This window comes from Luteibacter sp. 3190 (assembly GCF_031456385.1).
GTDB lineage: Bacteria > Pseudomonadota > Gammaproteobacteria > Xanthomonadales > Rhodanobacteraceae > Luteibacter.
The window spans coordinates 737748-794028 of the sequence record NZ_JAVDUO010000001.1 but is presented as its reverse complement, the minus strand read 5'-3'; the positions used below and the strand labels follow the sequence as shown (position 1 = coordinate 794028).

Below are 56281 nucleotides of genomic sequence, written 5' to 3'. Positions count from 1 at the left end.
TTCACCACGTGGCTCCTGCAGATCGCCCACAACCTCGCGATCGACACCTTCCGGAAGCGGCGCCCGCAGGCGGGCGCCGAGGAGGCCGAAGTGGTCTTCGCCGCGCAAGCCGCGCCCGAACGGGAGCAGCCCGAGCACGCCCTTTCCGACTTCGAGCTACGGCGGCGCATGCAGCAGGCGATCGAAAGCCTGCCCGACGATCAGCGCACGACCTTCGTCCTGCGCATGGAGAACGAACTGTCCATCGAGGACATCGCCAGCATCACGGGCGTGGGTAAGGAAACGGCGAAATCGCGCCTGCGCTATGCGATGGCCCGGGTCCGTGAACAGATGACGGCACAGCCATGAACCCGAACACGCCTCCGCCGAACGACGACGACCTGCCCGACGAGCGCGAGCTCGCGGCGATGTACGCGCGCCTGCCGAAGGCGGAGCCGGACGCCGCGCTCGACGCGCGGGTCCGCCACGCCGCGACGAGCTACCCGACGCCTCGCCTGCGTTCGCGTTGGCCCGTCGCCCTCGGCTCGGCGGCGGTGCTCGTGCTGGCGGCGGGCCTCGCCTGGCAACTGCGCGACGCGCACCCGCCGGCGGCCTCGTCGGCACCGGCCGCCATCGTGCGCGAGCAGGTGCCGATCGCCGTGCCGGAAGCGGCCAGCCCAGCGAACGCCGAGGCACCCGCCGCGACACCGGCATCGTCGCCGGCCGCACGAAGCAAGGCTGCCGACGCGACGGCGCGACGGCCCATGAAGCACATGTCGGCGGCGCCGATGGCCGCGCCCGTGCCGGCCGCACCCATGGCGCCTCCGGCACCGCCGGTCGCCCCGGCGCCACCCGCTCCGCCGCCTCCGCCGTCGCCACCCGCGGACATCGCCGACGAACCGCCCCGGCTTCGTGTGCAGGCGATACGCGCGCCCGCCCCCGCCGCGGCACAGGGCTTCGCGGCGAATCCGGCACTCGGCCCGGACGATCGCGTCGGCGAGATCCGTCGACTGCTGGGCCGAGGGCAGCGCGACGAGGCCCTGCGGCGGCTTCGCGAACTGCGCGAGCGCTACCCGCGCTACGAGCTGCCCCAGGACCTGCGCGACCTGACGCCTTGAGTCGGCCACTGGAAACGCTCGTGGCCGCATGGCGTCACGAGGAGGACATCCGGAAGAGCCGCTTCGTCGCCCAGGCGTCGCCCGTCGCGACGCCGGCCGAAGCGCTCGAATGGTTCGCGGCGGCGGGCGATCCGGCGGCGACGCATAACTGCTGGGCGTACCGCATCGGCGACGCCTATCGCTTCAACGACGACGGCGAGCCAGGCGGCACCGCGGGCCGGCCGATCCTGCAGGCGATCGACGGTCAGGGGTGCGACCGCGTCGCGGTGGTGGTCACACGCTGGTACGGCGGCATCAAACTCGGCGCGGGCGGCCTCGCGCGCGCGTACGGTGGTTCCGCCGCCGAGTGCCTGCGACTCGCACCCCGCGTCCCGATCGTCGCGACGGGCCGCCTGTCGCTGCGCTGCGACTTCGGCGAACTGGCGCAGATCGCCGCGCGCCTGCGGGAGATGGAGGCGACGATCGAGGAGGAGACCTTCCATGCCGACGGCGTCACGCTGATCGCGCGGGCCCCGCACGATCGGCTCGACGCGATCGCCGACCGGGTTCGCGACCTGACGCGGGGTCGCGTCGTTCCCCGCCGCCTCGATGCCTGAACTCGGGGCTCGTGTTGAATAACGACCTCGCGGACCCCATCCGTGCAGAAATCCGCACAAGGGCAAGGCAGGCATGACGCAAGAGCGCAGGGAGACTTCACGCAGGATCGGGGCGCTCCGCAACCTCTGGCCCTTCCTCAAGCCGCACAAGGGCCTGGCGATCGGCTGGCTCGTCTTCCTCGGCCTCTCCTCGGGCGCCTCGCTGCTGCTGCCGGTGGCCGTGCGGCACATCATCGACCATGGCTTCCTCGCCTCGGATCTGGCGACGATCAACGGCACGTTCCTCGGGTTGTTCGGCGTCGCGGTCGTCCTCGCGCTCGCGACCGCCGCCCGCTATTACTGCATCGCCCTGCTTGGCGAACGTTCGCTCGCGTCGCTGCGCACGGCGCTGTATTCGCACGTGATCGACCTCGACGTGGGGTTCTACGAAAGCACGCGTGTCGGCGAGCTGACCTCGCGACTCGGCACCGATACGGAAGTGGTGCAGACCCTCGTCGGCTCCGGCATTTCCGTCGCGCTGCGCAGCGCGGTCATGCTGATCGGCGCCGCCGTCGCGATGGCCTGGACGAGCCCGCGCCTCGCCGGTCTGACCGCGCTCGTGATCCCCGCCGTGATGCTGCCGATCCTTGTCTTCGGCCGCCGCGTGCAGAAGCTCTCGCGGCACAGCCAGGACCGCATCGCCGATGCCGCCGCCGTCGCCAACGAAACGCTCAACGCCGCGCAGGCGGTCAAGGCGTATGCGCGCGAGCCGATCGAAAGCCGTCGGTACGCCGGCGCCATCGCCCTCGCGCTCGCCACCGCGCGCCGTCGCATCGGCATGCGTTCGCTGCTGACCGCCGCGGTCATCGTCCTGATCTTCGGCGCCATCACGCTCGTGCTCTGGGCCGGTGCGCGCGACGTTATCGCGGGCGATCTCGCGCCCGGCGTGCTGAGCCAGTTCGTGCTCTACGCGATCTTCGCGGCGGGCTCGGTGGCCGGCCTGTCCGAGGTCTGGGGCGACGTGTTGCGCGCCGCCGGCGCGATGGAGCGCATCGGTGAGCTGTTCGCCGAGCAGCCGGCGATCCGCACGCCCGAGGCGCCGGAACCGCTCCCGCGTCCGGTCACGGGCGCCCTGCGTTTCGATCATGTGGAATTCCGCTACCCGTCGCGTCCCGACGTTCCCGCGCTCGTCGACTTCGATCTCGACATCGCGCCGGGGGAAACCGTCGCGCTGGTCGGTCCGTCGGGCGCGGGCAAGAGCACCGTGTTCAGCCTGTTGCTGCGTTTCCACGATCCGCGTTCCGGGGCGATCCGGTTCGACGGCGTGGACCTTCGCGCGCTCGCCCTGCCCGAACTGCGTGGCGCGATCGCGCTCGTGCCGCAGGAAACCGTGATCTTCGGCGGCACGGCGGCCGACAACATCCGCTTCGGCCGCGCCGACGCCACGGACGACGAGGTACGCGAAGCCGCCCGGCTCGCGGAGGCCGACGGCTTCATCGCCGCGCTGCCCGAAGGCTACGAGGCCGCGCTCGGCGAGCGTGGCGTGCGGCTGTCCGGCGGCCAGAAGCAGCGCATCGCCATCGCGCGGGCCATCCTGCGCGACGCTCCCCTGCTCCTGCTCGACGAAGCCACCTCGGCACTGGACGCCCAGTCCGAAGCCGCGATCCAGCACGCGCTGGAACGGCTGGAGAAAGGGCGCACGACGCTCGTGATCGCCCATCGCCTGGCCACCGTCCAGCGCGCCGATCGCATCGTGGTCATGGAGCACGGCCGGATCGTGGCGCAAGGCACGCACGAAAGCCTCCTGGCCGAAGGCGGCCTGTACGCGGAGCTCGCGCGGCTGCAGTTCGTGGCCTGAGGCGGGGCATCTTTTCGCCCCGTTGACGATCCCGCCCCTACCTTCGCGGGCATGGACAGCGACCTGCTGCTACCCCGTTCCGAAGGGCTGTACTGCCCCGCGGGCGACTTCTTCATCGATCCCATGCAACCCGTGGCGCGTGCGGTCGTCACGCATGCGCACGGCGATCACGCGCGATCCGGCAGCGCGCTCTACCACGTCGCGCGCGCCGGTGGCGCGCTGATGCGCGAACGCCTCGGCGCCGGCTCGGTCATCCACGAACACGACTGGTCCGAACGTTTCACCCTGGGCGACACGACGATCTCGCTGCATCCGTCCGGACACATCCTCGGCGCGGCGCAGGTGCGCATCGAAGGCCGCGGCAAGGTCGCCGTGGTCTCCGGCGACTACAAGCGCGATCCGGATCCGACCTGCGAGCCGTTCGAGCCGGTGCCGTGCGACATCTTCGTCACCGAATCGACGTTCGGCCTGCCCATCTATCGCTGGCCACCCATGCACGACGTCGTCAGCGACATCCTCGGCTGGCTCGACGAGTGCCGCGAGCGCGGCGTGGCCGCGGTGCTGTTCTGCTACGCGCTCGGCAAGGCGCAACGCGTGCTGGCCGAGATGGCGGCGCGCACCGACCGCACGGTCCACCTGCACGGGGCGATGCTGCGGCTCGTCGAAGCCTATCGCGAGGCCGGCGTGCGCATGCTGCCGACGGTTCCCGTGAGCGAATCGGCGCGCGGCAAGGATTTCGCGGGCGAGCTCATCATGGCGCCACCGTCGGCCGCGGGTTCGACCTGGATGCGACGCTTCGGCAAGGCCTCCACCGGTTTCGCGTCGGGATGGATGCAGGTGCGCGGCGCGCGGCGGCGGCGCGGGTACGACCGCGGCTTCGTGGTCTCCGACCACGCTGACTGGCCAGGCCTGCTGCGCAGCGTCGACGATTGCGGCGCGAAGCGCATCTACGTCACGCACGGCGACGGCGAGGCGCTCATCCGCCATCTGCGCGATACCGGCCATGAGGCGTTTCCGCTGCGTTCGCTCGGCGGCACGATGCCCGATCTGCGCAGCAGAGAGGAAGGCGACTGATGCGCCGCTTCGCCGCGTTGTTCGAGATCCTCGACCGCACGTCGTCGACGTCGGCCAAGCGTGACGCCATGGCGGCGTATTTCGCCGAGGCGCCCGCGCAGGACGCGGCGTGGGCGGTGTACGTACTCGGCGGCGGCAAGCTGAAACGCACCGCGTCGTCCACCGAACTGCGCACGGCCCTCGCTCGCGAGACCGGCTACGCCGACTGGCTGATCGACGACTGCTACCAGCACGTGGGCGACCTCGCCGAGACGATCGCGCTCATGCTTCCCCGCGACGAGCAGGCGCACGAAGACACGCCGCTCCATGTGTGGATGGAGGCGCGCCTGCCGTCCCTCGGGCGCCTGGAATCGCCCGAACGCATCGAGCTGTTGCGCGAATGGTGGCGCGGCCTGCCGCGCGAGCAGGTCTTCCTCGTCAACAAGCTGCTCACCGGTTCGTTGCGTGTCGGCGTGTCGCATCGCCTCGTCGTGCAGGCGCTCGCGCAATGGGCCGACCTGCCGACGGATCTGATCGCCCACCGGCTCAGCGGCACGTGGAAGCCGGGCGCGGAAGCCTTCGTCGCGCTGGCCGGTCCCGAGCGCGCGGACGAACATGCCGGCGAACGCCCCTACCCGTTCTTCCTCGCGTCGCCGCTGGAACAGGACGTCGCGTCGCTCGGCGAGGTCGGCGACTGGCTCGCGGAATGGAAGTGGGATGGCATCCGCGCGCAGCTGATGCGCCGGGACGATCATGCCCTCATCTGGTCGCGCGGCGAAGAACGACTCGATGGCCGTTTCCCGGAGATCGAACTCGCGGCGGCCGATCTCCCCGTGGGATGCGTGCTCGACGGCGAGATCCTCGCCTGGACGCTCGACGAGGCGCATCCATTGCCTTTCGCCGCCCTGCAGAAACGCATCGGCAAGCTCAAGCCCGGCGCGAAGCTCCTGGCCGACACCCCCGTGCGCCTCATGGCCTACGACCTGCTCGAGCTCGGCGGCGACGATCTGCGCGAGCGCCCCCTCGCCGAGCGCCGGGCGTTGCTCGCCGCGCTGATCGAGGACCGCGGCCCGACGCTGATGCTTTCCCCCGCGGTCGACGCGCCGGACTGGGAGGCGCTGGCCGCCGTTCGCGCCGAATCGCGGGAGCGCCGCACCGAGGGCCTGATGCTCAAGCGCCTCGACTCCCCTTACCGCGTCGGTCGCAAGCGCGGCGACTGGTGGAAGTGGAAGGTCGACCCGTACACGATCGACGCAGTGCTGCTCTACGCGCAGCCCGGCCACGGCCGGCGTTCGGGACTCTTCACCGATTACACCTTCGGCGTGTGGGACGGCGACGCGCTGGTTCCCGTCGCCAAGGCCTATTCGGGCCTGGACGATGCCGAGATCGGCCGTCTCGACCGCTGGATCCGTGCCCACACGATCGACCGCTTCGGTCCCGTGCGCTCGGTCGAGGCGACCCACGTATTCGAACTCGCGTTCGAAGCCATCCAGGCCTCCGGCCGTCACAAGGCCGGCGTGGCCGTGCGATTCCCGCGCATCCTCCGCTGGCGCACCGACCTCGCGATCCGCGATGCCGACAAGCTCGATGACCTCCGCCGCCTGGCGTCGGGCTGAGGCGCGCCTCGTCGCGTGGTTCGCGACGCAGGAGCGACGTCCCGCGCCGTTCCAGCGCGCGGCGTGGCGCGCGTGGCGGGACGGCCGGAACGGGCTCATCCATGCGCCGACCGGCACCGGAAAGACGCTCGCGGCGGCGGGCGGGCCGTTGATCGACGCCGTGCTCAGCCCGCAGGCGGGGCTGCAGCTGCTGTGGATCACGCCGTTGCGCTCGCTGGCCACCGATACCGCGCAACACCTCGCCGCCGCGGTGGAGGCGATGGAGTTGCCGTGGCGCGTGCTGCGGCGTACCGGCGACAGTGGCAGCGCGGAGCGCGCGAAGCTGCGCCGCGGCGCGTGCGAACTGCTCGTCACCACACCGGAAAGCCTCGCGCTGCTGCTCAGCTATCCGGACGCCCGCGAGCGCTTCGCGCGCCTGCGCGGGATCGTCGTCGACGAATGGCACGAGCTCATCGGCAACAAGCGCGGCACCCTCCTCCAGCTCGGCCTCGCGCGTCTTCGCCACTGGCTCCCCGAACTACGCACCTGGGGCCTGTCCGCCACGCTCGGCAATCTCGACGAGGCGCTGCACGCGCTGGCGGGCGACGGCGTGCTCATCGGTGCCGCCACGAAGAAGAAGACGATCATCGAAACCGCCCTGCCGGAGGCCGGCGAGCGCTTCCCCTGGGCGGGACACCTGGGCCTGTCGCAACTGCCACGGGTGCTCGATGCCGTGCTCGGCGCGCGCACGAGCCTGGTGTTCGCGAATACCCGCTCGCAGGCGGAACTCTGGCACGAGGCGTTGTCGTCGGTCTGGCCGGAGGCGCCGGAGACGCTCGCCCTGCATCATGGTTCCATCGATCCGAAGCTGCGCTTCGCGACGGAGGAAGCGCTGCGCGTCGGCGCACTACGCTGCGTCGTCGCCACGTCGAGCCTCGATCTCGGCGTGGACTTCGCGAGCGTGGAACGCGTCGTGCAGATCGGCAGTCCGAAGAGCGTCGCCCGCCTCCTTCAGCGCGCGGGCCGTAGCGGCCACCAGCCCGGCATGCCGTCGCGCATCCTCTGCGTGCCCACCCATCTGCTCGAACTGGCCGAGATAGCTGCCGCGCGGCATGCGCTCGAGACCGGTCACCTCGAACCGCGGCGGCCGATGCGTGGCTGCCTCGACGTCCTCGCCCAGCACCTGCTGACGATGGCGCTCGGCGGCGGGTTCGACGCCGACGCCGCGTACGCCGAAATCACGTCGTCGCTCGCCTATGCCAACCTGCCGCGCGAACAGTTCGACGCCGTGCTCGCCTACCTGCAGACGGGCGGCTCCGCACTCGCCAGCTATCCGGAATACCAGAAACTGGTGCAGACCGACGGCCGCTATCACGTCGACAGCGGACGCATCGCGCGCATGCATCGCCTGTCGATCGGCACGATCACCTCGGACGGCACGCTGCAGGTGCGCTACATGAAGGGCGCGCGCCTAGGCAGCGTGGAGGAGAGCTTCGTGTCCCGCCTGCGGCCGGGCGACAAGTTCCTGTTCGCCGGACGGCATCTGGAACTGGTCCGCGTCCGCGACATGACGGCGTACGTGCGAGCGTCGACGCATCGCCGCGGTGGCGTGCCGCGCTGGATGGGGGGACGCATGCCGCTCTCCGGTGAACTCTCCGACGAGCTTCGCCTCACCCTCGCCGGCGGCAGCGGCGGGACGGCGGAGATGCGCGCGCTGCGTCCGCTGCTCGCCGTCCAGGACAACCAGTCGTCGATCCCGGCCATCGACGAAACGCTGTGCGAGGCGACGCGCACCCGCGAAGGCGATTACCTGTTCGTGTTTCCGTTCGCGGGACGCCTGGCGCACGAGGGACTCGCGGCCGTGCTCGCCTATCGCCTCGCGCAGATGCGTCCGGGCGATTACGGCTACGCCGTCAACGACTACGGCCTGACGATCACCGCCGCGCGCATGCCGGCCCTCGACGCGGAGACGATGCGCCGGCTGCTGCATCCGTGGGGCCTGCGTACCGACATCCGCGCCAGCATCAATCTTTCCGAGCTCGCCCGGCGCCAGTTCCGCGAGATCGCCCGCGTGGCCGGTCTCGTGTTCAACGGCTATCCGGCGCAGGGCAAGACGCTACGCCAGTTGCAGGCGTCGAGCGGGTTGCTGTTCGACGTGTTGCGCCGCCACGACCCCGCCCATCCGTTGCTCTGGCAGGCCGAGCGCGAGGTGCTCGACCAGCAGCTCGACTACTCGCGCCTCCGCGCCTGCCTGCTCCGCGTCGCCCGCTCGCGGCTCGTCTGGCACGAGACGAAGCGGCTGAGTCCCCTCGCGTTTCCGCTATGGGTGGAACGCCTGCGCGGCGGCATCGCGGCGGACGACTGGAAGACGCGCGTCGAGCGGATGCTCGCCTCGCTGGAAGCAGGGGCGGACGCATGATGACGCACGACATCGAGGTCGCCGGCGAGCGGCTGACGCTGCATGCGCACCGGGCGCTCTACTGGCCCGCCCGTCGCATGCTGATGGTGGCGGACGTCCATTTCGGCAAGGGCGCGGTGTTCCGCCGCGCGGGCATCGCGGTGCCCAGCGGCGATACCGAGGACGATCTCGCGCGCCTCGACGGGCTGATCGAAACATTCGCTCCCGCGACGCTCGCGGTACTCGGCGACCTTGTCCACGGCAACGCGACCGAACGCAGCGCGTGGGTCGACGACGTGCGGGCCTGGCGCCGCCGTCACCGTGCCACCGACATGCTGCTGATCGCCGGCAACCACGATCGTCACTTCGACGTGGCATCCCTCGGCATCGACGTGCGCCCGGGACACCTCGACGTCGCCCCGTTCGTCCTCGCGCACCATCCCGAACGGCACGACGGCGGCTACACGCTCGCCGGCCACGTCCATCCCGGGGTGGCCGTCCGCGACGGCTGGCGCAAGCATCGCCTGCCCGCCTTCGTCTTCGACCGCGACGTCGGCATGCTGCCCGCCTTCGGCACGCTGACGGGACTGCACGACGTGCGCGTCGAGCCCGGCCGCCGCATCGTCGCCGCGACGCCGGCAGGGCTCGTCCCGATGCGCTGAGCCTGTTGCCTTCGTCGGAGGCTGGCATAATCGCGCCCACGACAAGGAGGGATCGCATGAAGCGTCTGTTGGTGGGGGTATTCGCGGCCGCGATGGCCAGTGCGGCGTTCGCCGCCGGCCCGCTCGCGGTGAGGCAGAGGATCGAGGCGAGCATGCTTGTCACGGGCTCGATCGTGGTGGCACCCGACGGGAACGTCACCGGTTACGAACTCGACAAGCAGGACAAGATCCCGCCCGAGATCGTGGAACTCGTCCGGTCGGCCACGACGGCATGGCGCTTCGAGCCCGTGCTGCGCGACGGGCAGGCCGTGAGCGCGAAGGCGCACATGGCACTGCGCATCGTGGCGCGTCGCGACGATCCGACGAAGAAGGAATTCACCGCGCACATCGTGGGCGCCAGCTTCGGCGACGACGGCAAGGGCGGCGAGGAGATCACCTACCTCGACCGGCATCCGCCGTCGTACCCCTCGGCCGCCGCCGCGGCACGCGTGCAAGGCACGGTATACCTCCTGCTGCGCGTCGACCATGACGGCAAGGTCACCGATGCCTTCGCCGAGCAGGTGAACATGGGCGTGGTCGGATCGGATTCGGAGCTGCGCGTCTGGCGCAAGGCGCTCGCCAATCCGGCCGTGCAGGCCGCGAAGACGTGGACCTTCCAGCCGCCGACGAAGGGGCCGCATGCGAACGATCCGTTCTACATCGTCCGTGTGCCGGTGACCTTCCGCATCAACCGCGACCCGGCGAATTCCGATCGATACGGCACCTGGCAGGCCTATGTACCTGGCCCGAAGGAGCAAGCACCCTGGGCCGAGGCATCCCCCGCCGCGAGCGACGCGGTGCCGGACGGCTCGCTCTTCCTGGTCAACACCGGGCTGAAGCTGACCACGCCGCTCGACCGCTCCTGACGCGACCGTTGTTGGAGCGCACCTGGGCGCGATGGGTGCTTGCGGCAAGCACCCATCGCGCCCAGGTGCGCTCCAACAGCTATCGGGCGGGCCTTTCGGCGAGCGCAGCGACCAGCGCGCGCACCGTCGCGACGTCCGTGCGGGTTTCGCCTGCGCCCATGCCGAGCGCGTCGCCCGCCACGCGCCGCATCGCCGAGGGCAGGCGTCGCTTCGCCGACGCGTGGAATTCCCGCGCGCCGGTAGCGTCGCGAAGATCCGCGACGTTGCCGGGCTCGATGCCGGCACCGGGCATCACGACGAGGCGGTCGCCCGCCTGCGACACGAGCTGCGCGATCGTCGACGCGCCCGCGACCGCGGTCGCCATCCCGCCCGACGTGAGCACGCGTTCGAAACCCAGCCCGACGATGGTCTCGAGCGCGGCGCGCTTGTCCGCGATCAGATCGAACGCGCGATGGAACGTGACGCCCATCCCTTCGGCTGCGCGCACGAACAACGCGCAGGTATCCGCGTCGACCTCGCCGTCGGCGGTGAGCGCACCGATGACCACGCCATCGCATCCGAGTGCACGGCAGTGCGCGATGTCGTCGAGCATCGCCTCCACCTCGGCGTTCTCGTAGACGAAGTCGCCCGCGCGCGGCCGGACGAGCACGTACAACGGAATGTCCAGCCCTTCGCGAGCCAGCGCGATCGTGCCGTGCGACGGCGTCACGCCGCCCTCGTCCAGGCTCGCGCAGAGCTCCACGCGTCCCGCCCCGCCCTCCTGCGCGGCGAACGCGGAAGCCACCGAGTTGGCCGCGACCTCGAGCAGCGCCATCGTCAGTAGGTGCTCTTGCCGGGGATGAGCGTGTCCTGCCGGCTCGCGTCGCACACCGCGTACGAGAATCCCTTCTGGATGGCCCACGCGCCGACATTGCCCTTCTTGTCCATCGCGAGGAAGCCGACCTGGAGGTCCTTCGCATCCGGCTTGCGGCGCAGGATGCGCTCCACCGCTTCGCGGCAGGCGTCTTCCGGCGACCGGCCCTGACGCATCAGTTCCACGACGAGGAAGCTGCCGACGTTGCGGATCACTTCCTCGCCCACCCCCGTCGACGTGGCGCCACCGACCTCGTTGTCGACGTAGAGGCCGGCGCCGATGATCGGGCTGTCGCCGACGCGGCCGTGGAGCTTCCATGCCATGCCGCTGGTCGTGCAGGCGCCGGACAGGTTGCCCTTCGCGTCGATGGCGATCATGCCGATGGTGTCGTGATTGCTCGCGTCGCCGGGCGTGCCACCGGGGCCCGCGTTGTACGTCTTCACTTCGCTGTTGGCGACCGGCTTGTACTTCGCCGTCTTCAGCCACTCGTGCCAGGCCTTCTCCGAATCCGGCGTCAGCAGCTCCTCGCGCGGGAACCCCTGCTCGAGCGCGAACTGCAGGGCGCCGTCGCCCGCCAGCAGCACGTGCGGCGTGCGCTCCATCACGCGGCGCGCCACCGAGATCGGATGGGCGATGTGCTCCATCGCCGCGACGGCCCCGCAATTGCCGTGCTCGTCCATGATGCTGGCGTCGAGGGTGACCTTGCCGTCGCGGTCGGGATAGCCGCCCTTGCCCACGCTGTGGTTGCGGAGGTCGGCCTCGGGCACGCGCACGCCCTGCTCCACCGCGTCGAGCGAACGGCCGCCCGTCGAGAGCACCTTCCACGCCGCCTGGTTGGCGGCGACGCCGAAGTCCCACGTCGAACACACGCGCGGAAGCATGCCGCCGCTAACCGTCGCAACCGGCGCCGCGCCCCTGGCGATGCCCTGCGCGGTCAGCGCCATGCCGGAGGCGATGGTCGCCCCCTGGAGGAAACGTCTGCGATCCATGGGTACCCTCAATCGACGACGCGCCTGTCGCGTCGTTCCCGATGGTCGCATGCCCGTCGCCCGGACGGCCAGCCGCGCAGCGCTCGGCACGAACGAACGCATGCGCGGCGAGCAGGCGTGCCCGCGCCGATTCGGCCAGCGCCGCGGCGACGATCGAGAGCATGGCGAGGATCGCCAGCACGACGACGAGGATGGCGCCGCGCTCAGCGCGCACGCGGGCGCCACACGGTGCGTTCGAAACGACGGCCATCGATCGTCCACAGCGCGACGCCGATCGCCAGTGCGTCGTCGCCGTGTCCTTCCGCGAGCGGCACGCGCCGGATCGATCCGTTCGGGCCGGGCACGTCGGCCCGGAAGGCGACGCGCGCGATGCCGTCGAGGTAGGTCTCGCAGGTAAGCTCGCAACGCATCAGCCCGCGCTCCGTGAACCAGGCGACCTGCCTGCCGTCCACCGTCAGCACGAGGGCCGCGGGCCCCTCGTGGCCCTCGTGCCCGGCGCAGGCGATCGAACCCACGCAACCGCGCCACGTGTCCGACGACCGGAGGTCCCGGGCGATCGCCGCGAGAGCCAGCCATGCCGCGTCGTCCGCGCGTGCCGTCGCGAGCCTGCGCGCCGCCGTGACGCCGGCCAACGACAGGGACGTCATGGCGATGGCCGCGACGAGCGTGGCGACGGCAAGCCCGACGAGCAGTTCGATCAGCGTGCTGCCCCGTGCGGCGCGCGTCATGGAACGACGGGCCAGGCGAGCAACTCGTCGCGCTGCCACGCGATGCGAATCGTGCATGCCGAACGGTCGCACGACACATCGCCCGACGCGGCGGGCCCGAGGCGGTCGCGCAGCGCGGCGCGGAAGGCGGCGATGTCGCCGGCCGCGAGCTGCGCGCCGTCGCATCCGGTGCGGCAGTCGATGGTTGGCTTCGCGAGACGCGCATACTCGCCGGCCCATGCCGCCCCGCCGTTGACGCGCATCCGTGCCTCGAGTCCGGATGCGATCGACGCGGCGGCGACGAGCCGGGATGCGCGCGCATGTGTCGCCAGCGCGTGCGCCATCCAGGTCGCGTTGGCCGCCGCGCCGATCGCGAAGACGGCGAGCGCGAAGAGGGCTTCGATGAGGGACGAGCCGGCGGTGCGATGCATGCGTGCGAGCGTGCGGGGCCGCGGGCGGCGGCGAAGCCGGCCGCGTGCCTGTGCACAGGTGGAAACCTGCCATGCCGATGTGTCGTCGCGAGCACCCTTCGCCCGCAAGCGGGCTCCCACGACAGCCCGGCGAAAAAAACCCCGCCGTCACCGGCGGGGTCTTTTTTCGGCGATGCGCCGGCGATTAAGCGGCGACTTCGACGCCCGACGCCTGGGCACCCTTCGGGCCCTGGGTCACTTCGAACTTCACGCGCTGGCCTTCCTGGAGACTACGGAACCCCTTCGAATTGATCGCAGAAAAGTGGACGAACACGTCCTCCCCACCGTCCTCGGGCGCGATGAAACCGAAACCCTTGGCATCGTTGAACCACTTGACCGTACCGAAACGCATTGCGGAAACCTCTGGACATGGACTGGAAGCGCTCCCGGATGGCGAGGCGTTCCCCATGGATCCCCTTGGCCTGCCCCCGCGGCGCGACGGAAGTATCAACATGTTTCAGACCAAAGCGCAACTGGGATTCTTTCCGGTTACCCCTGCGCCAGCAGGCGGCCCAGGATCGGCGGCACGTTGGCCGTGGCCGCCGCCAGGTGCGCGAAGATCTCCTCGATGCTGATTTCCTCGTCGTCGCCGGCGCCCGCGGCGAAGTTGGCCACCAGCGCCAGGCAGGCGAATTCCAGATCCAGTTCCCTCGCCAGAGCCGCCTCCGGCATGCCCGTCATGCCGACGAGGTCGCAGCCGTCGCGCTTCATCCGCGCGATCTCGGCACGGGTTTCCAGGCGCGGCCCCTGGGTCACGCCGTGGACGCCGCCGTCGATCACCGCGAGCCCCTCGGCGCGGGCTGCCGCGACGATCGCCGCGCGCAGGCTCGCTGTATACGGCTCGCTGAAATCGATGTGGCGGACTTCGGCACCCTCGACGTCGTTGAAGCTGGTGTAGCGGCCGTGGGTGTAGTCGATGATCTGGTCGGGCACCACGAGGGTGCGCGGCCCCATGTCGTCGCGAATGCCACCGACGGCGTTGATCGCGACGACCCGGCGCGCCCCGAGCTCATGCAGGGCCCAGAGATTGGCCCGGTAGTTCACGCGGTGCGGGGGCACGGTGTGGCTCTCGCCGTGCCGCGCGAGGAACGCGAGCCGCTTGCCACGGAAGGTTCCCGTGACGACATCGCCGGAGGCCGGCCCGAACGGCGTGTCCACCGCGTGCCGCTCGGGGTTCTCGAGACCGTCGAAGGCGTAGAGGCCACTGCCGCCGATGACGGCGAGATCGATGCTCATCGGGGTCAGTCCTTCAGCGCGTAGATGGCGGGCAGGTTGCGCGCCTGCTCGTGGTAATCCATGCCGTAGCCGAACACGTAGCGGTCCGGGAGGTCGACGCCGCTGAAGTCGGCCTCGATGCCCTCGGCGCGGCGGCCGTGGAGCTTGGTGCAGAGCACGGCGAGCAGCACCCGCGCCGCGCCCATGTCGAGGCAGGCGTCGCGCACGGCTTTCAGCGTGTGGCCTTCGTCGAGGATGTCGTCGACGAGCACCACCGTACGTCCGTTCAGCGGCACCTCCGGACGGCGCAACCAGTGCAGTTCGCTGCCGCTGGTCTGCCCGCGGTAGCGCGTGGCGTGCACGTAGTCGAACTCGAGGTCCGTTCCGATCCGCAGCGCGAGCTGACCGGCGAAGATCAGGGCACCGTGCATGACGGTGAGGAACACGGGACGCTCGCCCGCGAGGGCGGCGTCGATCTCCTGCCCCATGCGGGCGATTTCGACGTCGAGCTGCTCACGGGTGAACAGGATGTCGGCGTTCTGAAGCGCGGTATCGAGCGAAGCGGCGGTCATGGGCGGATCAGGACTCCAGGGCGGTCACGCGCGCGATGAAGCGGTCGCGTTGGGGATTGTCGACGAGGCCTTCCCAGGTCGAGCCGATCGCACCGCGCAGGGGCGCGATGCGCTCGACCGGCGACGGTCGGCGGTCCTTCACCGCCTCGATCGCTTCGGGCACCACGTCGGGGAAACAGGCCAGCACGAGGTCGCAGCCGGCGTCGAGGTTCGCCGCGGCGCGTGCCGCGACACCGCCGACGCTGCCGGCGGCGGCCATGCTGATGTCGTCGCCGAACACGCAGCCGCGGAAGCCGAGTTCGCCGCGCAGGATCTCCTCGATCCAGACGTGGGAGTAACCGGCCGGCTGGTCGTCGACCGCGGTGTACGTGACGTGCGCCGCCATGACGGCTTCGGCACGTGCCTCGATGCCCGCGACGAACGGCTTGAGGTCGCCACCGAGGATGTCGGCCTTGCTGCGGGTGTCGATCGCGGCGGCCTCGTGGGTGTCCTCGCGAACGAACCCGTGGCCGGGGAAATGCTTGAGCACGGCGGCCATGCCGCCGAGGTGCATGCCGCGCACGTAGGCCTGCACGAGTTCGGCGGCGACGTCGGGATCGGCGTGGAACGCCCGATTGCCGATCGCGCGGTTCCCGTGCCCGACGTCGGCCACGGGAGCGAAGCTGAAATCGACGCCGATGGCACGCATCTCGCTCGCCATGATCCAGGCGTGTTCCTCGGCGCGGTTCACCGCCTCGACCGGATCGGTGTCGTACAGCGCGCCGATCGCGGCCAGCGGCGGAAGCCGGGTGAATCCTTCGCGGAACCGCTGGACGCGGCCGCCTTCCTGGTCGACGCAGACGAGGAAGTCCTCGCCGGCGACGTCGCGGATGGCCTCGATGAGCGCGGTCACCTGCTCGCGCGATGCGAAATTGCGCGAGAAGAGGACCGCCCCGACGACGCCGGGCGCGAGCAGCTGGCCGTGCTCGTGCGGCGCGAGTTCGGTGCCGGCAAGACCGATGATCAGCATGCGGTGTCTCCCTTCCCTTCCCGTTCGGCGATCGACCACGCCGCGAACGGCCGGTCGATCAGGTTGACGTTGTAGTAGCGGGCCTGCTCGCTCACTTCCGCGCCCAGCCACGCCGGCCGCGGAAAACGCGCGTCGACCGACGGCAGTTCCACCTCGGCCACGACGAGCCCGGCGTTCTCGCCCAGGAACTCGTCGATCTCGAAGTGCGCCCCTTCGATCATGACGTGATGGCGGACCTTCTCCACGACGCCGTCGCACAGTTCGCGCAGCAGCTGCTCCGCGTCGTCCGGCGGCACCGGGTACTCGAATTCGTGGCGCTCGATGCCCAGCGTGGCGGACTTGATGTTGAGCCAGGCATGACCGTCGGCGAGACGCACGCGCACCGACGCTTTCGCCATGCCGCCCGCGATGGCGGCCGCGCCGACGAGGTAACCCTGCGCCATGCGTTCGCTCCGCTCCACGAGGGCGCGCCAGCCGTCGCCGGCGAGGAGGAACTTGCGCTCGATTTCGACGCCCATGCGTGCTCCGTCTCTATCAGCCGCGCTCGAACAGCGCGATCGACTCCACGTGCGCGGTGTGAGGGAACATGTCCATCACGCCCGCGGACACGAGCCTGAAGCCGTGCTTCTGCACGAGGATACCCGCATCGCGGGCCAGCGAACCCGGGTGGCACGACACGTAGACGATCCGGTCGGTGCCCTTGCGCGGGAGATATTCCAGCACCTTGTCCGCGCCGGCGCGCGGCGGGTCGAGGAGGATCTTGTCCCACGCCTGCTTCGCCCAGGGCTCGTCACGCTGGTCCTCGAACAGGTTGGCGACGCGAAAGGACGCGTTCGCCAGTCCGTTGCGCGCGGCGTTGGCGGCCGCCCGCTCCACCAGGCCATGCTCGCCCTCCACACCGACGACCTCGGCGACGTGACGCGCGATGGGCAGCGTGAAGTTGCCGAGGCCGCAGAAGAGGTCGAGCACGCGATCGCCCGGACGCAGGTCGAGCAGCTCGAGCGTGCGCGCCAGCATCCGCTGGTTCATCCCCGCGTTGACCTGGACGAAATCCAGCGGCTGGAATTCCAGCTCGACGTCGTCGGCCGGCACCGCGAACGCGAGGCGAGGCGCGTCGGGCCAGATCGGATGCACGGTGCTGTGGTTGCCCGGCTGCAGGAATATCGCGAAGCCGTGCGCCTTGCCGAAGGCGACGAGCGCGTCGCGGTCGCGGTCCGAAAGCGGCGCGAGGTGACGGAACACCAGCGCGACGGTGTCGTCACCGGCGGCGAATTCGATCTGCGGAATGTCGCGCGCCGCGTCGAGCCCACCGATCAGCGTGGCGAGCAGGCCGACCTTGGGTCCAAGTGCGGGATGGATCACCTCGCAGGTCTCGATGTCGGCCACGAAACGCGGATTGGATTCCTCGCGGAATCCCACCAGCACGCGCTCCTTCTTGGCGACGTAGCGCACGGAGAAGCGACCCTTGCGACGGTAGGCCCACGGCTGGTCGACCAGCGGAGGCAGCCACGCCTCCGGCGTGACCTTGCCCAGGCGCTCGAAATTCTCGGCGAGCACGTGCTGCTTGGCCGCGATCTGCGCCGCGGGCGCCATGTGCTGCAACGAGCAGCCGCTGCACTGGCCGAAGTGACGGCAACGCGGCACGACGCGGTCGGGCGAGGGTTCGACGATCTCGACGACTTCGGCGTCGTCGTAGTTGCGGTGCCGCTTGCGGTATTTCAGCAGCACGCGTTCGCCCGGCAGCGCGCCGGAAACGAACGTGGCCTTGTTGTCGATACGGGCGACGCCCCGGCCGTCATGGCTGAGGTCGGTGATGGTGGCTTCGAATTCGGTCATGCGCTCAAAAACGTGAAAGCCCGGACCGCCGATGGCCCGGGCTGGCTGGGAGGACGCGCCACACGGTGGCGCGAGCGTTCCTGGCGAAGGCGCCTATTTGCGTTTCCAGGCGCCGGAGGCGTCACGATAATACCAGCCCGGCGGCGCCTTCTGGATCCAGCCGTCCGCGAAGGTCTTGCGGATCTGCGGCTCCCATTCCGGGTGGCCGTTGGCGCTCGCGATCTCGCGGTAGAGGGCGGCACGGTCCGCGTTCTCCTGCGCGACCAGGGCATTGGCCTGCGAACGCTGGTCGAGCGGCAGCGCGCCCGCGTCGCGCACGGCCACGTCGCCGTTCGCGGTGAAGCCGACGGCGCCACTGTCGAACAGGCCCTTGAGCTGACCGGCGAAGCGCCCTTTCATGCGTTCCCGGATGGCATCGGTCGCGGGCGTGCGAATCTGGATGTCCGGCGAATCGGCCGCATGGGCGGCCGGGACGACGAGGTCGAGGAACGACGCCGAGGGCTGCTTGCCGGCCGACGGCTTCGCTGGCGCCGGATCCTTCGGCGCGGGCTTCGTCGCGCCGCTCTCGTCGAGCACCGTGCCGATGAACTGGTCGGCCGCCTTCTGGGCCGCCGCCTCGGGGAAATAGACATTGATCGTGACGCAGCCGACGAGCGCGACAAGGGCCGTCAGCAGCATGAAAATAAACGGTTTACGCATGATTCCTTGCTCCGTTTCGAGATCGGGTTCGACCTATCGTACGACGGGTCCGTCACCCTGGGTCGCGGCCTGCAGCCGGCGCACGAGCGTCGGCCAATCCACGTCGCGCTGGTGGCCGACGACCGTCAGACGCGGCAATCCGCTGCCTTCGACGATAGTGTAGCCATCCTTCGCCGGACCCAGCCCGCCCATGCTGCAGATGTCTCCCTTGAGGGTGCAGGACAGGCCGATGCGCTTGTAGCCGAAGGTCTTGAAGAGCTTCATCACCGCGCCCTGGAGCCCGCCGGCGATGCCGCCGCCGCCCACGGAGGTGAGGTTGTTCACGGCTTTCTGGCTGATGCGCCCGCCTTCGTCGGCCAGGAAGTTCGCCCTGAAGGCCGCGGGCGTCCAGCCGACGAGGCGCAGGTCGTCCACGCTGCCGCGCAACCTGCCCGTGATGCTGCCGAAGTCGAACACCGACGTGAGCAGGCCGAGGTCGAGCTGGCGCAGCGCGATGTCGCCGGTGAGTACCGGTGCATCGCCGAAGGGACGCGAGAGAGTCATGCCGGTCACGTCGATGAAGCCGTCGAACGCGTTGATCGACAAACCGCCGCCCAGTTCCACGCGGTCGTCCACATAGCGGAGCGACGGCACGGCGCCGCCGAGCTTGCCCTGGAACTCGGGCCAGCCCAGCGCGCGGCAGAACGCGGCCATGTCGATCTGCGTCAGCGCCAGCGAAGTCTGCAGGCGTTCGCCCGTCGCGGCGGCGGGCCGCAACGAGAGACCCAGCACGCGAAGCTGCCCGTCGAGCACCGGGATCGCCAGCGGTTTCTCCAGACGAAGCACGCCGCCCGTGCTGCGCCATGTCGCCTCGGCCGCGCCGTTGGGGATGCGATAGACCCGCAACGCGCGCCAGCCGAGGCGGGTCTGTGGCCGGTCGTCGACGGCGCTCCAGTCGAGCGCGCCGTGGACGCCGTCGATGCCCAGGCGCCCCTCCGAGAGCGCGAGGTCCAGACCCTGCGTCTGCATGGCGAATGCCTTGATCGCGCCAGCGTCCATCGCGAGGTGGCCGGCCACCTCGCCGGTCATGCGCAGGTCGCCCAGCCCCGCGTCCCGCAGGATCCCCTTCCCGTAGCGCGTGGACGCCGCCGGGAAGCGGGCGTTGAAGCGGTCGAGCCTGAGGGTGGAGAGGTCGCCATTCGCGGCGAAGGCGATCTCGCCTTCGAGCTGCAGCGCATCGGGATCGGTAAGGCGCAGGCGCCGGATCGCCAGCGCCCCTTTCTGCGAGCGCGCGGCCAGTGAGAGCTGGACGGCATGCGCCGGGAGATCGGCGTACAGGGCACCGAGCAGGACGTCGCCACCGCGCAGGGTCGCGTCGAGGTCGATCGAGCTCCCATCCGCGCGGCTGTCGAAGCCGAGGCGGCCCGAGCCGGAAATGGCCTGTCCCGCCATCTTTCCGCCCGGCGTGTCGAAACCGACGCCGTCAAGCGCGAACTGCCCGGCGGCCTGCACGCCCCCATCCAGCAGGTCGAGCGCGAGGTCGGCGTCGACGCGGCCCGTCGTGGTCTTGCCCGACCAGACGGTGGACAGCAGGCCCTGCAGCCACCCGGCCGGCAGGCCCTTGAGCGTGATCTGGGCATGCGACGGCTGATCGATGGGCATGGCGACCTCGGCCAGCGCCTTGTCCTGCGTGATCGAGATGGCCAGGGTGTTCGCCGCGTCGTCGGCCACCATGTGCAGCCGGGCGTCGCCGAGGGCGCCGCCCGGCGCCCCGCGAAGACGCACCGAACCGTCGAACACCCAGCGGCCGAGCTCGTCGCGGTCCAGCGTGCCGTCCATCGCGAGTCCCGTCTTGCGCCAGCCCAGCGCGGGCAGGTCGGCGCGATCCGCCGCCAGCTTCAGGGTCAGGCCCTGGCCGTCGGCCACGGGGTCGATGTCCGCATGCATGCCGCGCAGTTCCATGCCCGGCACGGTCAGCGCGTCGGCCCCGACCGAAAGCCCCGCCCACGCGCCGCCGCTCCACGCCAGAACGGCCAGGGCGACGAGGATCAGGGGGATCGTGCGGGTTGATACGGAAAGCATGCTCGGCCATTCTGCCAAATCCAGATGAACGACACGGAACGTTACATGCCCGAGGAAGCCCTTTCCGTCATCGATCCCGTCGTACGGGCGCGCATCCTCGTCGCCGACGACGATGCGTCGACACGACAATTCTTAAGCGCGGCGCTGCGGACGCAGGGTTACCTCGCCTCCGTGACGCAGGACGGCGCCGAGGCCTGCGCGCTCGCGCGGTCGGAGCGTTTCGACGCGCTGCTGCTGGACTGCCGCATGCCGCGAGGGGGCGCGGTCGAGGTGCTCGCCGCGCTGCGTGGCGACCCCTCGGCGGCGTCGCGCGACGCGGTCGCCCTTGCCACCAGCGCGGAGATGCCCGCGACGCTGCGCGTGGCGCTCGCCGACGCGGGCTTCGCCGGCGTGGTGGAGAAGCCGTGCCGCATCGCCTCGCTGCTGGAAACGCTCGCGGCGACCCTCGGCGTCGATCGGGACCTCCGCGTGCTCGACGACGACGCCAGCCTCAAGGCCACGGGCGACGCGGGGACGATGGCCGCCCTGCGCAACCTGTTGCGCGGCGAACTGGTCGAGCTGCTCGCGACGCTCGACCAACGCGCGCGCGCGCCCGCCGACCTCGTCGAAGAGCTCCACCGGTTGCGCTCCGCCTGCGGCTTCTGCGGCGCCACCCGGCTCGGCATGCAGGCGAAAGCCTTGCAGGCGCACATCGAGGAAGGCCACGGCATCGCGCCGGATGCGCTCGGTCGTTTCCGGGTGGAAGTCGACGCGACCCTCGCGGCGTTGACGCCGTAGAAAGCCGCCCGTGGGACCGGACTTCTCGCGAAAGGCAGCAGGCCCTGTGGCTCACGGCCCCAACGGCGTCGCGGCGAGCGCCGCTCCCACAGGCATCGGTGCCGTGTGGGAGCGGACCTGGCCGCGACGGCTTCTCGCGAAAGGCAGCAGGCCCTGTGGCTCACGGCCCCAACGGCGTCGCGGCGAGCGCCGCTCCCACAGATGCCATCCGCGGCCCGTGGGAGCGGACCCGGCCGCGACGGCTTCTCGCGAAAACGCAGCAGGCTCTGTGGCTCACGGCCCCAGCGGCGCCGCGGCAAGGGCCGCCTCAGCGCAACACGCGCCAGGCGCGTAGTTCGCCGCCGCCGAGATGGAACGCGATCACCTGGCGCATCATCCGCCGCAGCGATGCGAGGCCGGCCGTATCCGGCGCTTCGTCGGCGGCGAGTGCCAGCAGGTCGGCTCCGCGGATCGCGTGCGGGTCGCCCATGCGTCCGGGCATGACGCCGGATTCGGGATCGTAGAAATACGCAGCTGCCGGATCGACCGCTTCGCCGGACGACGCGTCGACGTCGAGCTGCAACGCGTAACCCAGCGAATCGAGCATGTCGCGCTCGAACCGGCGCAGCGTCCATGCCAGAGGCTCGCTGGCCGCCATCCGGCGCAGCGTTCGCTCGTAAAGGGCGAAGAGTTCGGGATTCGGATCCTGGCGACCGGTCAGGCGCACGACCAGCTCGTTGAGGTAGAGGCCGGCCAGCCCGGCGTCGCCGGTGAGTCGCATGACCGCGCCCGACGGCTCCGCGCCGCGCAGCGTCGCCAGTTCGCCCTTCGTGATCAGGTCCATCGCCAGACGCTGGAACGGTTCGAGTTGGGCCCGCTGCAGGCGCGCGCGTTCGTTGCGCACGCCACGCGCGACCACGCCGATCCGGCCGAGATCCGGCGTAAGGCATTCGACGAGCAGCGACGTCTCCCGGTACGGCCGGGCGTGCAGGACGAACGCGGGCTGCTGTTCGACGCGCATCGGCAACGGCGCCCGGAGGGCTTACTCGTAGCCGAAGCGCTTGAGCAGGTTCTCGTCGTCGGCCCAGCCTTCGCGCACCTTCACCCAGAGCTTGAGGAACACCTTGCGTTCGAACAGGTGCTCCATCTGCTTGCGGGCGGACGTGCCGATGGCCTTGAGCTGCGCGCCGCCGTCGCCGATGACGATGGCCTTCTGGCCGTCGCGCTCCACCCAGATCACGGCATGGACCTCGGCGATGCCGTCGGGGCGATCCTCGAAGCGCTCGATCTCGACGGTGGTGGCGTACGGAAGCTCCTGGTCGAGACGCAGCATCAGCTGCTCGCGCACCATCTCCGCCGCGAGGAAGCGCTCGCTGCGATCGGTGATCTCGTCCTCGCCGTAGATCGCCGGCTGCTCCGGCAGGCGCTTCAGGATGCCCTTCTCGAGCCCCGCCAGCCCCTTCGACTTCAGCGCGCTGACGTAATAGACGTCGTCGAACGGATGCTTCTGCATCAGGTCGGCGACGAACGGCAGCATGGCGGCCTTGTCCTTCTGCAGGTCGACCTTGTTGATCGCGAGCAGCTTCGGCATGTCCTTCTGCTCGGACAGGGCCGCGTACATCGCCATGTCCTCGTCCGTCCAGCGGCCCGCTTCGATCACCTGGACCGCGAGGTCCACTTCGGTGATCGCCGCCCGCGCGGCGCGGTTGAGGCTGCGGTTCATCGCGCGCTTGCCGCCGCGGTGCAGGCCCGGCGTGTCGACGTAGAGGATCTGGCCCTCGGGCTTGCTCGAGATGCCGAGGATACGGTGGCGGGTGGTCTGCGGGCGATGGCTGACGATGCTCAGTCGCACGCCGATGAGGGCGTTGAGCAGCGTCGACTTGCCGACGTTCGGGCGGCCGGTAAGCGCGACGTAACCGCAGCGGAAGTCGTCGTCGACCAGGGTGTCGTTTTCGGGGGTATCGATGTCGTTCATGTCTTTTCTTCCAGCAGACGGCGAAGCACCGCTTCGGCTGCGTCCTGCTCGGCTGAGCGCCGGCTGCCCCCGCGTCCTTCGACGCGGATCGGCTCCGGCTCCTCGATGGCGCAGCTCACGTCGAAGATCTTCTCGTGATCTTCGCCGTAGCTGTCGATGAGTTCGTAGACGGGCAAGGGCATGCCCCTGCCCTGCAACCATTCCTGCAGGCGCGTCTTGGCGTCCTTGCTGGAACGCTTGATTTCTGCCACGCGGGGCGTGAACAACCTGCGCACGACCTGGCGGCAGGCGTCGTAGCCGTCGTCCAGGTAGACCGCGGCCACCAGGGCCTCGAAGGCGTCGGCGAGGATGGAATCGCGACGGAAACCGCCGCTCTTCAGCTCGCCCGGGCCGAGCTTCAGCTGATCGCCGAGTTCGAGCTCCCGGGCGATCACCGCGAGCGCCTGCCCGTTCACGAGCTGCGCGCGCAGCCGGGAGAGTTCGCCTTCGCTCGCCTTCGGGTGCGCCTCGAAGAGCAGCTCCGCGACCGTGGCGCCCAGCAGGGCATCGCCGAGGAACTCCAGGCGCTCGTTGTTCGGCTTGCCGGCGCTGCGATGAGTCAGCGCCAGCTGGGCCAGGTCCGGGTTACGGAAGGAATGAGGAAACGGCACGATGTCTCGTTACATGGGCGCATTCCTCAACTGCACGGCGTTGGAGAAGTGCAGGAGGAAGTCGATGTTGTAGAGGAAGGGGATCTTCTTGTCGTAGGCGATCTTCAGCGTGGCGCCGTTACCGGCGCGGTCCAGCGTGATGTCCTTGGGCTGGATGGTCGCATCGTCCACGTACTGGAAGCCCATCTTGAAGATGAGATCGCGACGGATGCTGTCGAGGTCCTGCGCGCTGCCGCTCGTCGCGACCTGCGACATGGCCTTCTTGACGCCGAAGAATTCGATGTAGGACGGCACGAGCTTCATGGCCATGAAGGCGAAGAAGCCGAGCACGAGCAGCACGATGACGAAGCTGATGAGGGTGATGCCCGATTGCCTGGATTTCATGATCGTGTCCCGCCGCCGTGGCGGCCCCCTGTGCAAGACGTGGAATGCGTACGGGGCGCCCTGTGCGCCCCGCAGCGGAGATTACCTTGTCCGGCGGCATCCGCAACGCCCAGGGCGTCACGGACGCACCACGACATCAATGGATGACCCGGCCCATCTTCGAGAAATCGAGCCAGCCGTTGCCCGGGCCGCGCCAGGCGAGCCAGACGAAGAACGCCTTGCCGACCAGGTTCTGCTCCGGCATGCAGCCCCACCAGCGGCTGTCCGTGCTGTTCATGCGGTTGTCGCCCATCACGATGTAGCAGCCCTTCGGAACTTCCGAGGGGACCATCGCGTTGGGGATGTCCAGCGGCATGTTGTAGGCCGGGGTGAGCGCGATCGTGTGATTGATGCTGCCCAGGTGTTCCGTGTAGAGCTTCGAGCCGAAGGTCATCAGCAGACGGTCCTCGGGACGGCTCATGCTGCCCTTGAATGGGCCGATCTCGTCGGCCGTGACGCGCTCGCCGTTGATGTACAGCTCGCTGCCCCGGGTCTCGATGCGGTCGCCGGGAAGGCCGATGACGCGCTTGATCCAGTTCTCGCTGGGCACGGGCGCGTTCGGATCCTGGCAGGTCAGGTCGCCACTGCGGACCGTCTTGCCGTTTTCGTCCTTGCACAGGTAGCCCGGGAAGCGGAACACGACCACGTCGCCGCGGCGCGGTTCGCCGTTGGCGAGCAGCTTGTTGTTGAAGGCCGGCATGCGCAGGCCATAGGCGAACTTGTTGACGAGGATGAAATCGCCGACGTCGAGCGTGGGCATCATCGAACCAGAGGGGATCCGGAACGGCTCCGCGACGAACGAGCGCAGGATCAGCACGACGAGGATCACCGGGAACAGCGAACGGGCCCAGTCGACCGGCCACGGCTCGGGCTGCTCGGTGCCGGCCGCTTCGGACCGGGCGCGGCGCGCTTTCGCGAGGAACAGGCGATCGAACAGCCAGACGACGCCGAAGAGGACCGTCAGGCCGAGAAGGATCGCCGAGAAATCAAATGCCGCCATACCAACTCCATCAGTAGTGAGGGGCCCTTGGGGCCCATTCCGGCGCATCCGGCGCCGGGAATCCATGGGTGAAACGTCATGCCACGACCGTGGCCGGGTTTACTTGTCGACCTTGAGCACGGCGAGGAAGGCTTCCTGCGGGATTTCCACGCTGCCGACCTGCTTCATGCGCTTCTTGCCTTCCTTCTGCTTCTCCAGCAGCTTCTTCTTGCGCGAGACGTCGCCGCCGTAGCACTTGGCCAGCACGTTCTTGCGCAGCGCCTTCACGGTCGAGCGCGCGATGATGGCGGCGCCGATGGCGGCCTGGATCGCCACGTCGAACTGCTGGCGCGGGATGAGGTCCTTCATCCGCTCCACGAGCTCGCGGCCGCGCCGTTCGGCGTGCGAGCGGTGCACGATCAGGCTCAGGGCGTCGACCCGATCGCCGTTGATCAGGACGTCCACGCGGACGAACGGACCGGCGTCGAAGCGGTCGAGGTGGTAGTCCATGGACGCGTAGCCACGCGACACCGACTTCAGGCGATCGAAGAAGTCGAGCACGACCTCCGCCAGCGGCAGCTCGTAGGTCACCTGCACCTGCGTGGCGAGGTACTGCATCGACCGCTGCACGCCGCGCTTTTCCTCGCACAGCTTGATCACGTTGCCAACGTAGTCCGACGGCGTGAGGATGTTGGCCACGATGACCGGCTCGCGGATTTCCGCGATCTGCTGCGGTGGAGGCAGCTTGGCCGGGTTGTCCATCTGGATGATCGTGCCGTCCGTCTTCACGACCTCGTACACGACGGTCGGGGCGGTGGTGATGAGGTCGAGGTCGTACTCGCGCTCGAGGCGCTCCTGCACGATCTCCATGTGCAGCATGCCGAGGAAGCCGCAGCGGAAGCCGAAGCCCATCGCCTCGGAGCTCTCCGGCTCGAAGAACATGGCCGCGTCGTTCAGGCGCAGCTTGTCGAGGGCCTCGCGCAGCGCCGGGTAATCGTCGGCCGAAACCGGGAAGAGACCCGCGAAGACGCGCGGCTGCATCGTCTGGAAGCCCGGCAGCGGTTCTTCCGCCGGCTTGCCGGCGTGGGTCAGGGTGTCGCCGACCGGCGCGCCGTGGACGTCCTTGATGGACGCGTTGATCCAGCCCACCTCGCCCGCCGAAAGCTTGTCGAGCTTCTTGCGCTTGGGCGTGAACACGCCGACGTCGTCCACCAGGTGCGTGCGGCCCGTCGACATCACCAGGATCTTGTCGCCCGGACGGATCTCGCCCTGCATGACGCGCACGAGCGACACCACGCCGAGGTAGTTGTCGAACCACGAATCGATGATCAGCGCCTGCAGCTTGTCGGTGTCGCGCGGCTTGGGCGGCGGAATGCGATGGATGATGGCTTCCAGCACCTCGACCACGTTCTGGCCGGTCTTGGCGCTGACGGGGATCGCATCGCTCGCATCCAGACCGATCACGGCCTCGATCTCGGCCTTGGCCTTGTCGATGTCGGCGGTGGGCAGGTCGATCTTGTTCAGCACGGGGATGACTTCGAGACCCTGCTCGATCGCCGTGTAGCAGTTGGCGACCGACTGCGCCTCGACGCCCTGCGCCGCGTCGACCACGAGCAGCGCGCCTTCGCACGCGGAGAGCGAGCGGCTGACCTCGTACGAGAAGTCGACGTGTCCCGGCGTGTCGATGAAGTTCAGCTGGTAGGTCTTCCCGTCGCGCGCCTTGTACGGCAGCGACACGGACTGGGCCTTGATCGTGATGCCGCGCTCGCGCTCGATCGGGTTGTTGTCGAGGACCTGCGCTTCCATTTCGCGCTCGGACAAGCCGCCGCAAAGCTGGATGATGCGGTCGGCCAGGGTCGACTTGCCGTGGTCGATATGGGCAATGATGGAGAAGTTGCGGATGAGTTCCATGGAGCGCCGTGGTCACGTTCACCATCGCTCGCGGCGCGAACGACGCGCGCGAACCTCATTTGGCCCGCGCGAATCGGAGGATTATCGCATGGAAGGCCGACCGCCGCCGAGCGACGGCCGGCCCACGGCGATCAGCGGTCGCTGGGGACCGTCACGCCGACGAAGCGGGTCGAATCGTCGCGGCGCACCAGCAGCATGGCCGTATCGCCCGGCTTGATGCCCTTGACCGCGTCGCGGAAGGCCGCCGAGGTGCCCACGCGCTTCTGGTTGACCATCAGGATGACGTCGCCTGCCTGCAGGCCGGCACTCGCCGCGCCACCGCCGGTGATCCGGCTGACGACCACGCCCTCCCCGGCCGTGAGCCCGAGCTCGGCACGCGCCGACGCGTCGATGTCCTGCACCGACATGCCCAGCGCGGCGGCGGACCCGCCGGGAGTCGCCTCGTCGCCGCCAGCCGCGGCGGCCAGGGCGTTCTTGTCCCGCGGCAGCTCGCCCACCTTGACGTCGACGGTCTGCTTCTTGTGATCGCGAAGGATCTCGACCTTCGCCATCGAGCCCGGCTTCGTGATGCCGACCAGCGGCGGCAGGTCCGCCGACTGGGTCACGGGCGTGCCGTTGAACGAGAGGATGACGTCGCCCTGCTTCAGCCCCGCCTTGTCGGCACCGCTACCGGGCGTGACCTGCGCCACGAGCGCGCCGTTCGCGTCGGGCAGGTCGAGATTCTTCACGAACTGGTCGACCGGCTGCACCGTGACGCCGAGCATGCCGCGCGACACGTAGCCCTTTTCCTTGATCTGCTGGACGACGTTCATCGCCACGTCGATCGGGATCGAGAACGACAGGCCCTGGTAACCGCCCGAGGTCGAGTAGATCTGCGAGTTCACGCCGATGACCTGGCCTTGCAGATTGAACAGCGGGCCGCCGGAATTGCCGCGGTTGATCGGCACGTCGGTCTGGATGAACGAGGTGTAGGGCTGATCGCCGCTGCCGAGGTTGCGTCCGACGGCGCTGATGATGCCGTGCGTCACGGTGGCGTCGAGGCCGAACGGGGAGCCGATGGCGAGCGCCCACTGGCCGCGCTTGACGCCGCGCGAGTCGCCGATGGTCACGGTCGGCAGCGCCGAGCCGTCGATCTTCAGCAGCGCGATGTCGTACTGGGGATCCTTGCCGACGACCTTCGCGGTGAAGGTGCGGCGGTCCTGCAGGCGGATCTTCACCTCGTCGGCATCGTCGACCACGTGGTCGTTCGTGAGGACGTAACCGTCGGCCGAGATGATGAAGCCGGAGCCGAGCGAGGTGGACTCCCGCGGCTGCATGGGCATGCCGGGCATGCCGAAGAAGCGGCGTAGCAGTTCTTCCTGGTCGTCCTGACCGCCGCCGGGACCGCGCGCCTTGCGCGCCGCGCCCGTCGTCTTCGCCTCGACGTGGACCACCGCCGGCGCGTTCTTTTCGACGATGCCGGTGAAGTCCGGCAGCGACTGCGCCTGCGCGCCAGCCGCCGCCACGACGAACGCACCGCCCAACAGTGCGCGTGCATGCCACAAAGCCATCGATTTCCTCCTTTTTACCTGGACATGGCTGCCCGTGCGGCCGACGCCGCACGGGGGTTTACGAATGGGATAAGGCGCACCGGCGAGCCGCCGGCGCGCGAAACGCGGAGGGCTCAGCGAGCCTGCGGCGCGGCGACCGGCTGGACATAGCGACTGCCGTCCGGACGGATGAGCAGCATGTAACCGTTGCCGTCCGGCGTGGACGCCGCCGCCCGGGCGCGATGGATCTGATACGGCGTCGAGCGCGGCAGGTAGGCCGCACCTGCGTCGCCGCTGCTGTCGAAGGCGGCCTTCTGGGTGAACTGCGACGCGTTGCTGCCGGTGAGCCACTGCGGCGCGACCGGCGCGGCGGCCGGAACCGACACCTCCGCGACTTCGGTATCGCCCCCGGCGACGGCACGCTGTGCGACGTCCGCGGGAACCGAACCGTTACCGGCCGGCTGCGCGAGCATCAGCGCCGCCACGGCCACGCTCGCGGCGATGGCGCCGCCAGCGGACCAGTGCAGCCAGCGACGACGCGGCGACGCCGGAGCCGCGGGCTCGGCGTCGATGGCCGCCATGACGCGGCTGGCGAAGTCGCCCGACACCAGCGGAGCGCCCTGCCGACGCAGGCCGTCGCGTGCGACGTGGAGGCGTTCCCAGGTATCGGCGAGTACGGGATCGGCCTCGAGACGACGCAGCAGGAAACGGATTTCCTCCCGAGACAACTCGCCGTCCATGCCGGCGGAGAGAATTTCCCGATTGGCTTCGCTCATGGGGTGTGGTCCTCGCGGTCGGACAACAGCGGCCGCAGTTTCTGGTCGATGGCTTCGCGAGCCCTGAAAATACGCGAACGGACCGTCCCGATGGGGCAATCCATGATGGCGGCGATCTCTTCGTAGCTCTTGCCGTCCACTTCGCGCAGGGTGATCGCGGCCCGAAGTTCTTCGGGCAGGGATTGGACAGTGGAAAACACCGTTTGTTCCACCTGCTCCCGCATCATTTCGCGCTCGGGGGTGGCGCTCTCGTGCATGCGGGTGGCGCCAGGCACGTAAACGGCATCCTCGATGTCGATGTCGCCCGTGGGCGGACGGCGGCCCATGGCCACCAGGTGGTTCTTCGCGGTGTTCACCGCGATCTTGTAGAGCCAGGTGTAGAACGCGCTTTCGCCGCGGAACGAGCCCAGCGCGCGCCAGGCGCGCACGAAGGCCTCCTGGGCGATGTCCTCGCATTCCGTCCAGTCGTGGACGTAGCGCGAGATCAGCGCGACCACCTTGTGCTGGTACTTGCGGACAAGCAGGTCGAACGCGCGGCGATCCCCTTGCTGCACACGCTCGACAAGTGCCTGATCCAATTCGTTTTCGCCCATCCGGGCCGTCTCCTCAACTCTTACGGGGCCAGTCGCGGGCGCAGCTGAGACAAGCGGGCCGGACGCAAGTTCACCCGCGCCCGCCGATCGTCCTGCCGCTTAAGACTATGCGGGGCATGCGGGCGGACCTCAAGCGCGGGTCAGGCGGGGACGGCCTGTCCCTCGGCGACCAGTCGCTCCCGCTCGCCGAGCAATTTCTCGAACGCGGGCGTCGGCAACGGGCGGCAGAACAGGTACCCCTGGAGCTCGTCGCAGCCGTTGGCGCGCAGGAAATGCAGGTGCTGCTCGATCTCCACGCCCTCGGCCACCACGCCGCGCTTGAGCCGATGGGCCATGTCGATCGTCGCGCGGACGATGGCTTCGTCATCGGGGTCGACGCCGATGTTGCGCACGAAGCTCTGGTCGATCTTGATCCGGTCGGCGGGGAGGCGGCGCAGGTAATCCAGCGACGCCGCGCCGGTGCCGAAGTCGTCGATCGCGATGCGGCAGCCCATGGCATGCAGCGCGTCGAGCGTTTCGACCAGGTGCGGCACGGTCTTCACGCTGATGCTTTCCGTCACCTCGAGCTCCAGCTGGCTCGCCTGCAGTCCCGAATCGCGCAGCGCGCCGGCGACCACGGCCGCGAGGTTCGGCTGCATGAGCTGCACGGCGGACAGGTTCACGCCAAGACGCAATCCGAGGCCATAGCGGTCTTCCCAGGCCTTCGCCTGGGCGCAGGCCGTGCGCAGCACCCACTCGCCGATCGGCACGATCAGGCCGCTCGCCTCGGCCAGCGGGATGAAGAACCCGGGGCTGATCATCCCGAGTTCGGGATGCTCCCAGCGGACCAGCGCCTCCATGCCGACGATGTCCTCGCTCCCCGCGTCCACCTGCGGCTGGTAGAAGACGCGCAGCTCGTCGTTGCGCACCGCATGGCGCAGGCGCGCCTTCAGCTCGGCCTGTTGCTGCTGCGCGGTGTCCACGTTGGCCGCGTACACCTGGTAGTTGTTCCGGCCCAGGCTCTTCGCGCCGTACATGGCTTCGTCGGCGTGGCGCAGGAGCAGCTCGCCCTCCACCGCGTCGTCGGGAAAGAACGAAATGCCGACCGACACGGTGGCCTGCAGTTCCGAGCCGTCGGCCAGCGCAAGGGGCACCTCCATCGCCTGCACGATCTTTTCGGCGATGCGCAGCACGTCGTCGCGCTTGATGATGTGACGGAGGATCAGCGTGAATTCATCCCCCGCGTAGCGCGCCACCGTGTCCGACGCACGGACGCTGGCGCGGAGGCGCTTCGCCACCGACGTGAGCACCTGGTCGCCCACCGCGTGGCCGAGCGTCTCGTTGATCGTCTTGAACCGGTCGAGATCCACCAGCAGCGTCGCGAACAGCTCGCCGGTGCGCGCGGCCTCGCGGATCGTCGTGTCGAGCCGGTCGTTGAACAGGAGTCGGTTCGGCAAGCCCGTGAGCGCGTCGACGAGCCCGCGTTCGCGACCCTGCTCACGCGCCCGGCGCAGTTCCAGCGCCGCCGCGAAACGGGAGGTCGCGGCGCGCAGCGCCGGGCCGAGCACGGCGGTGTCGCCGGATGGGCGCCGCCGACCCGCGAAAAGCGCGCCGAGGACGCTGCGCCGTTCGTCCAGCAACGGCAGCCACGCGTAGGATGCCAGGCCGAGTGAGTCCACCAACGGATCGCCCGGCGGCGAGGCGTGGGCGTCGCCAAGCCGCAGCAGCACCTCGCCGCCGAGGCAGAGCTTCAGGAGCGGGAGGTCGTCCGCGGCGGGCCACGAAACCGTGCCGTCCCCGTTCCATATCCTGGCGACGACCTCGGGACCGCTGTCGCTCTCCGGCAGCGCCGACCACACGCCGACGACGTCGAGTTCCAGCGCGTCGGCCAGCATGGCCGCGGCCTCGCCGAGGCCTTCGTCGTCGCTGGGGCACGCGTCGAGCACCGCGAGCAGCGACAGCGCGCGACCCGCCGTTTCCACGGCGCGCAGGTCGCGGAAGGCCACCGCGATCCGGTGCCGACCGCCCACCGCGAGGTGGCGGACATCGATCTCGCCGACGATCTCCCGGCCATCGCGCAGGCGCACGCTGCACGGCATGCCGTCGCCATCGGGCACGGGCCACGCCGCACCGCTGGCGAGGATGAAGCATTCGGAAAGCAGCCTGCCCTGCACCGGGCCATCGCCAGCGCACAGCCGCTCCATCGCCGCGCCGCTTTCCACGATGCAGCCGTCGGGAGTGGTTGCCACGACCCAAGCGGCTCCCGCGTCGAAGGCGAAGCGCCAGTCCGGCGGCGCCGGCACGGAGGGCGTCGCCGGCATGCGGATCGCGGCGCGCACTCGCTGCGCCAGTTCCGCGCCGATCGCTCCCTGGCGCAACCACGCGATCGCGTCATCCGGCGCGATGCCCGGTACGTCGTCGACCACGTATACCAGCGGTAGCGACGCGTAGGCCGGCGACGCGCGGAGGATGCGAAGGCCCTGTGCCATGTCCGGACCGGCGTCGGCGCCGATCACCGCGACATGCAGGGGCGGCGCGTCGGCGAGCAGCGCCTCGAGCTGCGCCGCGTCGCGGGCGCTGAGGAGGACGAAGTCGCCGTCCATGTCGAGCGCGTCGAAAACCGCGCGGCGCACGTCGCGCCGCGCCGTGAAGATGAGGACGCCGTCCGGGCCGTTCGCGGGCGCCATCAGACGACCCAACGACCGTCGCGCAGGCGCGGCGCGGCCGCCCGCGCCTGCCAGTCGGCCTCGACGACGCTGACGTCGTTCTCGAACGTGGCCAGCAGCGTGGGGCCGGCACCAAGCAGGACGACGCGACGCACGTGGCCCGTCTGGGTACGCGAGAGTTGCCGCAAAAGCGCACCGTCCGTCGCGCTCGGCACGCCCGGCGGCATGTCGATCAGGTACACGCCGAAGTGCAGGCTCTGCAGGATGTAGCGCAGCGCGTCGCCCAGCCGCTGGCATCCGGGCACCCGCATCTGGGCGTCGCGCAGGCTTACCAGTCCTTCGCCATGGCGCCACAGGTAGGCGGCCTGGCCGGTGCGCCGGGCGACGAGCCGGAACTGCTCGACCAGGACGGCCGGTTCGTTCGTCTTCAGGGCGACCAGCGGCCCGGACGCCGACAGGATGCGGTCGAATACGTCGTTTCCTACGTGGTGATCCATGGGCGGTCGCGCGGCTTGGCTGGCGGGCAGTATCCGTCCAATGCGGGGGCGTACGCCAGACACCCCCGGCGGCCGGAACCGTACGCGCGGGTATCGCATTCGGCACGGGGGAACGGTATGGTGATGCGCTCATTCGCCACCGCACGACCAGCCATGTTCGAAGGACTCCGATTCAAGCACTGGAAGACCAGCGAAGGCGACGACGGCATCGTCGTCCTCACGCTCGACCGCGAGGGCGCCAGCGCGAACGCGCTGTCGCGCGAGGTGCTCGACGAGCTGGACACGCTCGTGGAGCGCCTGGCCATCGAAGGACCGAAGGGCGTGGTCATCCAGTCCGCCAAGCCGATGGGTTTCGCCGTCGGTGCGGACATCCGCGAATTCGTCGAATACGCGCAGACCGGCACCGTGCTCGAGAACATCGAGAACGGCCAGCGCGTCTTCGAGAACCTCGCCCGCCTGCCCTTCCCGACCGTCGCCGCCATCCACGGCGCCTGCATGGGCGGCGGCACCGAACTCGCCCTCGCCTGCCGCCTGCGCATCGCCGCCGACGACGACGCGACGAAGATCGCCCTGCCCGAGGTCATGCTCGGCATCCATCCAGGCTGGGGCGGTAGCGCCCGCCTGCCGCGCCTGATCGGTGCGCCGGACGCCCTGCCGGCGATGCTGACTGGCAAGGCGTTCAATGCCCGCCGCGCGAAGGCGGTCGGCCTGGTGGACCGTCTTGCGCGCCCCGACGAACTGCTCGCCGAAGCCCGCGCCCTCGCGCGCCGGCCGGCCGCCCGCCCGTTCGCGCAGCGCGCGAAGGGCTGGGCCACCAACACGCTGCTGGCCCGCGCGATCCTCGCGCCGATGGTGCGCAAGCAGACGGCCGCCAAGGTCCGCCGGGAGCACTATCCGGCGCCATTCGCGCTCATCGACACATGGGCGCGCGGCGGCCCGTCCATCCAGCAGCGCCTGAAGCTCGAGGCGAAGTCGGTGGCGAAGCTCGCCACGACGCCGACCGCCCGCAACCTCATCCGCATCTTCTTCCTGCAAGAGCGCCTGAAGGGCCTCGGCGGCGGCACCGACCACGGCATTTCTCATGTCCACGTCGTCGGCGCCGGCACCATGGGAGGCGACATCGCGGCCTGGTCGGCGCTGAAGGGATTCCAGGTGACGCTGCAGGACCGCGAGGCCCGCTTCGTCGAGCCCGCGATCAAGCGCGCCCGCACGCTGTTCGAGAAGAAGCTCAAGGCGCCGGCGAAGGTCGATGCCGCGGTGGCGCGCCTGCGCGCGGACGTGGAAGGCAAGGGCGTGGCCGACGCCGATCTCGCGATCGAGGCCATCTTCGAGAATCCGGAAGCCAAGCACGCCCTGTACGCGGCCATCGAACCGCAGTTCCAGGCGGACGAGATCCTCGCCAGCAACACCTCGTCGATTCCGCTCGACGAACTGCGCCAGGGACTGAAGGCGCCGCAGCGCTTCCTCGGCCTGCATTTCTTCAACCCCGTGGCGCAGATGCCGCTGGTCGAAGTCGTGCGCCACGACGCGCTCGATCCCGCGATCGAGAAGCGTGCCCTGGCCTTCTGCAAGGCGATCGGCAAGCTCCCGGTGCCGGTGAAGGGCACGCCCGGATTCCTCGTCAACCGCATCCTCATGCCGTACCTGATGGAAGCGATGCGTCTGTACAACGAAGGCGTGCCGGGGCCCGTGCTCGATCGCGAAGCGAAGAAGTTCGGCATGCCGATGGGCCCGATCGAACTGGCCGACACCGTCGGCCTCGACGTGTGCGCCTCGGTGGGCAAGGAGCTCGCACCGTTCCTCGGCCTCGAGGTCCCGCAAGGTCTCGAGGAGAAGCTCGCGGCGAACAAGCGCGGCAAGAAGGACGGCGAAGGCCTCTACGTGTGGAAGGACGGCAAGCCGGAGAAGCCCGAGGTCGATCCGGATTACGTGCCGCCGGCGGACATCACGGATCGCATGATCCTGCCGATGGTCAACGAGGCGATCGCCTGCCTCGCGGAAAACGTGGTCGACGACGCCGACCTGCTCGATGCGGGCGTCATCTTCGGGACGGGCTTCGCGCCCTTCCGCGGCGGTCCGATCCAGTACGTGCGAACCGAAGGCGTGGCCGTCGTGCGCGAACGCCTGGCGAAGCTCGAGCAGAAGCACGGCGCGCGCTTCGCGAAGAAGGAAGGCTGGGAGAACCCCGAACTTTCAGCGCCTGCCGCCTGACGAAACGCGAACCGGGGCGGGCACCCATCGCCGATACGATCGGCGATCGGCGCCTGCCGCGTAGGAGCGCGCCCTGCGCGCGACATGTTTTGGGGCCCTGAGCAACAGGACCTGCCGCTCTTCGCGAAAAGATGTCGCGCGCGGGGCGCGCTCCTACAGGAGCACGACCGAAGCGCGCGGCGTCACCACATCAGATCGTCAGGTACGCCATCGTCCGATTCGCTCACGGCGTTCGGATCGACCAGCAGCGCGATGAACTCGGGCGCGATGCCGCGCAGTTCGTCGATCACAGCCTTCTGCACGACGAGATACCGGCCACCCTGTTGCACGACGCCCAGTTCGCCCGCGTTGATCGCCGCCAACTGTGCCGCGTCGACGTGGACGCGACGGATCTTGTCGCCATAAGGAAAATGCCGCACCTGGTCGGCCTCGGCGAGGTTGAGCGCCTTGCCCTTGAGCAGTTCCTCGACCTTGCGCTTCTTCTCCTTCCGCAGCCTCGCCTGCTCGGCGGCTTCGGCCTCGGCCTTGCGGCGTTCGTTCGCGTCGGTCTGCGCACGAATGGCATAGGCCTTCGCCAGATCGATCTCGCCATCGTTGCGCTTCTGCGGACGCTGTCCGCCCTGGCCCGGTTTACCCGCGTGCTGCGCGGGCCGGCCGCCATGGCGATTTCCGCCACCGCCCTGGGGCTTGCCGCCCTGCTTCGGCCGGTTGCCCGCATAGGGCTGGCCGCTCGCCGACGATCCACCGCCCTGCCGCGGCGGCGTGGACGTCCGTTTCTCTTCGCGGATCTCCTTGACGAGGCCGCTCTTCAACAACTGGTCGCGCAGGGACTCTGCCATGTTCGGTAAGGCTCGTTCGAATGCTTCAGTAGTGCGGCGGCGGCGGCTCGTTGGCGGTGTCGCCGCCGAGGCCCGCGCGCATGTTCACGAGGTCCGAGCGCAGGTCGCGCACGGCTCGTTCCAGCAGGTCCAGCCGGCGCGCGATTTCCACGTCCGCCGACGAAAGACCGTTGACCGTATCGTCCACGAACGCGAGGCGCACCTCGAGTTCGGTGACGCGCTCCTCGACATCACCCATGATCGCTCCCCGCGAGGCTGCGACCGCGGCCGATGCCGTAGTACGCGATGCCGGCTTCCTCGACGAGCGCCGGATCGTAGATGTTGCGGCCATCGAAGATGACCGGCGTGCCGAGCATCGACTTCACGCGCGCGAAATCCGGGCTGCGAAAAGCCTTCCACTCGGTCACGATCACCAGGGCGTCCGCGCCCTCGAGCGCGTCGTACGGGCGCTCCACGAGCACGAGGTCGTCGCGGTCACCATAGATGCGATGGGTTTCGTGCGCCGCCTCGGGATCGAAGGCGCGCACCTTCGCACCGGCGTCCCACAGCTGCTCCATGAGGCGGCGGCTCGAGGCCTCGCGCATGTCGTCCGTATTCGCCTTGAAGGCCAGACCCCAGACGGCGATGGTGCGGCCGGCGAGCTTGTCGCCGAAGTGCTTCGAGACCAACGCGAACAGGCGGGACTTCTGCGCATCGTTCACCGCTTCCACCGCGTCGAGCAGCCGTGCGTCGTAACCCACCGAATGCGCGGTGCGCGCGAGCGCCTGGACGTCCTTAGGGAAGCAGGAACCGCCGTAGCCGGCACCGGGGTAGATGAAGTGATAGCCGATGCGTGGATCGGCACCGATGCCCTGACGCACGAGTTCGACGTCCGCGCCGACGTGTTCGGCGATGTTGGCGATCTCGTTCATGAAGCTGATCTTCGTCGCGAGCATCGCGTTCGCCGCGTACTTCGTCAGCTCCGCCGAGCGCACGTCCATCACCACCATGCGATCGTGGTTGCGGTTGAACGGCGCGTACAGCTTGCGCAGCAGGCCGATCGCCTTCGGGCTCGACGCGCCGACGATGATGCGGTCCGGACGCATGCAGTCCTCGACCGCGTCGCCTTCCTTGAGGAATTCAGGATTGGAGACGATGTCGAACGGCACGTCCACGCCACGCGCTTCGAGGCGCGCAGCCACCGCTTCGCGAACGCGGTCGGCGGTGCCCACCGGCACGGTCGATTTGTTCACCACCACGGTGTAGCGGTCGATGTGGTCGCCGATCGTCTTCGCCACGGCCAGCACGTACTGGAGGTCGGCGCTGCCGTCCTCGTCGGGCGGCGTGCCGACGGCGATGAACACGATGTCGCCATGGGCGATCGCCGGTGCGGCGTCGGTCGTGAAGTCCAGGCGGCCCTCGGCGTGGTTACGCACGACCATCGGCTCCAGGCCGGGCTCGTAGATGGGCACGTCGCCGTTCTTCAGGCGCTCGACCTTGCCGGCGTCCACGTCGACGCAGACCACGTGGTTGCCCATTTCGGCCAGACAGGTGCCGGTGACGAGGCCGACGTAACCGGTTCCAAAGATGGTGACTTTCATGGTGCTCCCGGCATGTCCGTAGCCGCCTATTGTAGTGGCGGATGCGCGGCAAGTGGCGTCGACGAAGGGTGGAGCCGGGCCGCTCCACCCAAAAAAGAAGGGCCGCGATCGCTCGCGGCCCTCCTCGGGATGTAACGCGTGTCGCGGGAGGCTTACTTGCCGCCACCCTGCGGCGCCGCGCCGGCGCCCGGACCCTGACCCGCCGGGGTCGGACCGGTCTTGATCAGCTCGACGTCGAAGATGATCGTCGCGTTCGGCGGGAAGCCGTTTTCCGGCTTGGCGCCGTAGGCGATGTTCGACGGGATGAACAGCTTGTACTTGCCACCCGTCTGCATCAGCTGCAGGCCTTCGCGGAAGCCCGGGATCACCGCGGCGAGCGGAATCTGGGCCGGGCCGGCCGGCTGGTGGTCGGCCGAGGAGTCGAACTTCTCGCCGTTCACGAACGTGCCGGTGTAGTTGATGGTGACCGTGTCGTTCGGACCCGGACGCTGACCGGTACCGGCCTGGACGACCTGGTACTGCAGGCCCGAAGCCGTCGTCTTCACGCCTGCGGCCGACTTGTTCTTGGCCAGGAAGGCATCGCCTTCGCTCTTGTTCTGGGCGGCGACCTTGTTGTACTCGGCCTCGGCCTTGACCTTCAGCTGGGCCACGAAGGCCTCGCGGACGGACTTGGCTTCGGCTTCGCTCATGGTCGGCTTCTGGCCCGACAGGGCGGCCTGAAGCGCCTTGGCGACCGTGGCCGCGTCGACTTCCTTCGCCACGAGCGGCGGAAGCGAGCTGGCAAGGTCCCAACCCACGACATAGCTGGCCTTCTGCTTATCGACCGCGCCCGCGGGGGCGGCGGCCGGCTTGGCGGCCTGGGCGGATGCGCCCGCGGCCGTACCCAGCGCAACCGCCAGGGCGACGGCCGTCATCGTGGGACGCAAAAAGTGCTTCATTCGATACTCCCTCTCTTGGAAAGATTCGGCGACGCCGCCGGTACACCTCCTTGTGGAGGCGGAAACGCCATTGTGCGGTGGTTCGCGCCCTGCTTGCAATGACGTGGCGAGAGACAGGGTTTCACACCAAAAGTTCATCAACCTTTCGTGAAATCGAGGGACCCGTCACTCGTGGCGATCCTGGCCGGGCTTCTCGAGGGTGTCCCGGATGGCCGCCTGCAGCCGGGCATGGACCTGGACCAGCACCCGCCAGAGCAGCCAGGTCAGCCCGATCCCGATGAGCACCAGCACCAGCGCCACCTCCCGCGGCGGGAGGATCGTGGAAGCCAGCGCCGCCACCAGCAGGCCGAGGATCAGCATCGAGGCCAGGGGAATGATCCGGCCCAGAACGGAGCGGATCTGCCACGTCCGCGCGCCGAAGCGATCGGGGATCGAGAGCTCCGCCAGCAGCATGCCCAGGGCCGCCGCCTTGCGGTACGTCGCCACCACCATGGGCAGCGAGAGCAGCGCGGCGAGCGACCAGGCCAGCGTGCGCCGCACTGCGGGCTCGTCGCTGAAGAGGTCCAGGTGCAGGAAGCCGCGGCGGTACGCGAACGCCATGCCGATGAAGACGGCCACGACCAGCGCGGTATTGATGACGACGTGCCAGACGAGGCGACGGATCATCTTCATCACGATCGCGCCCTGCCCCTGCAGGCCCAGACTGCCCATCCACTCCGTATAGGCGCCGAACACGCCCGTGACGCGCGTCGGCAGCACCCGCCCGAGGAAACGCGCCAGCGGGTCGGACGAACGGATCAGATAGGGAGTGAGGAAGGTGGTGATCGCCGAAACCGCCACCGCCACGGGGTAGAGGAAGCCGCTGGTCACCTTCAGTGTCAGGCCCAGCGAGGCGATCACGAACGAGAACTCGCCGATCTGCGCCAGGCCCATGCCCACGCGCAACGACGTGCGTCCGTCGTTGCCCGCGACGAAGCTGCCGAAACTGCAGGTGACGACCTTGCCGACCACGACGGCGATCGTCACCACGGTGATCGGCAGCGCGTACTGCACCAGCAGGCGCGGGTCGATCAGCATGCCGATCGCGACGAAGAACACCGCGCTGAACATGTCGCGGACGGGCATCACGATGCGCTCGATTCGCGCGACGCTTTCGGATTCGGCCACGATGGCGCCGATCATGAAGGCGCCCAGCGCCACGCTGTAACCCATCTCGGTGACGAGCAGGCAAAAGCCGAAGCAGATGCCCAGCACGGCGACGAGCAGCACGTCGTTGCGGCTGACGCGCGCGATGTAATCGACCACCCGAGGCACCAGCAGCAGGCCCACCACCAGCGACACCGCCATGAACAGGCCGAGGCGGCCAATGGCGGCGAACGCCTCGCCCGCTTCGAGATCGCCCGTGCCGGCGATGCCGGTGAGCAAGGCCATGAGCACGATCGCGAGCACGTCTTCGACGATCAGGATGCCGAACATCAGCTGCGCGAAGCGCTCGCGCTTGAGACCGAGGTCTTCCAGCGCCTTCATGATGATGGTGGTGGACGAGATCGAAAGCATCGCGCCGAGGAACAGCGAATCCATCGCCGTCCAGCCGAAGAAGCGGCCCATCTCGTAGCCGATCCATACCATCAGCACGATTTCCGCGAACGCGGCGACGAGCGCCGCGCCTCCCACCGCACGCAGTTTCTTCAGGCTGAACTCGAGACCGAGCGCGAACAGCAGCAGGATCATGCCCAGCTCGGACAGCGTGCGGATCGTCTCCTCGTCGTGGATGAAGATCACCGGCAACGTATGCGGACCGACGATCAGCCCCGCGATGATGTAACCGAGCACGACCGGCTGCCTGAGGCGCTGGAAGAGCACCGTCGTGAGGCCGGCGACGAGCATCACCGTGGCCAGGTCCTGGATGAAAACGATGCCGTGCATGCCTGTCCCTGTATGTATGGACGGACAGGTTAACCCGCGGACGCCGCCATCGACACGCGACGCGTCGCCAGGCGTCGGAAGCGTCGCTCGCGCAAGTACGCGCCACGACTCGTCATTCTCGATTCGTCGAAAATAAATTCAAAAAAAGTGTAATGAATGCTTGACGGAATCGCGGGTCGGACGTAATCTTTGCGGCTTCCAGCAGGGGGCCATAGCTCAGCTGGGAGAGCGCCTGCATGGCATGCAGGAGGTCGCCGGTTCGATCCCGGCTGGCTCCACCAACTTCTAGTACGTCCCCATCGTCTAGAGGCCTAGGACATCACCCTTTCACGGTGGCGACCGGGGTTCGAATCCCCGTGGGGACGCCACTTTCCGGTCCGCCGGAGAGTGTCAAGGAAGAAGAAGGAAGTTGGTAGTAGTTGGAAGTTGAACGTAGTGTGGAGCGGTAGTTCAGTCGGTTAGAATGCTGGCCTGTCACGCCGGAGGTCGCGGGTTCGAGTCCCGTCCGCTCCGCCATTACTTCAAAGAAGAATCCGCCGATTGGCGGATTTTTTTTGCCTGACGATTTTGTGCGCTTTACGCCGCGGGAGACGGGGGATGGGAAATGGGGGCGCATTTCCCGGCGAAAGCATGCGGACGCCGGTAGCGCTGCGGATGCCTCATCGCCAGCGCGGACTCACCCGCGTCGTCAGACGAACGCCGGCCGTGCCGCCCCCGATTCCCACCGCCCGACTCTCGATGCGGTCCGGACGACCGCCTCGCCCAACATTACCCGCCCACCCGCTCCAGCGTCCCGATCGAATGCCCCTGCTCCGCCAGGTACTCCAGCCAGCGGCTGAGGAAGCCGTTCATGCGCAGGCGGTGCTGCAGCACCGTATGGGCCGGCGGGAACGGGCCCAGCACCTCGGACAGCTTGCGCCCCGGCTGGCAATGCATGGCCTCCGCGACGTGCGCGTCGGTGTACATGCGCAGCTGCGCCGAAGGCGACGGCTGGCCGGTGGCCTCGTCGACGAAGTCGTAGGTGAGTTCCAGTTCCAGGGTGTAAGGATGCTTCTCCTGGACGTCGAGCCGGACCTTGAGGCCGTCGTCCACGTCGGAGACGTAGCGGCCGGCGGACAGCCGCTGCGGAGCGAACAGACGCGCCAGCCGATGGTAGTTCTCGGCGTAAAGGCCCATCAGGAACTCGAAGCGTCCCGGAATGAGGGCGATGGGGCGTTCGATCACGGCGGTCATGGGTGTCACGTTTCTCCGGTGTGCGTCACATCAGTACATATGGCGTTCGATGCCGAGGTATTCGAAGATCTTGCTCGATATTTCCTCGATCGACGTATGCGTCGTGTTCAGGACCGGGATGTTCTCCCGGCGCATCAGGCGGTCGGCTTGTTCGAGTTCCCAGCGGCACTGCTTGAGCGTGGCGTAGCGGCTGCCGGGACGGCGCTGCTCGCGGATCTGCGCCAGACGGTTCGGGTCGATGGTGAGGCCGAACAGCCGGCTGCGATAAGGGCGTAGACGCGTCGGCAACTCGAGCTTGTCGAGGTCGTCGTCCGTGAGCGGATAATTGGCGGCACAGACGCCGTAATGCAAGGCCATGTACAGGCAGGTCGGCGTCTTGCCCGACCGGGACACCCCCACCAGCACCACGTCGGCCTGGTTGTAGTCGACGTCGAGTCCGTCGTCGTGCGCCAGGGCGTAATTGGTCGCCTCGATGCGGGCCTCGTAGCGTTCGAAATCCACCAGGCCGTGCGAGCGGTTCACCGCGCCCGACTGCTTGGCGCCCAGCTCGGCCTCCAGCGGCTCGATGAAGGGGGCGAACACGTCCAGCATCAGGGCGCCGCTACCGGCGACGATGTCGCACAGGCTTCGCGAGGTCATGGTATTGACCACGATGGGGCGCTGGCCGTCCTGGGCGTATTTCGTCTTGATCCGCAGCGAGGCCGCTTCCGCCTTGGCCGCGTTGTCGATGAAGGGCAGCCGGTGGGTATCGAACTGCACCCCCTCGAACTGGGCCAGCATGCTGTTGCCGATGGTCTCGGCCGTGATGCCGGTGGAATCGGAAATGAAGAAGACGGTGCGCCGCATGGAACGGTTTCCCTGCATGGAGTCCATGGCCTTACCTTAAGACCAATACGCCGGCATAACCATCCACCTCCCAGAATGTCGGGCCGTTCTTGTGCATTGCCGCTTGCCCGTGTGCAATACCACTACGACAATGCGCCGGTTTTTCCCCAGCGCGGCCCGCCGCCCAACCGATGTGAGGATTTTCCTTTGAGCGACCTGGTTCTCTGGCTCGACGCGCTACGCATGACCGATCTGGGCAAGGTGGGCGGCAAGAACGCCTCCCTCGGCGAGATGATCGGCAACCTCGCGAAACTGGGTGTCTCCGTACCGGGTGGCTTCGCCACGACGGCCGATGCCTTTCAGACCTACCTCGAGAAAAGCGGCCTGGCGAAGCGCATCGCCGAACGCCTCGCCACGCTCGACGTGGACGATGTGGACGAACTCACCCGCGGCGGCAAGGAGATCCGCGGCTGGATCGTCGACACCGCCCTGCCAGCCGACCTCGAGCAGGCCATCCGCGATGCCTACGTCAAGCTGTGCGACGACGCCGGCGCGAAGGACATCGCCGTCGCGGTCCGCTCCTCCGCCACGGCCGAAGACCTCCCGGACGCGTCGTTCGCCGGCCAGCAGGAAACGTTCCTCAACGTCGTCGGCATCGACGACGTGCTGCACAAGGTCAAGGAGGTGTTCGCCTCCCTGTACAACGACCGCGCCATCGCCTACCGCGTGCACCAGGGCTTCAAGCACGAGGACGTGTTCCTCTCCGCCGGCGTGCAGCTGATGGTCCGCTCGGACGTCGGCGCGTCGGGCGTGCTCTTCACCCTCGACACCGAATCCGGCTTCCGCGACGTCGTGTTCGTCACCGGCTCGTACGGCCTCGGCGAGATGGTCGTCCAGGGCGCCGTGAACCCGGACGAGTTCTACGTGTTCAAGCCCACCCTGCGCGACGGCAAGCCGTCGGTGCTCCGTCGCAGCCTCGGCGCGAAGCAGCAGCGCATGGTCTATTCGGATCAGCCCGGCGAGCGCGTGCGCATCGAGGAAACGCCGCAGGCCGACCGCCACCGCTTCTGCATCACCGACGCCGACGTCGAGGAGCTCTCGCGCCAGGCGCTGGTGATCGAAAAGCATTATGGCCGTCCGATGGACGTCGAGTGGGCGAAGGACGGCAACACCGGCAAGCTCTACATCGTGCAGGCCCGTCCGGAAACCGTGAAGTCGCGCGCGCATGCGACGACGCTCGAGCGCTTCCAGCTCGGCGAAAAGGGCAAGGTGCTCACCGAGGGCCGCGCCATCGGCCAGAAGATCGGTGCCGGCAAGGCGCGGGTCATCCGTTCGCTCGCCGACATGAACAAGGTGCAGCCGGGCGACGTGCTCGTGGCCGACATGACCGATCCCGACTGGGAGCCGGTGATGAAGCGCGCCGCGGCGATCGTGACCAACCGCGGCGGCCGCACCTGCCACGCGGCGATCATCGCGCGCGAACTCGGCGTGCCCGCCGTCGTCGGCTGCGGCAACGCGCTGGACGCGATCCCCGATGGCGCCGACGTCACCGTCTCGTGCGCCGAAGGCGACACCGGCAGCATCTACGAAGGCATCCTGAAGTTCGAGCGCATCACGGCCGACCTCGGCGCCATGCCGGAGGCGCCGCTGAAGATCATGATGAACGTGGCCAATCCCGAGCGCGCGTTCGACTTCGGCATGCTGCCGAACGAAGGCATCGGCCTGGCCCGCCTCGAGATGATCATCGCCAGCCATATCGGCGTGCATCCGAAGGCCCTGCTCGAGTACGCGAAGCAGGACGCCGAGACGAAGGCCCGCATCGACACGCGCATCGCCGGCTACAAGGATCCGGTGTCGTTCTACGTCGATCGCCTCGGCGAAGGCATCGCCACCATCGCGGCCTCGGTGTTCCCGAAGCCGGTGATCGTGCGCCTGTCGGACTTCAAGTCGAACGAGTACGCCGGCCTGCTCGGCGGTTCGCGCTACGAGCCGCACGAAGAGAACCCGATGATCGGCTACCGCGGCGCCAGCCGTTACGTCGACCCGGGCTTCGCCGAATCCTTCGCGCTGGAATGCAGGGCGGTGAAGTACGTGCGCGAGACGATGGGCCTCACCAACGTCTGGGTGATGATCCCGTTCGTGCGCACGCTGGACGAAGGTCGCCGGGTGATCGAAGTGCTGCGCGGAAACGGCCTCGTGCAGGGCGAGCACGACCTGAAGGTCATCATGATGTGCGAGGTGCCGTCCAATGCGCTTCTCGCGGACGAGTTCCTCGACATCTTCGACGGCTTCTCCATCGGCTCGAACGACCTGACCCAGCTCACCCTCGGTCTCGACCGCGATTCGAGCATCGTCGCGCACCTGTTCGACGAGCGCGACGCCGCGGTCAAGAAGCTGCTGTCGATGGCGATCCGCACCGCGCGTGAAAAGGGCAAGTACGTCGGCATCTGCGGCCAGGGCCCGTCCGACCATCCGGACCTCGCCGAGTGGCTGATGGAACAGGGCATCGAGTCGATGTCGCTGAACCCGGACACCGTGGTCGATACCTGGCTGCGCCTGGCGAAGAAGAAGGCGGGCTGACGCCCGCTGCTGCTCCATCCATCGTAGGAGCGCGCCTTGCGCGCGACATCTTTTGAGGCCGTGAGTGACAGGATCCGTTGCTCACCGCGAAAAGCTGTCGCGCGCAAGGCGCGCTCCTACGGCATATGTACCGCCACGCCCGCCTCGCGATACGGAGTCAGCATCGCCCCGTCGGTATCTGCCGCCACCACCAGATGCGTGATCGCCCCGATCGGCGCCGTGTGATGCGTCGCCGACGCCACGAGCTTGTCCGGCGTGGCGATCGCCACCGTCTCGCCGCTGGCCTCGATGATCGCCTGCTTGAAGACGGTCTCTTCCTCGTCGAAGGTCCACAACCCGCGCTCCGGGTCGATGGCGCACACCCCGGGGAAGCACAGATCGGCGCGGATGTCCTGCGCCTGCCGTACCGTGCGCGATCCGATCGCGCCGCCGATGCGCGGATCGACCCGGCCACCCAGCAGGATCACGTCGAACCCGGGCCGGCCGAGCACGGCCATGGCGACGTCCGGCGCGTTCGTCACCACCGTCAGCCCGCGGTGCTCGGGCAACGCGCGCGCCAGCGCGGTATTCGTCGAGCCCGCGTCGATGAAGAGGATCTGCCCCTCGCCCACCAGTCCGGCGGCGACCCTCGCCAGCGATCGCTTCAGCTCGGCGCGCTCATGGTGGCGCTCGTCCAGCGGCGCGACCTGCGCGGCCAGGAGCGCGCCACCGTAGACGCGGCGACACAGCCCCTGGGCAGCGAGGTCGCGCAGGTCGCGACGGATGGAGTCCTCCGACACACGGAACTCCTGCGCCAGGTCCGTGGCGACGACCTTCCCGTCGCGGCGGAGCCGATCGAGGATCAGCTGCTGCCGCTCGCGCGGAAGCGTGGTGTCGGGCATGCCGTTCACGGCAGGAAACCGAGATCCGCGAGATCCCTGCGCAGCTGCGCCGGATCGTGGAAGTGGATGCCGTGGATGCCCAGCGCGTTGGCGGCATCGACGTTCGCCCGGTTGTCGTCGATGAACACCGCGCGGGACGGATCGATGTCGTAGCGCTCGAGCAGCGTCCGGTACAGGCGCGGATCCGGCTTGATCATCCCCTCCTCGCCCGACACCACGATGCCGTCGAACAGGGCCAGGAAATCGAACCGTTCGCGCGCGAAGGGAAAGGTCTCCTGCGACCAGTTGGTGAGGCCGTAGAGCGGATGCCCCGCCGCCTTGAGATCGCGCAGGATGTGCAGGCTGTCGTCGATGGGACCGCCCAGCGTCTCCTCCCAGCGGTGCTGGTAGGCGGCGATGAGGTCGGCCTTGGTGGGATGCTCCGCGGTGAGCAGACGCACCGCTTCGTCCCACGAACGGCCCGCATCCTGCTGCAGGTTCCACTCCGGCGTGGTGACTTCGGCGAGGAAGGTTTCCATCGCCTCCTCGTCGTCGCCGAACAGCTTGCGATAGAGGTAGCGCGGGTTCCAGTCGATCAGGACACCGCCGAAATCGAAGATCACGACATCGCGTTTGTTGTGCATGGTCAGGCCCTCAGCGGCGAACGATGGAAGCGCAGGCGGAAACGACGACGAGCAGCACGGCCACGCCGAACAGCGCCGTCGACAGGCTGCTCAGGTGGGCGGCGAAACCGATGGCCGCGGGTCCGGCGAGCATGCCCGCGTAACCCAGCGAGGTGACGGTCGCGATGCCGATGCCGGCCGACGTGCCCGGTTGGCGACCCGCCGCGCTGAACAGCACCGGCACGATGTTCGACGCGCCGAGGCCCACGAGGACGAAGCCCGCCATCGCGGCCGGTCCCCATGGCACGAGCGTGGCGACGAAGAATCCCAGGGCCGCAATGAAGGCGCCGCCACGGACGATCGTGACGGGCCCGACGTGCGCCGTGATGCGGTCGCCCAGCAGGCGGCCAACGGCCATCGCGACGGAGAACGCGGCGTAACCGAACCCCGCCGACGACGCGTCGAAACCACGCGAGAAACGCAGGAAGACCGCGCTCCAGTCGAGCATCGAACCTTCCGCGAGGAAGACGACGAGGCACAGGAACCCGAGCAGGAACACCGTGGCCGACGGCATGCGGAACCCGGTGGACGCATGCTCGCCTTCCTCGAGGCGAACCATGAAGTGCCGCCACTGCGTCGCGACGATCGCGAGCAACCCGGCCGACACGGCCAGCGCGCTGCCGGTGAGCGGCGCACCGGCCTTCAGCAGCGCGGCCATGCCGGCGGAACCGACCAGGCCACCCACGCTGAAGAGTCCGTGGAAGCCGGACATCATGGGTTTGCCCGCGTGTTTCTCGACGTCCACCGCGTGCGCGTTCATGGCGACGTCGACCACGCCGAGCGACGCGCCGAAGAACAGCAGCGCCGCGCCGAGCCAGTAGACGTCCGGCGCGATCGTCAGCAGCGGCAACGCCACGCACACGAGCAGGCCGCTGACGCCGATGACGTCGCGATTGCCGAAACGATGGGTGAGGAAGCCGGCGAGCGGCATCGCCGCCACCGCGCCGCAGCCCATGCACAGGAGCACCAGGCCGAGCGTGGCGTCGTCGAGGCCGAGGCGGGCCTTCGCATACGGAACCATGGGCGCCCAGCTGGCCATGCCGATGCCGGATAACAGGAAGATCAGTCGGGTGGCTCGTGCGGGCCGCATGCGTGCTCCATTGGGCATCGGAATGCGCACCAATGTACGCAATCGTGCATAAACGTGCAATCACGAATCCCGCTTGCACCGCCGCGCCGGCCACTGTACAAATGTACACATGTCGAGCCCAACCCTTACAGAGCGTCAGCAAAAGACCTTGGCCTTCCTGCAGGAATACCTGCAGGCCCAGGGCCTGCCGCCTACGCTACGCGAAATCGCCGACGCGCTGGGCTTCTCCAGCCACAGTTCCGCGCAGGCCTGCGTCGAGTCGCTGGTCCGCAAGGGCGTGCTGGAGCGTTCGCCGCAGCATCGCGGCCTGCGACTCCCGGCCGGCAACGCGGCGCTCCTGCGCGGCGCCGCGAACGATCTTCCGCTGATCGGCCGCGTCGCCGCCGGTTCGCCGATCCTCGCCGAGGAAAACATCGAGTCGCAGCTCGAGGTCGATCCCGCGCTGTTCCGCCCGCGCGCCGACTACCTGCTGCGCGTGGTGGGCATGAGCATGCGCGACGCCGGCATCCTCGACGGCGACCTCCTCGCCGTGCACAAGACCGCCACCGCGAACGACGGCCAGATCGTCGTCGCCCGCCTCGACGACGAAGTCACCGTGAAGCGGTTGAAGCACGAACGCGACCGCCTCCTGTTGCTGCCCGAAAACCCCGACTTCTCGCCGATCGAAGTCGACCCCCGTCGCCACGCGTTCGCCATCGAAGGGCGTTACGTCGGCATCATCCGCAGGACCTGACCATGAACGCCATCGCCTCCCCGAACCTTGCCCAGGTGCTCGACCATCCCGGTATCTGGCGCCGTTCCGCCGATCGGCAGCCGCGCGTGCGCGCGTTGTCCACGGGCTGGACCTCGCTGGATGCCAAGCTTCCCGGCGGCGGCTGGCCGCAGGGCGCGCTGAGCGAGATCCTGTTCGAACACGATGGCCTGGGCGAGCTGGACCTTGTCATGCCCGCGCTCGCCGCGCTGACGCAGGAACACCGCCGCGTGATCTTCGTGGCGCCGCCTTACCTTCCCTACGCGCCCGCGCTCACCGCGGCCGGCGTCGACCTGCGCTTCCTGCACGAGATCCATGCCGGCAGCACCGAGGCCGCCTGGAGCATGGAGCAGTGCCTGCGCTCCGGCTGCTGCGGCGCCGTGGTCGGCTGGCTGCCCGAGATCGACTACCGCAGCCTGCGCCGCCTGCAGCTGGCCGCGGAAAGCGGCGACGCCTGCGCCATGATCTTCCGCCCCGCCGGACACGCCGCGCAGAACAGCCCCGCGGCACTCCGCCTGAAGGTCAGCAACAGCGACGAGGCCACCTATGTCGAGGTGCTCAAGTCGCGCGGTCTGCTGACCACCACCGCTCCGCTGCTGCGCATGCGGGCCTGATGGACGTCGTCGTGACGATGCGTGTCCCACGCCGTCATGACGGACGCGTCGTCGTCGCCATTCCTGCACAGCCATGCTTTGGGCCTGTCTCCGTTTTCCCGGCCTGGCGTTCTCCGCCGCCTTCGCCGCGAGCCCGGAGGCAGGCCCCTCCGCCCTCCTCGATCACAAGGCGCGCCAGCGCCTGATCGCCGCCGCGAACGCCGATGCCAGCGCGCAGGGCGTTCGTCGCGGACAGAGCCTCGCCGCCGCGCGGGCGCTGTGTCCTTCGCTCGAGGTACGCCCCCGCGATCCCGCGGCGGAGAACCGCCTGCTGACCGAGCTGGCCGCGTGGTGCTACCAGTTCAGCGGCCACGTGAGCCTGGTGCCTTACAACGCGATCCTGATGGAGGTCGGCGCCAGCCTGCGCCTGTTCGACGGCTGGCCCGTGCTCGCCGAACGCCTGCGCGCGGGCCTGGCCGAACAGGGCCACGCGCACACGATGGCCGCCACGCCGTTCGCCGCCGCGTCCTGGGTGTTCGCCGCCAGCGCCGACGGCATGGTCATCGGCGAACGCGAGGGCGTGCGCCGCATGCTCGGCGAACTGCCGCTGGCACAGGCCGGGTTGCCCGCCGCCACGGTGACGTCGCTGCAGGCCATGGGATTTCGCCGTCTCGGCGAGATCTTCCGCCTGCCCCGTCCCGAACTCACGCGACGCATCGGGCGTGACGGCGTGAACTGGCTCGACCGCCTGCGCGGCGACGCCGCCGACGCCCTGCCCGCCTGGCAGCCGCCGGCCAACTTCGTGCAGAAGATCGAGTTCGACATGGAACTCGACGGCAGCCAGCCGCTGCTCTTCCCGTTGCGCCGCCTCACGCGTTCGCTGGCCAACCTGCTGGCGGCGCGCGACGGCGGCGTGCAGCGGTTCACGCTCACGCTGGAGCATGCGCGCGGCGAATCCACGCGCATCGTCGTCGCCATGGCGGCACCGCAGCGCGACGCGGAGCGCCTGTTCGAACTGGCGCGCACGCGACTGGAACGGGCCACGCTGCCCGCGCCCGCCCGCTCGATCGAGATCGACGCCGCCGAGCTGCCGACGTTCCGCCCGCCACTGCGCGATCTCTTCGAGCCCATCCGCGGCGACGGACTGGACTGGCCCACGCTCGACGAACGCCTGCGCGCACGGCTCGGCGACGCGGCGCTGCGGCAGATCGCGCTGGTCGCCGATCACCGTCCCGAGCGCGCCTCGCGTTACGGCACCCCCGGCAACGTCGTCTCGCCGCCGCGCCGGCGCCGTCCGCTGTGGCTGCTGCCGCGACCGATCCCCATGCGCCCCGAGCCCGCGATGGTGCTGGCCGGCCCCGAACGCATCGAAAGCGGCTGGTGGGACGGCGAGGACGCGCGCCGCGATTACTACATCGTCCGTACCGCGCAGGGCCAGCAGGCATGGGCCTATCTCCCCCCGGGCACCCTCGACGGCTGGATGCTCCACGGCTGGTTCGCCTGACATGCGCCTCGACCCGTCCCACCTCGTCCCCGCCAACGACGAGGACAGCGAGGTTCCGGCCTACGCCGAGCTGCACGTCCTCAGCGATTTCAGCTTCCAGCGCGGCGCCTCCTGCGCGCGCGAGCTGTTCGAGCGCGCGAAGGTCCTCGGTTACGGCGCGCTGGCCATCACCGACGAGTGCTCGCTCTCCGGAATCGTGCGCGGCCTCGAAGCTTCGATCGAGACCGGCGTGCCGCTGATCGTCGGCAGCGAATTCCGCCTGTCCGACGGCACCGTCGTCGTGCTGCTGGTGGAAGACCAGGCCGGCTACACCGAACTCTGCCGCCTCATCACGCTGGCGCGCCGCCGCGCACCGAAGGGAACGTACGAACTGCACCGGCACGACATCGAGGCCCTCGGCGACGGACTGAGCGTGCTCTGGGCGCCGGGCGCATACACCGACACCGAGCCCGCGACGCACGAGGACCGCGCCGCCTGGATCGCCACCCATTTCGCCGGGCGGGCATGGCTCGCCGTGGAACTGCATCGCGGTCAGCACGACGGCGCCGACCTCGCCGCGCTGCGCGACCTCGCCGCCCGCCACGGCCTGCCCTGCGTCGCGGCGGGCGACGTGCACATGCACGTGCGCCATCGCCGCGCGCTGCAGGATGTCATGACGGCGATCCGCCTGAACACGTCCGTCGCCGAGGCGGGCCACGCGCTCTTCCCCAATGGCGAACGCCATCTGCGCCCGCGCGAGACGATCGCGCGCATCTACCCGCGCGACATCATCGACGAAACGCTCGTCGTCGCCGCCCGCTGCACCGGCTTCGACATCCGCCGGATCAACTACGTCTATCCCAACGAGCTGGTGCCCGAAGGCCTCGATCCTCCCACGCACCTGCGCCGCCTGACCTACGAAGGGGCCGCGCGGCGTTTCCCGGAAGGCACGCCGGCCACCCTCGTCGATCGCATCGAGCACGAGCTGGCCCTCATCGCGCAAAAGGAATACGAGGCGTTCTTCCTCACCGTGCAGGACATCGTCCACTTCGCGCGCTCGAAGGACATCCTCTGCCAGGGTCGCGGCTCGGCGGCCAACTCCGTGGTGTGCTTCTGCCTCGGCATCACCGAGGTCAACCCGTCGCAGATATCGACGCTGTTCGAGCGCTTCATCTCCATCGAACGCGACGAGCCGCCCGACATCGACGTCGACTTCGAGCACGAACGCCGCGAGGAAGTGCTGCAGTACGTGTTCAACAAGTACGGCCGCGAACGCGCCGCGCTCGCCGCCACCGTCATCAGCTACCGGCACAAGAGCGCCGCGCGCGACGTCGGTCGCGCGCTCGGCCTGTCCGAGGACCAGCTCGACCAGCTCAGCCGCGCGTATTCCCACGCGCACGGCGAGGTCCCCATCGTCGAACGCCTGCGCGAGCGCGGCTTCGACACCGGCAGCCGCACGGTGCGCCTGCTCATGCTGCTGGTCGACCAGCTGTCCGGCATGCCGCGCCATCTGTCGCAGCACGTCGGCGGCTTCGTCATCTCCGACACGCCGCTGCACCACCTCGTGCCGGTGGAGAACGCGGCGATGGCCGATCGCACGATCATCCAGTGGGACAAGGACGACCTGGAAACGATGAAGCTGCTCAAGGTCGACTGCCTCGCGCTCGGCATGCTCACCTGCATGCGCAAGGCGATCGACATGCTGCGCGCCCGGGGCGGTCCGGATTTCCGCCGGCTCGCGGACATCCCGGACAAGGATCCGCGGACGTACGCGATGATCCAGAAGGCCGATACCACCGGCGTCTTCCAGATCGAATCGCGCGCGCAGATGTCCATGCTCCCGCGCCTGCTGCCGAAGGAGTATTACGACCTCGTGATCCAGGTCGCGATCGTCCGCCCCGGCCCGATCCAGGGCGGCATGGTGCATCCCTATCTCGAACGGCGGCGCATGCCGAAGGAAGACATCGTCTACGAGAAGGGCGTGCGACCCGTGCTCGAGCGCACGCTCGGCGTGCCGATCTTCCAGGAACAGGTGATGAAGCTGCTGCAGGTCGTGGCGGATTTCAGCGCCGGCGAGGCCGACGACCTGCGCCGCTCGATGGCCGCCTGGAAGCGTCGCGGCGGGCTGGAGAAGTTCGAGCCGCGCATCCGCCGCAACATGGCGAAGAACGGCTACTCCACCGAATTCATCCAGCAGATCATCGACCAGATCAAGGGCTTCGGCAGCTACGGCTTTCCCGAATCGCATGCCGCCGGCTTCGCGCTCATCGCCTATGCGTCGTCGTACATGAAGTGCCATTACCCGGCGATCTTCACCTGCGCCCTGCTCAACAGCCAGCCGATGGGTTTCTACGCACCGGCGCAGCTGGTCGCGGACCTGCGCCGGCATGGTGTCGAAGTGCGCCCGCCCGACGTGACCGCCAGCGACTGGGACTGCACGCTCGAACCCCAGCCGAAGACCCATGGCGGGTACGCGCTACGGCTGGGACTGCGCCTCGTCGGCGGCCTCTCGGCCGATCTCGGCGCGCGCATCGTCGCCGCGCGCGCCGCCGCGCCACTGCGCAACCTCGCCGATCTGTCGCGCCGCGCCGGCATGAACCGCTTCGAGCGCGAACGTCTCGCCGACGCCGGCGCCCTGCGCGTGCTCAGCGGCCACCGCCATCGCGCCCGCTGGGAAAGCTCCGGCATCGAACGCGGCCTGCCGTTGATCGACGCTGTCGCCGAGGAACGTCCCACCCTACGCCCGCCCACGCTCGCCGAGAACGTGTTCGCCGATTACGCCACGCACGGCCTGTCGCTCACCGCGCACCCCCTGCAGCTGATTCGCAAGAACTTGCAGGCGCGCCGGGCGCGTCGCGCCGCCGACCTCGAACACGAACGCAACGGCACGTGGCTGCGCCATGCCGGGCTGGTCACCGTGCGCCAGCGCCCGCAGACCGCCAGCGGCATCACGTTCGTCACGATCGAAGACGAAACCGGGCAGGTCAACGTGATCGTACGGCCCAGGGTCGCCGAAGCCTGCCGCCATGCGCTCCTCGACGCCGTGCTTCTCGCCGTGGACGGACAGTGGCAATCGATCGACGGCGTCCGCCACCTCGTCGCCAGCCGACTGCACGATTTCAGCGACCTGCTGCCCGCGCTGGGTTCCGTCTCGCGGGACTTCCACTAGTGATGCCTGCCGTCACGCATCTCCCGCCGCGGCATCACTGAACCACGCCTAATTTCTGCCTGAACGGTGGCTGCGGAAATTGCTGCTATGCAGGAGCGTCCGTCATCGAAAAGCGATAGGTTTTGCCCACCCGACCGGTCTACCGGTAAGCGATGCCTCTGCGCCGTGCATCGCTCTGCTACCCAGGCGCCATAAGTTTTCAGGAGACTCGTCATGCGCAACACGAAACTGATCGTCGCGATGCTGGCCGGCTGTATGGCCGTGAGCGGTGCCGCTCTCGCACAGGACGCTTCGAAGGCTCCCACGCCGGCTTCGACCGCCGCAACCCCGACGCATTCCACCAGCGATTCGATGAAACATGCGGGCACCGATTCGATGAAGCAGAGCGGCGCCGACGGCATGAGCCAGGATCACGCCTCCAAGAGCTCCATGGGTAACGACTCGATGGAAAACCAGTCGATGAAGTCGACCCACAAGAAGCACAAGAAGACGGCCGAGCCGGCGAAGTCCTCCACCTCCGGCATGTGATGCGCAGCGCATGACAGGAAACCCGGTGCCGCGAGGCGCCGGGTTTTTTCATGGGCGCGCTTTCCGGCCAAAATTGGGGCTATCTACAAGAAACGTGGGGCGCATCGGCATACGTTCTTCCCTGGCAGCGACGACACGGCGGCCCTCACCGCCCGGGGAGACAGATCATGCGCGGCACGACACCCATCCTTGTTCTTCTCGCGGGCTGCCTGCTGGCCGGTAGCGTGTTCGCGCAGGAGGCACCGTCCGCCCCCGCGAAGCCGGCGGCGAACCAGCAAGCCGCGAACGACGCCATGCGCTTCACCGGCACACGCTCGATCAAGATGACCGGCGCGGACGGCATGAGCCAGGACCACGCCACCGCCAGCGACATGAGCGACGACACCGCCGACGTCGGCACGGTGAAGCAGTCGCTGAGGAAGGCGACGCCCGAACTACCGCCGGATAACGCGACCCCCGGTCGTTGACGTTCGTCAGACGCTGCGCGAGAAGCGCTGGCGCGTGAGGCGCCGTCGCTCGGGCGTAGGCCCCGCCGTGGGCACCGGCGTACGCCGGTGCGACGGTGCGGGCCCTTAGGTGGTTCGGGAACGTCGCGCCCGCCTACCCGTCGCACCGGCGTACGCCGGTGCCCACGGCGAGGCGCCCGGACGAGCGACAGTCCCAGCGACTCAGCTGCTGCACGACAACATCGAACAGCCGACACGCTCGCGCGCCCAGTCGGGACGGCGACCGCCTAGGTGTTCCTTGCCGGGCTGCGGGTCGTACGGCCGGCGCAGTACATCGAGCAGCTCGTGCACGCCGGCTTCGTCGCCCTGCTCCGCGCGATCGATCGCCTGCTGGGCAAGGTAGTTGCGCAGCACGTACCGTGGATTGGCCGCGTGCATCAACGCCAGGCGCCCGCTCTCCGCGGCGCCGTCGGCACGCACGCGCTCCGCGTAACGCCGCAGCCACGCCTGCAGCGCGTCCTCGACCGCGACGCGCCCCGCGTCGTCGTAGAACGACGCACCGACCGTGCCCACGTGCGGCGCGTGCGGATCGAGCGCCGCCAGGTCGCGATAGAAGATCGTCATGTCCATGCCGCCCGCACGGAGCAACCCGCGGAGATCGGCGATCAGGGCATCGTCACCCGAGTCGGGCTGCGCGAGCCCGAGCTTCGCGGCGGAAAACGCCGCGTCCGACGCCTCGAACACTTCGACGTAACGGGCCAGGCCCGCGTGCAGCGCGTCGACGCCGCTGAAGAGCGGCGACAACGCCTGCGCGAGCCGCTGCACGTTCCAGTAGCCGACCTGCGGCTGCTGGCCGAAACGGTAGCGCTTCTGGTGCCGGTCGGTCGTGTTCGGCGTCCAGTCCGGATCGAAATCGTCGATCCAGCCATACGGGCCATAGTCGATGGTCAGCCCGAGGATCGACATGTTGTCCGTGTTCATCACGCCGTGCACGAAGCCCACGCGCATCCAGTGCGCCATGAGCCGCGCGGTGCGTTCGCAGACCTCGGCGAAGAACGCGGCGTAGCCCTCCTCTCCCGGAAGATCGGCGAACTGCGGGTAGTGATGGACGATGGTGAAGTCCACGAGCTGTCGCAGGAGCGCCACGTCGCCACGCGAGGACGGCAGCTCGAACGAGCCGAAGCGCAAGAACGACGGGGCGACACGGCACACGATGGCGCCGGGCTCGGGCGCGGGATGGCCGTCGTAAAGCATGTCG

Annotated in this window: 52 protein-coding genes and 3 tRNA genes (2 of these 55 only partly in view); 21 read left to right on the top strand and 34 right to left on the bottom strand. The window is 68.9% G+C overall.

Annotated features, from left to right (window positions below; genetic code table 11):
• The 9 genes from J2X58_RS03765 to J2X58_RS03725 form a co-directional block, all read left to right on the top strand.
• Positions 1-348 carry the 3' portion of an RNA polymerase sigma factor gene (locus tag J2X58_RS03765; RefSeq protein WP_090053839.1) on the top strand. 213 nt of this gene lie to the left of the window's left edge, so only the last 348 of its 561 coding nucleotides appear in the window; the start codon falls outside the window, past its left edge; it ends in the stop codon at positions 346-348.
• Positions 345-1097, top strand: coding sequence for a hypothetical protein (locus J2X58_RS03760; protein WP_139206053.1), 753 nt, complete (start codon positions 345-347; stop codon positions 1095-1097). Before J2X58_RS03765 ends, J2X58_RS03760 begins: the two co-directional genes overlap by 4 nt.
• A 20-nt stretch (positions 1098-1117) precedes the next feature.
• On the top strand, positions 1118-1693 hold the full coding sequence (locus tag J2X58_RS03755; protein ID WP_310046484.1) for a YigZ family protein: 576 nt from the start codon (positions 1118-1120) through the stop codon (positions 1691-1693).
• A 73-nt stretch (positions 1694-1766) separates the two neighbouring features.
• The gene (locus J2X58_RS03750) at positions 1767-3530 is read left to right on the top strand and encodes an ABC transporter transmembrane domain-containing protein (RefSeq protein WP_090053847.1); all 1764 of its coding nucleotides are present in this window, start codon (positions 1767-1769) and stop codon (positions 3528-3530) included.
• Positions 3531-3581: 51 nt separating this feature from the next.
• Positions 3582-4604: a ligase-associated DNA damage response exonuclease gene (locus J2X58_RS03745; protein ID WP_310046482.1), complete on the top strand. Its 1023-nt coding sequence runs from the start codon at positions 3582-3584 to the stop codon at positions 4602-4604.
• Entirely contained in the window at positions 4604-6199 is a 1596-nt protein-coding gene (locus J2X58_RS03740; protein WP_310046480.1) for an ATP-dependent DNA ligase, read from the top strand. The genes J2X58_RS03745 and J2X58_RS03740 overlap by 1 nt, the downstream gene beginning before the upstream one ends.
• Positions 6171-8597, top strand: a complete 2427-nt coding sequence (locus J2X58_RS03735) for a ligase-associated DNA damage response DEXH box helicase (protein WP_310046479.1) — start codon at positions 6171-6173, stop codon at positions 8595-8597. The genes J2X58_RS03740 and J2X58_RS03735 overlap by 29 nt, the downstream gene beginning before the upstream one ends.
• A complete protein-coding gene (pdeM, locus tag J2X58_RS03730; RefSeq protein WP_310046478.1) occupies positions 8594-9238 on the top strand; it encodes a ligase-associated DNA damage response endonuclease PdeM in 645 nt (214 codons plus the stop codon). Before J2X58_RS03735 ends, pdeM begins: the two co-directional genes overlap by 4 nt.
• A 56-nt stretch (positions 9239-9294) precedes the next feature.
• Entirely contained in the window at positions 9295-10143 is an 849-nt protein-coding gene (locus tag J2X58_RS03725; RefSeq protein ID WP_310046477.1) for an energy transducer TonB, read from the top strand.
• A gap of 79 nt (positions 10144-10222) precedes the next feature.
• Here the strand turns inward: J2X58_RS03725 and J2X58_RS03720 are convergent, their stop codons facing one another.
• From J2X58_RS03720 to J2X58_RS03665, 12 genes are all read right to left on the bottom strand, one after another.
• Positions 10223-10957, bottom strand: coding sequence for a copper homeostasis protein CutC (locus J2X58_RS03720; protein WP_310046475.1), 735 nt, complete (start codon positions 10955-10957; stop codon positions 10223-10225).
• A gap of 2 nt (positions 10958-10959) precedes the next feature.
• Positions 10960-11985: a N(4)-(beta-N-acetylglucosaminyl)-L-asparaginase gene (locus J2X58_RS03715; RefSeq protein WP_310046473.1), complete on the bottom strand. Its 1026-nt coding sequence runs from the start codon at positions 11983-11985 to the stop codon at positions 10960-10962.
• Positions 11986-12188: 203 nt separating this feature from the next.
• Entirely contained in the window at positions 12189-12713 is a 525-nt protein-coding gene (locus tag J2X58_RS03710) for a prepilin-type N-terminal cleavage/methylation domain-containing protein (RefSeq protein WP_310046472.1), read from the bottom strand.
• Positions 12710-13123: a hypothetical protein gene (locus J2X58_RS03705; protein ID WP_310046471.1), complete on the bottom strand. Its 414-nt coding sequence runs from the start codon at positions 13121-13123 to the stop codon at positions 12710-12712. The genes J2X58_RS03710 and J2X58_RS03705 overlap by 4 nt, the downstream gene beginning before the upstream one ends.
• 184 nt (positions 13124-13307) lie before the next feature.
• Positions 13308-13514, bottom strand: a complete 207-nt coding sequence (locus tag J2X58_RS03700; protein ID WP_090053863.1) for a cold-shock protein — start codon at positions 13512-13514, stop codon at positions 13308-13310.
• Between the two features lie 137 nt (positions 13515-13651).
• Positions 13652-14398: an S-methyl-5'-thioinosine phosphorylase gene (locus tag J2X58_RS03695; protein WP_090053864.1), complete on the bottom strand. Its 747-nt coding sequence runs from the start codon at positions 14396-14398 to the stop codon at positions 13652-13654.
• Positions 14399-14403: 5 nt separating this feature from the next.
• Positions 14404-14949: a hypoxanthine-guanine phosphoribosyltransferase gene (locus J2X58_RS03690; RefSeq protein ID WP_310046470.1), complete on the bottom strand. Its 546-nt coding sequence runs from the start codon at positions 14947-14949 to the stop codon at positions 14404-14406.
• Between the two features lie 7 nt (positions 14950-14956).
• Entirely contained in the window at positions 14957-15958 is a 1002-nt protein-coding gene (nagZ, locus tag J2X58_RS03685; protein ID WP_090053868.1) for a beta-N-acetylhexosaminidase, read from the bottom strand.
• Positions 15952-16476, bottom strand: a complete 525-nt coding sequence (locus J2X58_RS03680; protein ID WP_090053869.1) for a CYTH domain-containing protein — start codon at positions 16474-16476, stop codon at positions 15952-15954. The genes nagZ and J2X58_RS03680 overlap by 7 nt, the downstream gene beginning before the upstream one ends.
• Before the next feature lie 16 nt (positions 16477-16492).
• Positions 16493-17794 (bottom strand): 23S rRNA (uracil(1939)-C(5))-methyltransferase RlmD, encoded by a 1302-nt coding sequence (gene rlmD, locus J2X58_RS03675; RefSeq protein WP_090053871.1) that lies wholly within the window; start codon positions 17792-17794, stop codon positions 16493-16495.
• Positions 17795-17887: 93 nt separating this feature from the next.
• Positions 17888-18493 carry a YdbL family protein gene (locus J2X58_RS03670; RefSeq protein ID WP_310046467.1) on the bottom strand — a complete coding sequence of 202 codons (606 nt, stop codon included), beginning with the start codon at positions 18491-18493 and terminating at the stop codon, positions 17888-17890.
• A gap of 33 nt (positions 18494-18526) precedes the next feature.
• Positions 18527-20554 (bottom strand): hypothetical protein, encoded by a 2028-nt coding sequence (locus J2X58_RS03665; RefSeq protein WP_310046466.1) that lies wholly within the window; start codon positions 20552-20554, stop codon positions 18527-18529.
• A 45-nt stretch (positions 20555-20599) separates the two neighbouring features.
• On the opposite strand from J2X58_RS03665, the gene J2X58_RS03660 reads away from it, so the two are divergent.
• Positions 20600-21331: a response regulator gene (locus J2X58_RS03660; RefSeq protein WP_310046464.1), complete on the top strand. Its 732-nt coding sequence runs from the start codon at positions 20600-20602 to the stop codon at positions 21329-21331.
• Between the two features lie 307 nt (positions 21332-21638).
• Here J2X58_RS03660 and recO read toward each other — a convergent pair whose 3' ends face one another.
• The 11 genes from recO to J2X58_RS03605 form a co-directional block, all read right to left on the bottom strand.
• Positions 21639-22331: a DNA repair protein RecO gene (recO, locus tag J2X58_RS03655; protein WP_090177242.1), complete on the bottom strand. Its 693-nt coding sequence runs from the start codon at positions 22329-22331 to the stop codon at positions 21639-21641.
• A gap of 21 nt (positions 22332-22352) precedes the next feature.
• The gene (gene era / locus J2X58_RS03650; RefSeq protein WP_090053880.1) at positions 22353-23285 is read right to left on the bottom strand and encodes a GTPase Era; all 933 of its coding nucleotides are present in this window, start codon (positions 23283-23285) and stop codon (positions 22353-22355) included.
• A complete protein-coding gene (gene rnc, locus J2X58_RS03645) occupies positions 23282-23935 on the bottom strand; it encodes a ribonuclease III (protein ID WP_090053882.1) in 654 nt (217 codons plus the stop codon). Before rnc ends, era begins: the two co-directional genes overlap by 4 nt.
• A gap of 9 nt (positions 23936-23944) precedes the next feature.
• Positions 23945-24319 carry a DUF4845 domain-containing protein gene (locus J2X58_RS03640; protein WP_310046463.1) on the bottom strand — a complete coding sequence of 125 codons (375 nt, stop codon included), beginning with the start codon at positions 24317-24319 and terminating at the stop codon, positions 23945-23947.
• Between the two features lie 136 nt (positions 24320-24455).
• A complete protein-coding gene (lepB, locus tag J2X58_RS03635; protein ID WP_090053885.1) occupies positions 24456-25358 on the bottom strand; it encodes a signal peptidase I in 903 nt (300 codons plus the stop codon).
• A gap of 99 nt (positions 25359-25457) precedes the next feature.
• Positions 25458-27248, bottom strand: coding sequence for a translation elongation factor 4 (gene lepA, locus J2X58_RS03630; RefSeq protein ID WP_310046461.1), 1791 nt, complete (start codon positions 27246-27248; stop codon positions 25458-25460).
• Between the two features lie 131 nt (positions 27249-27379).
• On the bottom strand, positions 27380-28798 hold the full coding sequence (locus J2X58_RS03625; RefSeq protein ID WP_310046460.1) for a DegQ family serine endoprotease: 1419 nt from the start codon (positions 28796-28798) through the stop codon (positions 27380-27382).
• Positions 28799-28911: 113 nt separating this feature from the next.
• Positions 28912-29553, bottom strand: coding sequence for a sigma-E factor negative regulatory protein (locus J2X58_RS03620; RefSeq protein ID WP_310046459.1), 642 nt, complete (start codon positions 29551-29553; stop codon positions 28912-28914).
• Positions 29550-30146, bottom strand: a complete 597-nt coding sequence (rpoE, locus tag J2X58_RS03615) for an RNA polymerase sigma factor RpoE (protein ID WP_090053892.1) — start codon at positions 30144-30146, stop codon at positions 29550-29552. Before rpoE ends, J2X58_RS03620 begins: the two co-directional genes overlap by 4 nt.
• Positions 30147-30286: 140 nt before the next feature.
• On the bottom strand, positions 30287-32812 hold the full coding sequence (locus J2X58_RS03610) for a bifunctional diguanylate cyclase/phosphodiesterase (protein WP_310046457.1): 2526 nt from the start codon (positions 32810-32812) through the stop codon (positions 30287-30289).
• Positions 32812-33288: a hypothetical protein gene (locus J2X58_RS03605; protein ID WP_090053896.1), complete on the bottom strand. Its 477-nt coding sequence runs from the start codon at positions 33286-33288 to the stop codon at positions 32812-32814. The genes J2X58_RS03610 and J2X58_RS03605 overlap by 1 nt, the downstream gene beginning before the upstream one ends.
• Before the next feature lie 153 nt (positions 33289-33441).
• Between J2X58_RS03605 and J2X58_RS03600 the strand changes: the two genes are divergently transcribed.
• The gene (locus tag J2X58_RS03600) at positions 33442-35499 is read left to right on the top strand and encodes a 3-hydroxyacyl-CoA dehydrogenase NAD-binding domain-containing protein (protein ID WP_310046456.1); all 2058 of its coding nucleotides are present in this window, start codon (positions 33442-33444) and stop codon (positions 35497-35499) included.
• A 182-nt stretch (positions 35500-35681) separates the two neighbouring features.
• Here the strand turns inward: J2X58_RS03600 and J2X58_RS03595 are convergent, their stop codons facing one another.
• The 5 genes from J2X58_RS03595 to J2X58_RS03575 form a co-directional block, all read right to left on the bottom strand.
• On the bottom strand, positions 35682-36338 hold the full coding sequence (locus J2X58_RS03595; protein WP_090177259.1) for a DUF2058 family protein: 657 nt from the start codon (positions 36336-36338) through the stop codon (positions 35682-35684).
• Between the two features lie 25 nt (positions 36339-36363).
• Positions 36364-36576 (bottom strand): SlyX family protein, encoded by a 213-nt coding sequence (locus J2X58_RS03590; RefSeq protein ID WP_090053903.1) that lies wholly within the window; start codon positions 36574-36576, stop codon positions 36364-36366.
• Positions 36569-37918, bottom strand: coding sequence for a UDP-glucose/GDP-mannose dehydrogenase family protein (locus J2X58_RS03585; protein ID WP_310046452.1), 1350 nt, complete (start codon positions 37916-37918; stop codon positions 36569-36571). Before J2X58_RS03585 ends, J2X58_RS03590 begins: the two co-directional genes overlap by 8 nt.
• 152 nt (positions 37919-38070) lie before the next feature.
• Complete coding sequence (locus J2X58_RS03580) at positions 38071-38856, bottom strand: FKBP-type peptidyl-prolyl cis-trans isomerase (RefSeq protein WP_090053907.1); 786 nt, start codon at positions 38854-38856, stop codon at positions 38071-38073.
• Between the two features lie 165 nt (positions 38857-39021).
• On the bottom strand, positions 39022-40782 hold the full coding sequence (locus tag J2X58_RS03575; RefSeq protein ID WP_090053908.1) for a cation:proton antiporter: 1761 nt from the start codon (positions 40780-40782) through the stop codon (positions 39022-39024).
• Between the two features lie 205 nt (positions 40783-40987).
• On the opposite strand from J2X58_RS03575, the gene J2X58_RS03570 reads away from it, so the two are divergent.
• From J2X58_RS03570 to J2X58_RS03560, 3 genes are all read left to right on the top strand, one after another.
• Positions 40988-41063, top strand: a tRNA-Ala gene (locus J2X58_RS03570).
• An 11-nt stretch (positions 41064-41074) separates the two neighbouring features.
• Positions 41075-41150 (top strand) — tRNA-Glu (locus tag J2X58_RS03565).
• A 71-nt stretch (positions 41151-41221) separates the two neighbouring features.
• Positions 41222-41298 (top strand) — tRNA-Asp (locus J2X58_RS03560).
• A 252-nt stretch (positions 41299-41550) separates the two neighbouring features.
• Here the strand turns inward: J2X58_RS03560 and J2X58_RS03555 are convergent.
• Positions 41551-42015: a DUF1249 domain-containing protein gene (locus J2X58_RS03555; protein WP_090053910.1), complete on the bottom strand. Its 465-nt coding sequence runs from the start codon at positions 42013-42015 to the stop codon at positions 41551-41553.
• Between the two features lie 30 nt (positions 42016-42045).
• The gene (locus J2X58_RS03550; RefSeq protein ID WP_090055763.1) at positions 42046-42861 is read right to left on the bottom strand and encodes a pyruvate, water dikinase regulatory protein; all 816 of its coding nucleotides are present in this window, start codon (positions 42859-42861) and stop codon (positions 42046-42048) included.
• Between the two features lie 186 nt (positions 42862-43047).
• On the opposite strand from J2X58_RS03550, the gene ppsA reads away from it, so the two are divergent.
• The gene (gene ppsA / locus J2X58_RS03545) at positions 43048-45420 is read left to right on the top strand and encodes a phosphoenolpyruvate synthase (protein ID WP_310046450.1); all 2373 of its coding nucleotides are present in this window, start codon (positions 43048-43050) and stop codon (positions 45418-45420) included.
• A gap of 116 nt (positions 45421-45536) precedes the next feature.
• Here ppsA and J2X58_RS03540 read toward each other — a convergent pair whose 3' ends face one another.
• The 3 genes from J2X58_RS03540 to J2X58_RS03530 are packed head-to-tail and all read right to left on the bottom strand — an operon-like array spanning position 45537 to position 48053.
• Positions 45537-46301 carry a DeoR/GlpR family DNA-binding transcription regulator gene (locus J2X58_RS03540; protein ID WP_310046449.1) on the bottom strand — a complete coding sequence of 255 codons (765 nt, stop codon included), beginning with the start codon at positions 46299-46301 and terminating at the stop codon, positions 45537-45539.
• A gap of 5 nt (positions 46302-46306) precedes the next feature.
• The gene (locus J2X58_RS03535) at positions 46307-46924 is read right to left on the bottom strand and encodes an HAD family phosphatase (protein ID WP_090053914.1); all 618 of its coding nucleotides are present in this window, start codon (positions 46922-46924) and stop codon (positions 46307-46309) included.
• 10 nt (positions 46925-46934) lie between these two features.
• A complete protein-coding gene (locus J2X58_RS03530) occupies positions 46935-48053 on the bottom strand; it encodes an MFS transporter (protein ID WP_310046448.1) in 1119 nt (372 codons plus the stop codon).
• Between the two features lie 109 nt (positions 48054-48162).
• On the opposite strand from J2X58_RS03530, the gene lexA reads away from it, so the two are divergent.
• The 6 genes from lexA (at position 48163) to J2X58_RS03500 (ending at position 55044) form a co-directional block, all read left to right on the top strand.
• Entirely contained in the window at positions 48163-48786 is a 624-nt protein-coding gene (gene lexA / locus J2X58_RS03525) for a transcriptional repressor LexA (RefSeq protein ID WP_090053918.1), read from the top strand.
• Positions 48787-48788: 2 nt separating this feature from the next.
• Positions 48789-49418, top strand: a complete 630-nt coding sequence (imuA, locus tag J2X58_RS03520; protein ID WP_090053920.1) for a translesion DNA synthesis-associated protein ImuA — start codon at positions 48789-48791, stop codon at positions 49416-49418.
• Positions 49419-49491: 73 nt separating this feature from the next.
• Positions 49492-50901: a DNA polymerase Y family protein gene (locus J2X58_RS03515; RefSeq protein ID WP_090053922.1), complete on the top strand. Its 1410-nt coding sequence runs from the start codon at positions 49492-49494 to the stop codon at positions 50899-50901.
• A 1-nt stretch (position 50902) separates the two neighbouring features.
• A complete protein-coding gene (locus tag J2X58_RS03510; RefSeq protein ID WP_310046447.1) occupies positions 50903-54049 on the top strand; it encodes an error-prone DNA polymerase in 3147 nt (1048 codons plus the stop codon).
• A 213-nt stretch (positions 54050-54262) separates the two neighbouring features.
• On the top strand, positions 54263-54577 hold the full coding sequence (locus J2X58_RS03505) for a hypothetical protein (RefSeq protein WP_090177276.1): 315 nt from the start codon (positions 54263-54265) through the stop codon (positions 54575-54577).
• 167 nt (positions 54578-54744) lie between these two features.
• Positions 54745-55044: a hypothetical protein gene (locus J2X58_RS03500; RefSeq protein ID WP_310046446.1), complete on the top strand. Its 300-nt coding sequence runs from the start codon at positions 54745-54747 to the stop codon at positions 55042-55044.
• A gap of 201 nt (positions 55045-55245) precedes the next feature.
• Here the strand turns inward: J2X58_RS03500 and J2X58_RS03495 are convergent, their stop codons facing one another.
• A protein-coding gene (locus J2X58_RS03495) for a protein adenylyltransferase SelO family protein (RefSeq protein WP_310046444.1) crosses the window boundary here: on the bottom strand, positions 55246-56281 show its 3' portion. Its footprint extends 518 nt past the window's final position; 1036 of the gene's 1554 nt are visible here — the last part of the coding sequence; its start codon lies off the right edge, out of view; the stop codon is at positions 55246-55248.

Bases quoted from the DNA above. Each gene is read 5' to 3' on its own strand.
- J2X58_RS03760 (WP_139206053.1), top strand. From the start codon at position 345: ATGAACCCGAACACGCCTCCGCCGAACGACGACGACCTGCCCGACGAG.
- J2X58_RS03750 (WP_090053847.1), top strand. From the start codon at position 1,767: ATGACGCAAGAGCGCAGGGAGACTTCACGCAGGATCGGGGCGCTCCGC.
- J2X58_RS03745 (WP_310046482.1), top strand. From the start codon at position 3,582: ATGGACAGCGACCTGCTGCTACCCCGTTCCGAAGGGCTGTACTGCCCC.
- J2X58_RS03740 (WP_310046480.1), top strand. From the start codon at position 4,604: ATGCGCCGCTTCGCCGCGTTGTTCGAGATCCTCGACCGCACGTCGTCG.
- J2X58_RS03735 (WP_310046479.1), top strand. From the start codon at position 6,171: ATGACCTCCGCCGCCTGGCGTCGGGCTGAGGCGCGCCTCGTCGCGTGG.
- pdeM (WP_310046478.1), top strand. From the start codon at position 8,594: ATGATGACGCACGACATCGAGGTCGCCGGCGAGCGGCTGACGCTGCAT.
- J2X58_RS03725 (WP_310046477.1), top strand. From the start codon at position 9,295: ATGAAGCGTCTGTTGGTGGGGGTATTCGCGGCCGCGATGGCCAGTGCG.
- J2X58_RS03720 (WP_310046475.1), bottom strand. From the start codon at position 10,957: ATGGCGCTGCTCGAGGTCGCGGCCAACTCGGTGGCTTCCGCGTTCGCC.
- J2X58_RS03715 (WP_310046473.1), bottom strand. From the start codon at position 11,985: ATGGATCGCAGACGTTTCCTCCAGGGGGCGACCATCGCCTCCGGCATG.
- J2X58_RS03710 (WP_310046472.1), bottom strand. From the start codon at position 12,713: ATGACGCGCGCCGCACGGGGCAGCACGCTGATCGAACTGCTCGTCGGG.
- J2X58_RS03705 (WP_310046471.1), bottom strand. From the start codon at position 13,123: ATGCATCGCACCGCCGGCTCGTCCCTCATCGAAGCCCTCTTCGCGCTC.
- J2X58_RS03700 (WP_090053863.1), bottom strand. From the start codon at position 13,514: ATGCGTTTCGGTACGGTCAAGTGGTTCAACGATGCCAAGGGTTTCGGT.
- J2X58_RS03695 (WP_090053864.1), bottom strand. From the start codon at position 14,398: ATGAGCATCGATCTCGCCGTCATCGGCGGCAGTGGCCTCTACGCCTTC.
- J2X58_RS03690 (WP_310046470.1), bottom strand. From the start codon at position 14,949: ATGACCGCCGCTTCGCTCGATACCGCGCTTCAGAACGCCGACATCCTG.
- nagZ (WP_090053868.1), bottom strand. From the start codon at position 15,958: ATGCTGATCATCGGTCTTGCCGGCACCGAACTCGCGCCGCACGAGCAC.
- J2X58_RS03680 (WP_090053869.1), bottom strand. From the start codon at position 16,476: ATGGGCGTCGAAATCGAGCGCAAGTTCCTCCTCGCCGGCGACGGCTGG.
- rlmD (WP_090053871.1), bottom strand. From the start codon at position 17,794: ATGACCGAATTCGAAGCCACCATCACCGACCTCAGCCATGACGGCCGG.
- J2X58_RS03670 (WP_310046467.1), bottom strand. From the start codon at position 18,493: ATGCGTAAACCGTTTATTTTCATGCTGCTGACGGCCCTTGTCGCGCTC.
- J2X58_RS03665 (WP_310046466.1), bottom strand. From the start codon at position 20,554: ATGCTTTCCGTATCAACCCGCACGATCCCCCTGATCCTCGTCGCCCTG.
- J2X58_RS03660 (WP_310046464.1), top strand. From the start codon at position 20,600: ATGCCCGAGGAAGCCCTTTCCGTCATCGATCCCGTCGTACGGGCGCGC.
- recO (WP_090177242.1), bottom strand. From the start codon at position 22,331: ATGCGCGTCGAACAGCAGCCCGCGTTCGTCCTGCACGCCCGGCCGTAC.
- era (WP_090053880.1), bottom strand. From the start codon at position 23,285: ATGAACGACATCGATACCCCCGAAAACGACACCCTGGTCGACGACGAC.
- J2X58_RS03640 (WP_310046463.1), bottom strand. From the start codon at position 24,319: ATGAAATCCAGGCAATCGGGCATCACCCTCATCAGCTTCGTCATCGTG.
- lepB (WP_090053885.1), bottom strand. From the start codon at position 25,358: ATGGCGGCATTTGATTTCTCGGCGATCCTTCTCGGCCTGACGGTCCTC.
- lepA (WP_310046461.1), bottom strand. From the start codon at position 27,248: ATGGAACTCATCCGCAACTTCTCCATCATTGCCCATATCGACCACGGC.
- J2X58_RS03625 (WP_310046460.1), bottom strand. From the start codon at position 28,798: ATGGCTTTGTGGCATGCACGCGCACTGTTGGGCGGTGCGTTCGTCGTG.
- J2X58_RS03620 (WP_310046459.1), bottom strand. From the start codon at position 29,553: ATGAGCGAAGCCAATCGGGAAATTCTCTCCGCCGGCATGGACGGCGAG.
- rpoE (WP_090053892.1), bottom strand. From the start codon at position 30,146: ATGGGCGAAAACGAATTGGATCAGGCACTTGTCGAGCGTGTGCAGCAA.
- J2X58_RS03610 (WP_310046457.1), bottom strand. From the start codon at position 32,812: ATGGCGCCCGCGAACGGCCCGGACGGCGTCCTCATCTTCACGGCGCGG.
- J2X58_RS03605 (WP_090053896.1), bottom strand. From the start codon at position 33,288: ATGGATCACCACGTAGGAAACGACGTATTCGACCGCATCCTGTCGGCG.
- J2X58_RS03600 (WP_310046456.1), top strand. From the start codon at position 33,442: ATGTTCGAAGGACTCCGATTCAAGCACTGGAAGACCAGCGAAGGCGAC.
- J2X58_RS03595 (WP_090177259.1), bottom strand. From the start codon at position 36,338: ATGGCAGAGTCCCTGCGCGACCAGTTGTTGAAGAGCGGCCTCGTCAAG.
- J2X58_RS03590 (WP_090053903.1), bottom strand. From the start codon at position 36,576: ATGGGTGATGTCGAGGAGCGCGTCACCGAACTCGAGGTGCGCCTCGCG.
- J2X58_RS03585 (WP_310046452.1), bottom strand. From the start codon at position 37,918: ATGAAAGTCACCATCTTTGGAACCGGTTACGTCGGCCTCGTCACCGGC.
- J2X58_RS03580 (WP_090053907.1), bottom strand. From the start codon at position 38,856: ATGAAGCACTTTTTGCGTCCCACGATGACGGCCGTCGCCCTGGCGGTT.
- J2X58_RS03575 (WP_090053908.1), bottom strand. From the start codon at position 40,782: ATGCACGGCATCGTTTTCATCCAGGACCTGGCCACGGTGATGCTCGTC.
- J2X58_RS03555 (WP_090053910.1), bottom strand. From the start codon at position 42,015: ATGACCGCCGTGATCGAACGCCCCATCGCCCTCATTCCGGGACGCTTC.
- J2X58_RS03550 (WP_090055763.1), bottom strand. From the start codon at position 42,861: ATGCGGCGCACCGTCTTCTTCATTTCCGATTCCACCGGCATCACGGCC.
- J2X58_RS03540 (WP_310046449.1), bottom strand. From the start codon at position 46,301: ATGCCCGACACCACGCTTCCGCGCGAGCGGCAGCAGCTGATCCTCGAT.
- J2X58_RS03535 (WP_090053914.1), bottom strand. From the start codon at position 46,924: ATGCACAACAAACGCGATGTCGTGATCTTCGATTTCGGCGGTGTCCTG.
- J2X58_RS03530 (WP_310046448.1), bottom strand. From the start codon at position 48,053: ATGCGGCCCGCACGAGCCACCCGACTGATCTTCCTGTTATCCGGCATC.
- lexA (WP_090053918.1), top strand. From the start codon at position 48,163: ATGTCGAGCCCAACCCTTACAGAGCGTCAGCAAAAGACCTTGGCCTTC.
- imuA (WP_090053920.1), top strand. From the start codon at position 48,789: ATGAACGCCATCGCCTCCCCGAACCTTGCCCAGGTGCTCGACCATCCC.
- J2X58_RS03515 (WP_090053922.1), top strand. From the start codon at position 49,492: ATGCTTTGGGCCTGTCTCCGTTTTCCCGGCCTGGCGTTCTCCGCCGCC.
- J2X58_RS03510 (WP_310046447.1), top strand. From the start codon at position 50,903: ATGCGCCTCGACCCGTCCCACCTCGTCCCCGCCAACGACGAGGACAGC.
- J2X58_RS03505 (WP_090177276.1), top strand. From the start codon at position 54,263: ATGCGCAACACGAAACTGATCGTCGCGATGCTGGCCGGCTGTATGGCC.
- J2X58_RS03500 (WP_310046446.1), top strand. From the start codon at position 54,745: ATGCGCGGCACGACACCCATCCTTGTTCTTCTCGCGGGCTGCCTGCTG.